The following is a 40,934-nucleotide window of genomic DNA, read 5'->3' as shown; positions in this document are numbered from 1 at the left end:
CACGATCATCCTCATCACCCACAACGCCATCGAAGCGGAACAGGTGATCGAGCGCGTCGGAATCCTCAAGGAGGGGCGGCTCGTCGCGCTGGGCGCCCCCGCCGAACTGAAGTCCTCCCTCCGCTCCCAGGTTCGTCTGTCGATCACGCTCGACGACACGCAGATCCACGGGCTGCCCGACTACGTCCGCGTGGAGTCCGAGCACCACGGCAAGGTCGTGGCCTTCGTCGACTCCGTCGACCTGGCCCACCTGACCAAGGACGTGGATCTCAGCCGGTTCCCCGAGTTCACGATGCACACAGCGACCCTGGAAGACGTGTATGTCAGCTACGCGTGACGAGAGACTCGGGCTGGGCTTCCTCGGACAGGTCTGGGACCTGTTCCGGATCCAGCTCACCAACTGGCGGTGGTCCTGGCCCCAGATGGTGCTCACCGGCATGCTCGCCCCCCTGGTCAGCATCGCCGCCCTGGGGCTCTTCGCCCGCAACTCCGGCCATGCCGCGACCGAGTACGTCCTGACCGGCAGCGTCACCATGGCCATCCTGTTCGAGACCCAGAACAAGATCGCCAGCAACTTCGCGTTCATGCGCGGAAACGGCGCCTTCGAGTACTACGCCGCCCTGCCCGTCCGGCGAGAGGCCCTCATCCTGGCCACGCTCGCGGCGTTCTCCCTCCTGTCGCTGCCCGCCGTCACGGTCACCCTGCTGCTCGGTACCTCCCTGCTCGACGTCCCGATCACCCCCTCGCCGCTGGCCCCGCTGTGTCTCCTCCTCGCCCTGCTCCCCTCCGCCGGGCTGGGAGCCTTCATCGGCAGCAGATCAGGAACCATCGAACAGGCCTCCTCGCTCAGCCTGGCCACCACGCTCCTCATGATGGCCGCGGGCCCGGTGGCGGTCCCACCGGACATGCTCCCCGGCGCGCTGATCTGGATCGGCGACCTCAATCCCGCGGTGTACGCGGCCGCCGGCCTGCGCCATTCCCTCACAGCCCCCGACGCCTCCCGGGCCCTCGCCGACATGGCGGTGCTCGCAGTCTTCGCCGGCGCGGTCTGGGCCCTGACCAGCACACGCATGCACTGGCGTGCCCGCCACGGGCGCCGCACCTCGTGACACGGACAGCAACCACTCATCATGAAGGGGACCACGTCCATGACCGAGCAGGAGTTCATCGCAGTCCTCGCGCCCCTGGTCGAGGAGATCACCGGGAACGTCTTCTCCCTGGACCAACTCGACATCACCTTCGGAGATCTGGACATCGACTCCCTCAACCAGATCGAGATCATCAGCCGGGTCGAGGACGAGTTCGACTGCCGGTTGGAGGACGGCGTCCTACGGACGATCCGCACCCCCCGCGGGCTGCTGGAGCACATCTCGAAGACCATCAGCCCCGCATGACCGGACGCCACCCCGTCGACCGGCCACGGTCACTGGCATGGCTCGCGTGGTGGGCGGCGGCCCACGCCGGCCTGCTGCTCGTCCTCGTCGCCTTCCGCTGGGACGAACCACTGAGCTCCGGGCTCTGCTCCTGGACGAGCACCGGTGCGTTCCGCACCCGGCTGCTCGAAGCGCTGACCTCGTGGGGCAACCCGTGGCCGGTCACCATCATCGCCGTCGGGTCCGCATGCCTCGCACTGGCCCGACGGAACGTCCCAGCCGCCGCCGTTCTCCTGGTCGTACCGTACGCCGCCACGGTGAGCTGCAACCTGGTCAAGGACTGGGCCGAACGGCAACGGCCGTCCCTGGGGTGCGCCTCGATGCACGCCGACGGTTTCGGCTTCCCCAGCGGACACGCGGTCGGCGTGACGACCGGGTTCCTGCTGGCCGCGCTCTACCTCAGTGCCCGGACGCCGCCGGCCGTGTCCACACTGATCCTGCTCGCGGCCGGACTGAGTGCCGAACTCGTCGCGTGGAGCAGGGTCTTCCTCGGCGTGCACTTCAGCGTCGACGTGCTCGCCGGGCAGCTCCTGGGTGCCGGGTGGCTGGCCGTCGCCGCGCTCCTGCTCCACCGCCGGCCGACCCGCCGTTCGCGACGACAGGTCCGTCTGCCACCACCGAACTCCGCGGACGAGCCCGTGGCATGATGGCGTCATGCCGTTCAACCACAATGATCATTACCACGACCTCTTACTCCGCGAAATTCCCGCGTCATGCCGAAGGGCCCTTGAAGTCGGGTGCGGAACCGGCGGATTCGCGCAGAAACTGGCCCGCCTGGGAATCGAGGTCGACGCCATCGACGCGGACGGCGACGTCATAGCCGCAGCGCGAGGTCGGAATTCCCTCCTCGATCCATCCGGGCGCATTCACTTCGAGCAGGCGGACATCACACGCCTGGCCCTGCCGCCGAACACGTACGACTACATCGCCTGCCTGGCAAGCATCCACCACGTGCCTTTCGAGACGGTACGAAAGCTGCGGGCGTCACTGACCCCGAACGGCGTCCTGGTGATCCTCGGCTGCTACCGGGAAGCGACGCTCCGGGATCACGCCGTAGGCCTTCTGGCCGTTCCGGTGAACGCCGCCTGGCGCATCGCGGTGTTCTTCCGCGAGAAGACCCGGCCGGACCGCCACACCACCCCTGACGATCGACTTCCCCCCGCTCCCGTGACGCCCCCTTCGATGTCACTGCCGGAGATCCGGGAGGCCAGCGCTGACATTCTTCCAGGACGGCGCATTCAGCGACTTCTCTTCTGGAGGTACCTTCTGGTTTTCCACAACGCGGGGAGCGGGGCAGGGAAATGAACAACCGCTTGACCGCCGGAATTTCCCAGCCTCCCGAACGGTACGCGCTGGGGGCCACCTGCGTCGCGTTCGACGACACGGGACGCGTCCTCGTGACACGCCGCCGCTCCCCCGAACGCTGGGAGCTACCCGGCGGCCTGGTGAACCCCGGCGAGGATTTCCATGCGGCCGCCGTCCGGGAGACCTACGAGGAAACCGGGGTCCATGTCGAGGTACGCGGCCTGGTAGGCGTCTACCAGCATTCGAGCAGGGGAATTCTCGCGGGCATCTTCATCGCGACAGCCGTATCAGGAGAACCTCACCCGACAGCCGAGGCCAGCGTCGCCGAGTGGGCGGAGGTGGAGGACGCCCTCACGCGACTGCACCCCCTCTATCGCCCGCGACTGGAGGACGCCCTCACGGCCACGAGGTCCGTGACGTTCCGCGTTCATGAAGGAACGGAGGCGCTGTCACTCCTCAGGGCCGCAGACGTCTGACGCGAGCGCGCCGCCGGCGGCGCGGGTTCGCGAGCCGTCGCGGGCACGCGTGATCCGGTCGGAGGGCGTGCAGCGTGGCAACCCGGCGGTCCTGATCAGCCGCCGCTAGGGTCGCCGATGTCCCGGAAGGTCTCCGGCCCGCCGGCGCCGGTGGTCCGGCAGCGCCGCCTTCCGACCGCCATCGCATCCGCTGCGGAGGTTCCATGAGCGCTTCGGCCACCGCTGCGCGGCGTGCGCGGTCACGACTCCAGCAGGGCGGCACGCTGCTGCGATGGCTGTTCACCACGGACCACAAGGTGATCGGAAACCTCTACCTGGCGACGGCCTTCGGCTTCTTCCTGGTGGGCGGCCTCATGGCGCTGCTGATGCGCACTCAACTGATGGGCCCCGACACCGGCTTCCTGTCGAACCAGCAGTACAACCAGATGTTCACCATGCACGGCACCATCATGCTGCTGCTGTTCGCCACTCCGACGTTCGCCGGTTTCGCCAACGCGATCATGCCACTGCAGATCGGGGCACCGGACGTCGCGTTCCCCCGGCTGAACGCCTTCACCTACTGGGCGTTCCTGCTGGGCGGACTGATGGTGCTGAGCGGCTTCCTCACCTCGACGGGCGCTCCCGCGTTCGGCTGGTTCGCGTACGCGCCGCTGAACGGTCAGGTGTTCTCGCCCGGCGCGGGCGGTGACCTGTGGGCGCTCGGCCTGGTCGTGGCCGGGCTCGGCACGATCCTCGGCTCGGTCAACTTCATCACCACGATCACCTGCCTGCGGGCGCCGGGCATGACCCTGTTCCGGATGCCGATCTTCACGTGGAACGTGCTGTTCACGTCGATCATGGTGCTGCTGGCCTTCCCGGTGCTGACGGCGGCCCTGTTGCTGCTGGAGGCGGACCGGAAGTTCGGCGCCCACGTCTTCGACGCCGCGAACGGCGGGGCACTGCTGTGGCAGCACCTCTTCTGGTTCTTCGGCCACCCGGAGGTCTACATCGTCGCGGTGCCCTTCTTCGGCATCGTCAGCGAGATCATCCCGGTCTTCAGCCGCAAACCGATGTTCGGCTACTACGGGATGATCGGCGCGACGATCGCCATCACCTCGCTCTCGATGTCGGTGTGGGCTCACCACATGTTCGCCACCGGCCAGGTGCTGCTGCCGTTCTTCTCGATGATGTCGTTCCTCATCGCGGTGCCCACCGGCGTGAAGTTCTTCAACTGGATCGGGACGATGTGGAACGGCTCGCTGTCCTTCGAGACGCCGATGCTCTGGTCGGTCGGGTTCCTGGCGACCTTCCTGTTCGGCGGACTGAGCGGGGTGCTGCTGGCGGCGCCGCCGATCGACTTCCACGTCACCGACAGCTACTTCGTCGTGGCGCACCTCCACTACGTCCTGTTCGGGACCGTGGTGTTCGCGACGTTCGGGGGCTTCTACTTCTGGTGGCCGAAGCTGACGGGGAAGATGCTCGACGAGCGGCTCGGGAAGGTGCACTTCTGGATCCTGTTCGTGGGGTTCCAGGCCACCTTCCTGGTGATGCACTGGCTGGGCGCCCAGGGGATGCCGCGCCGCTACGCGACGTACCTGGAGGTGGACGGCTTCACCTCGCTCAACGTGGTCGCCTCGTGCGGTGCGTTCATGCTCGGGGTCTCCAACCTGCCGTTCTTCTACAACGTCTGGGTCACCACCCGGCACGGCGTCCGGGTCGGCCAGGACGATCCATGGGGCTGGGGGCGGTCGCTGGAGTGGGCGACGTCCTGCCCTCCGCCGCAGCACAACTTCCAGGTGCTGCCGCGGATCCGCTCCGAGTCGCCGGCCTTCGACCTGCACCACCCGGAGGTCCCGTCCGAGGACGGCGGGGGCGCTCGGCCGTCCGCCGGCGAGTGGAAGCCAGGGAGCGCCCGATGAAGGCCGAGGGGTGGCTGTTCTCCATCATGGCGGCGTTCTTCGCCGTGGTCGGGCTCGTCTACGGGTTCTGGGCCAGGGAGCCCGCCGGCAAGACGATCCTGACGGTGGGGTTCCTGATGTCCGGGCTGATCGCCCTGTTCTGGTTCGTCCAGCACCAGCGCCGGGGCCGCGGCAGGGCGCAGGACCGCAAGGACTCCGAGATCGCGGAAACCGCCGGGCCGGTCGGGTTCTTCCCGGCCCGCAGCGGCTACCCGGTTCTCGCGGCGGTGGGCGTGACGGTCTTCGCGCTGGGCGTGGCGTTCGCCCTGTGGCTGGTCGTCGTCGGCGCCCTGGTCCTCGCGCTGGCCGTGTTCGGGTTCATCTTCCAGTACCGCGACGACGACGGCGCGTGATCCCGCGCAGCACTCGGCGAAGAGGGCCGGCCCCGACCGGCCGGGGCGTCCGTTCGACCGGGGTACGCGGGTGCTGCGGGGCGGTGAGGATGGCCGCGACCCGCTCCGACTCCTGCTCGGAGGCGGGCAGTTCGACCCGGTCGCGGTAGAACCAGGAGCTCGCCGCGGCCCGCGCCCGCTCCCGGCGCGGCGCCCCGGCCGGGGCGGGCGGTGGCGTCGGCGCGTCGCGCACCAGCATCACCTGGCGCTCGGCGGGACGGACGGGTCGGCGGTGGCCCTCGAAGCCGCCCTCGATGGACTGGTCGATCCGGCCGGTCTCGTCGCCGTCCAGGAGCCGGGAACGGTCCCTGGCCTGGAGGGCCAGGCAGAACCGGCGGGTGAGCATGAACGAGACGGGCGGCAGGGCGATCAGGGCCGCACGCAGCACGTCGGTGAGCGTGTTGACGGAGACCCCGAACTCGAACGCGATCACGTCGTTGCCGCCCGCGACGAGCAGCACGGCGTAGAACACCACTCCGGCGACCCCCAGCGCGGTGCGGGTGGGCTTGTTGCGCGGCCGGTCGCACAGGTGGTGCTCACCCGGATCGGGGTCGAGCCACCGCTCGACGAAGGGGTAGGCGTACAGCAGCGCGAACATCAGCCCGGGCAGCACCACCGCGGGGAGGAGGACGTTCCACGACAGCGTGTGCCCCAGCAGCCGGGTCTCCACCGCGGGCATGAGCCGCAGGGCGCCCTCGATGAAGCCGATGTACCAGTCGGGCTGAGCGCCCGCCCCGGCGACGTCGGGCCGGTAGGAGCCGTAGCGCCAGATCGGGTTGATCTCCGCGAGGAAGGCGGACAGCGTCATGACGCCGCCCACCGCGAACATCAGGCCCACGCTGCGGCCCATGAACTGCGGGAAGAAGGGCATGCCGACCACGTTCCGGTTGGTGCGCCCGGGCCCGGCCCACTGCGTGTGCTTCAGCACCACGACGAGGGTCAGGTGCGCCCCGATCAGGGCGAGCAGCAGACCGGGCACCAGGAGGATGTGCACGGTGAACAGCCGGGGGACGACCACGTGCCCGGGGAACTCGCCGCCGAAGGCGAAGAACGTGAGGTAGCTGCCGAGCAGCGGCACCGACAGCAGGACGCCCTCGGCGATCCGCAGCCCGGTGCCCGAGAGGGTGTCGTCCGGCAGCGAGTAGCCGGAGAACCCTTCGAGCAGCGCGAGGTTGAACAGCGTCACCCCGATGACCCAGTTGAGTTCGCGCGGGCGGCGGAAGGCACCGGTGAAGAACACCCGCAGCAGGTGCACGCTGATCGCCGAGACGAACAGCAGAGCCGACCAGTGGTGGATCTGGCGGACCATCAGACCGCCGCGGACGTCGAAGCTGATGTCCAGCGTCGACGCGTAGGCCCCGGACAGCCGCACACCGCGCAGCGGCAGGTACGAACCGTCGTAGACGACCTCGCTCATGCTCGGCCGGAAGAAGAAGGTCAGGTAGACGCCGGTCAGCAGCAGGACGACGAAGCTGTACAGCGCGAGCTCGCCCAGCAGAAACGACCAGTGGTCCGGGAACACCTTGCGCAGCATTTCCCGGCCCGCCTCCGTGACCGGCAGCCGCCCGTCCAGGGCGGCGGTGGCGCGCTCCCCCGCCGACGGCTTGCTCGTGACCTTGGTTGGCTCCACGCGAGGCAACGTAGTGCGAGGTCCCGCGCGCGGGGCGGCCGAGCGCTGCGGCTCCGCCGCCGAACGGCGGCAGAACACTCCAACGGCGCAATGCGCCGTCCCGTCACGGGGGCGGTGGGGCCATCCCTCCGGCCCTGCGGCCACTCACACCAGCAGGAGACCGCCGCACCTCTGGGCACCGTCCTTCATCGCGATGAGGTTCGCCGCGACGTACGAGATGTTGTTCCGTGAGTGCCATTCGGTCGGGAAGTAGGTGACCAGCCGGGAACTCTGGAACCGGGCCCGGATCTCCGGGACGAAGGCCCGGTACTGGTTGTCCGTGTAGTACCAGAAGGAGTTCTCGTTGTAGAAGGCGACATGGGTCGGGTCCTGGTACGCGCCCCGGCCGTCGGAGCTGGGCGTCATGGTGAGGAGCATCCCGCCGGGGGCCAGCAGCCGGTACAGCTCGTTGATCAGCGGGACCTTCTCGGGCACGTGCTCCAGGAAGTCCACCGCCCGGAGCACGCCGACCGAGTCCTCCGGGAGGTCCAGGCGCCCCGGCAGGGTCGCGACGAGGTCGACGCCGTCTCCGGGGTGCCGGTCCACCCCCAGGTAGCCGGGAGGCTTGCGGTGCGCAGCGCCGAGGTCCACGGCGAGCAGGCCGCGGCGCCTCGTCCAGGCCAGCGCGTTGGCCTCGATGTACTTGTCGTACAGAGCGACGGTCTCACGCTGGATGTGCGCGTTGACCTCCGTGTCCCGCTGCGTGTTCCCCGGGTGCATCCGCTGGAGGTACAGGCAGCGTGGGACGTGGTGGAAGTCCCCGGCCTGGAAGAGACGGCACATCAGGTCCTGGTCGTCGAGCACGGTGCGCGTGGCGTCGTACCCGCCCACCTGCTCGTAGACGCTCCTGCGGAACGCCCGCACGTGGTTGGGCGCGTACCAGATGTAGGAGACGTTGTGCGGTGTCGGCGCCATCGCGAGCACCTGTAGCAGCCGTCGGCCGTCGACCTCCGCCTCCTCGTACCGCCAGCCGTGATCCTCGTTGAAGCGCGAGTCGTCCCGGCCGCCGTCCTCGGTGATCTGGGCGGTGTGGCTGTAGACGAACACCGCTTCGGGGTGGTTGTCGAAGGCCGTCGCCAGCTCCGCCAGGCAGTCGCCGGCCAGCAGGTCGTCGTGGTCGAGCTCGACGAGGATCTCGCCCCTCGCCAGCTCGCAGGCCCGGCGCTTCGCCGCCCCGACGCCCCTGATCCCGTCGTTGACCTCCACTCTGATGCGGTCATCGGGGTGCTCGGGCCGCCACCGCGCGCCGCTGTTGAGCACCACGATCCACTCCCAGTCCGAACGGCTCTGCGCCTTGAGCGTCGCGAGGCACTCGTCGAGGAAGCGCGGCTGGTGGCTCGGGGTGAAGACGGAGAACCTGGGTGTGGCGAGCGACGTCATCGGTTGGCACCTGCCTGAGCGGCTGTCGGTTCGGAGGTCGGATCCGTGCGCGCGGAATCCCGGAACTCCTCCGGGACGAGGGACCGTAGCGACGGGTCGAGCTGGACGGCGGTACGGAAGGACGACTCGGCCTCAGCACGGCGCCCCTGCTTCGCCAGGTCGAATCCGAGGTTCAGATGTGCGCCGGCGGCTTTCGGGTCCGCGGCGACGATCCCCCGCAGGATCGAGACGGCCTGGTCGGTATCGCCCGGGCCGAGCAGGATCGCCTTGTTGAAGAGCGCCGGCTGATAGGCGGGATCGGTCTTCAGAGCACTGTCGTAGGCGGTGAGGGCCTCGGCGGAGCGGTTGTTCTGCTGGGCGACGACACCGAGGTTGTACCACGCCAGCTTGTTGCCGGGATCCAGCCCCAGCACTTGGCGGAAGGTGCTCTCCGCCCGGTCGTAGTTCTTCAACTCGCCCTGCTTGATCCCTTCCTGGAGCATCAGCTCCACACGCGAGGGAACACCGGGAGAGGACCTCGCCCGCCCCGCATCCGACGAGACCGTGCGAGTGGAATCGGCTGCGGCCAGGTGGATCCAGCCCGCCACCGCTGCGGCGGCCGCCACGACGGCGAAGCCCTTCCACAACCATCTTCGTTTCACAGAACCTCCGTCTCGCCGATCCAATGGGTGCAGCTCACTCGGCCCGTAGAAGGCGGAGCCGAGTGAGCCGGGTGGTGGTCCGCGGACGAAGGTCCGGGCACCACCGATTTCTCATGGGAGGAATCTCGACTCGGAACGCTGTCGAGGGAGAACCCGGTGAGCGCCTCAGGGCGTGCACACCACGTACACGGTGACCTCGGTGGCGAGGGTGGTGACCTGCCACCCGACGGGCGGCGAACCCCCGACCGGGACACTGGACGTGATATCGGCGGAAAGCCCCTGGAAGCCACCACCGACCGCGTGGAAACCGTTGGGGCAGGTCGCCGTGGCGGTACCGACGGCGCTGGCCGTGACGACCACGCTCTGCGCTCCGACGGTCGGCCCCTGGAAGCCCTGCGGACCCTGGGCACCGGCGGTACCTTGTGCGCCCGTGGCGCCCTGGGCACCGGTGGCGCCCTGCGTGCCCGTGGCACCCTGAGCGCCAGTGGCACCCTGCGTGCCCGTCGCACCCTGAGCACCCGTATCGCCCTGCGCGCCCGTCGCACCCTGTGTACCCGTCGCACCCTGCGCGCCCGTAGCGCCTTGTGTGCCTGTGGCGCCCTGAGTACCTGTTGCACCTTGGGCACCCGTAGCACCCTGAGCACCAGTGGCACCCTGCGTGCCATTCGCACCCGTCGCACCCTGGGCACCTGTCGCGCCTTGTGTGCCCGTGGCACCCTGCGTGCCCGTAGCGCCTTGTGTGCCAGCCGCACCCGTCGCACCTTGCGTGCCCTTCGCACCCTGAGCACCAGTGGCGCCCTGCGTGCCCTTCGCACCCTGGCTGCCTTGGACACCCTGAGCGCCATGAACGCCCGTGGCGCCCTGCGTACCTTGCGGGCCCTTCGGCCCCTGCGCGCCCTGCGAACCTTGCGGCCCCTGAGGACCCTGAGGCCCCTGTGTGCCGGGGTGGTGCGATCCCCCGCCCCCTCCGCCCCAGGGGTCTCCGCCCGAGTCGGTCGGCCCTCCCAGGCGGTACCCGAGGTCGGAGCTCACAGCGCCGTTCGGGCCCGGGACGTTCGCGTGGTCGGTGCTGACGGAGCGTGCGATCGCGTCGGCCAGAGCCGCCGTGGTCGGTGCCAGATTGACGGTCGCGGCGAGCGCCACGGTTGTCGACAGCATGGTCATGGATCTGACACGCGATCTTCGAAGCGAGTTCTTCTTCATGGACGGAATCCTCCTGAAAGGCCGTGCATGAACACCGTCATGCAGAGGGACCTGTGGATGTGCAGGGGTGTGCCGCGACGGTCGTCGGGCGGAATCAGTATGTTTCCGGCGCCGTCCGCACCCCGCCGAGCTCCTCACTCGCCTGCCGAATATCACCCACCCGGCCCCCGCCCGGCCGACGAGGTGTCAACTCCGTTATGCGGTAGAGGAACAGCGCACACCGCTCCCGACGATCCGCGCCGCAGGGGTCACGTCCGGAAGAGCGCGACCTTGAGGGCTCCGGTGTCGGCCGCGTCGGCGAACACGTCGTACGCCTCCGGCATCCGGTCGAGGCCGAAGCGGTGGGTGACCAGCCCGGCGACGTCGAGCCGGCCGGCGGCCAGCAGGTCGAGCAGCAGCGGGGTGCTGTCGGTGTCGACCAGCCCGGTGGTGATGGTGACGTTGCGGATCCAGAGGTCCTCCAGGTGCAGCACGGCCGGTCTGCCGTGCACGCCCACGTTGGCGACCCGGCCGCCGGGGCGCACCAGGCGGGTGCACAGTTCGAAGGTCTCGGGGACGCCGACCGCCTCGATGGCGACGTCCACTCCGAGGCCGTCCCGGCTCAGCTCGCGGACGGCCTCCGGAGTCGCCTCGGCCGGGGTCAGCGCCGTGGACGCGCCGAAGCGCTCGGCGGCGGCGAGGCGGGTCCGGGCGAGGTCGACGGCGATGATGCGGGACGGACTGTGGAGCCGGGCGGTGAGGATCGCGGCGAGCCCGATCGGCCCGGCGCCGACGATCGCGACGGTGTCCCCCGGGCCGACCCGCCCGTTGCGGACGCCGACCTCGTACGAGGTGGGCAGGATGTCGGCGAGCAGCAGCGCGTCCTCGTCGGCGACGCCCTCGGGCAGCCGGTACAGGGAGGTGTCCGCGAAGGGGGTGCGGACGTACTCGGCCTGGCAGCCGTCGATCAGGTGGCCGAGGATCCAGCCGCCACCGCCGGTGCACTGCCCGTAGCTCGCAGCCCGACAGTAGGAGCAGCGGCCGCAGGCGGAGATGCAGGAGACCAGGACGCGGTCGCCGGCCGTGACGGTGCGCACGCCGGGGCCGGTCCCGGTGACGGTGCCGACGGCCTCGTGGCCGAGGATGCGGCCCTGTCCGACCTCGGGAACGTCGCCCTTGAGGATGTGCAGGTCGGTGCCGCAGATCGTGACCGCGTCGACCCGGACGACGGCGTCCTCCGGGTCGCGGACGACCGGGTCGGGGACGTCGCCCCAGGTGCGGCGGCCGGGTCCGTGGTAGGTGAGCGCCTTCATGCCGCGATCACTCCTCCGGGAGTGGCGGAGCCGGGCCGGTTCCGCTCGCTCTTCCAGCCTCCGCCCCGGTACGACGCACCGCGACGCCCCGCGAGGGCCGACCGGCCTCTGCCCGGCCCGCCCTTCGGTGGTCCCATGGAGGTACGGACGGCCGGGGCGCGCCCCGGCCCGGCACCGACCCAGGGAGGACGGCATGAAAGCCGCCGTGGGAGACCGCATCATCGTCGAGGGCACCCGCCCGGGCGCGGCCCGCCGGGACGGCGAGATCGTCGGCCTGCACCACCCGGACGGCAGCCCGCCGTACGACGTGCGCTGGTCCGACAGCGACCGGGTGACCGAGTACTTCCCCGGCCCGGACGACCGGATCCAGCAGCACCGGCACGAGGGGCCGCCGGTACACCCGCACCTGTTCGCCGACTGACGGGCCGCTGCCGGGTGCCGGCAACGCACCTGGCCGGAGGAGCCGCTGTCGGCTCCTCCGGCCAGGTGGTGATCTCAGGCGCTCATGCGCCGGTGCTGAAGCGGTTCGTCAGACGCGCTCCTCGTGGGTACCCCACTCGTGCTTGCCCGGCTCGCACGGCTCCGGCGGGCACGGCTTCGGCGGGCACTTCTTGTCCTTGACGGTGATCTCCACGCACGGGCAGTCCTTGGTCAGCTCGACCTTGGTCACCGCGTGCTTCGGCAGCTGGTAGCCGTCCGGTGCCGAGACCTCCTGCCAGTAGTAGGTGCCCAGCGGCAGGTCGGTCGCGGAGCAGACACCGTCCGCCCCGGTGGTGCAGGGAGCACCCACCTCGGTGTCCGGGTTCGACCCGGAGGTCTGAAGACCGGGGACGCCGTTGGTCTCGCGCCACAGCTGGAACACCGCACCCGCCAGCGGCTGTCCGGTCTCGGCGTCGACCTTCGTCACGCTGGTCGAACCGGTCTGGGTGCTCTTCTTGCTGTCCTTCACGGTGACCGGGACGTTCTGCCCGTTGGTGGAGAGGACCACCGTCGTCACCGAGGGCTGCGGCAGCTCGTAGCCGGGGGGCGCCGAGACCTCCTGCCAGTAGTAGATGCCCAGCGGCAGGCCGGCCGCCGAGCAGACACCGTCCGCCCCGGTGGTGCAGGGAGCACCCACCTTGGTGTCCGGGTTCGCCCCGGAGGTCTGAAGACCGGGAACACCGTTGGTCTCGTGCCACAGCTGGAACACGGCGCCGGCCAGCGGCTGTCCGGTCTCGGCGTCGACCTTGGTCACGCTGGTCGAACCGGTCGGAACGGTCGACAGGGTGTCGGAAACGGTGATCGGGACGTTCTGCCCGTTGGTGGAGAGGACCACCGTCGTCACCGAGGGCTGCGGCAGGTCGTAACCGGGAGGCGCCGAAACCTCCTGCCAGTAGTACGTACCCAGCGGGAGGTCGGCCGCCGAGCAGACACCGTCCGCCCCGGTGGTGCAGGGAGCACCCACCTTGGTGTCCGGGTTCGACCCGGAGGTCTGGAGCCCCGGAACGCCGTTGGTCTCACGCCACAGCTGGAACACCGCACCCGCCAGCGGACGGCCGGTGACGGAGTCCACCTTGGTGACGCTGGTCGAACCGGTCGGAGCGGCGGACTTGGTGTCCTTCACGGTGACCGGGACGTTCTGCCCGTTGGTGGAGAGGACCACCGTCGTCACCGCGGGCTGCGGCAGCTCGTAGCCGGGGGGCGCCGTGGTCTCCTCCCAGTAGTACGTGCCCAGCGGCAGGTTGTCCGCGGAGCAGACGCCCGTGTCGGGGGTGACGCACGGAGAACCGATGGCCGTGTCAGGGTTGGGTCCGCCGGTCTGGAGCCCGGGGACGCCGTTGGTCTCGTGCCACAGCTGGAAGACGGCGCCCGCCAGGGGCTGGCCGGTGACGGAGTCGACCTTCGTCACGCTGGTCGAACCGGTCGGAGCGACGGACTTGGTGTCCTTCACGGTGACCGGGATGTCCTGCCCGTTGGTGTCGAGGACCACCGTCGTCACCGAGGACTGCGGCAGGTCGTAACCGGGGGGCGCCGCGGTCTCCTGCCAGTAGTACGTACCCAGCGGCAGGCCGGTGGCGGAGCAGACGCCCGTGGCGGGGGTGATGCACGGGGAGCCGACGGCCGTGTCCGGGTTCGACCCCGAGGTCTGGAGCCCGGGAACGCCGTTGGTCTCGCGCCACAGCTGGAAGGTCGCGCCCGCCAGCGGCTGCCCGGTGACGGAGTCGACCTTGGTCACGCTGGTGGAACCGGTCGGAGCGACGGTTTTGGTGTCGGCGACGGTGACCGCGACGGTCTGCCCGTTGGTGTCCAGTACGACGGTGGTCACGTTGAGCTCGGGCAGGTCGTAACCGTCGGGTGCGGACACCTCCTGCCAGTAGTAGGTGCCCAGCGGGAGGTCGGCCGCCGAGCAGACGCCCGTGGCGGGGGTGATGCACGGGGAACCGACGGCCGTGTCCGGGTTCGACCCGGTGGTCTGAAGGCCGGGAACGCCGTTGGTCTCGCGCCACAGCTGGAAGGTCGCGCCCGCCAGCGGCTGCCCGGTGGCCGAGTCGACCTTGGTCACGCTGGTCGAAGCGGTCGGGGCGGCGGTCTGGGTGTCGGCCACGGTGACCGCGACGGTCTGCCCGTTGGTGTCCAGTACGACGGTGGTCACGTTGAGCTCGGGCAGGTCGTAGCCGGGGGGCGCCGCGGTCTCCTGCCAGTAGTACGTGCCCAGCGGGAGGTCCGTCGCGGAGCAGACACCGTTGGCGGGGGTGACGCAGGGAGCACCGACGGCGGTGTCCGGGTTCCGCCCGGTGGTCTGGAGCCCGGGGACGCCGTTGGTCTCGCGCCACAGCTGGAAGGTCGCGCCCGCCAGGGGCTGGTTCGTGGCGGAGTCGACCTTCGTCACGCTGGTGGACCCCGTCTCGACGACCGGGGATTTGGTGTCGGGGACGGTGACCGGGACGTTCTGCCCGTTCGTGTCGAGTACGACGGTCGTCACCGCGGGCCGTGGCAGGTCGTAGCCGGGCGGAGCCTGTGTCTCCTGCCAGTAGTAGGTGCCCAGCGGGAGATCGGTCGTGGAGCAGACGCCGTCGGCCCCGGTGGTGCAGGGAGCGCCCACCTCGGTGTCCGGGTTCGTCCCCGAGGTCTGGAGGCCGGGGACGCCGTTGGTCTCACGCCACAGCTGGAAGACGGCGCCGGCCAGCGGCTGCCCGGTGACGGAGTCCACCTTGGTCACGCTGGTCGAGCCGGTGGGGGCCGGGGGGTTGCCGCAGTCCGGGAGGTCGCCGTCGAAGGGGTAGGCGTGGAACTCCGTCCCGGTCATTCCCGAGCCGGAGTTGTGCAGCAGCGAGCCGGTGGTGAAGAACCGTCCGTTCAGGCCGGGCAGGTTCATGGTGGCGGTGCTGGCCGGGTTGCCGACCAGCACGCTGCCCTGGAACTGGCCCGACCCCGTGAGGGTCACGGTCGACGCGGTCGGGAAGTTCCACAGGAGGCGCTCGCGCAGCTGGTTCCAGGGATCGGTGTCCTCAAGGCTGCCGCTGTAGGTGTTGATGGTGCGGGCGCCGCCCACGAGGTTGACGAGGATCGTCGCGTTCGCGGGGATGTTGGCGAACGCGATGCCCTGCGCGCCACCGGTGGTCCCGGCGATGTCGAAGTCGACGTTGAAGACCTGCAACGCGGAGGTGCCGTCACCGGTGAACAGGGTCTGGTACCCCTGGTTGACGGCGGTTCCGGTGGCGGGGCGGGGCACGCCGATCCCGGCGTAGCACTCGCTCGCCGACTGCAGTTCGCTGCGCAGCGGCCGGTAGGCGGCCACGGCCTGCGCGTCCTGGATCGTCGTACCGGTGATGTTGCCCGAGGCCGTGCCCGCGTAGCGCACGACGCCCCCGTCGGCCAGGAGCGTCTGCCCCCGGGCGATGGTGACGTTGCCTCCGGCGGTCAGGAAGTCCGCGCCGTCCGGCGGGGGGACCCGCGAGCCGACACCGACGATGCCGATGTTGTAGACGGAGCTGGCTCCGGCGGCCTTGTTCTGGCTGAAGTTGCCGAGGGTCACCACGTGTCCCTCGGCCTCGGCGGCCGAGCCGCTGACGTTGAAGTCGCCGCCGACGAAGATGTTCACACCGGCGTCGCGGCCCGCGAAGGGGCCGTTGTTGACCGGGGGGAACGTCGCCGGGCAGTCCGCGCCCAGGCACGGTCCGAGACCGCCCGGAAGACCGGCCGCCTCCGCGGCCGTCGGTGCGATGAGCGACATGCCGAAGGGTGCGAGCGTCAAGGCCAGGGCGGAACTCATCGCCCTGCCGAGTCTGCGTCTCCAGGTGACGGCGGTCACCGGATTCTGACTGGGCTTCACCTCAGTCCTTTCACCACGTGAAGACAATGGAGCCCTCGAAGTCTTCCGGCCGAAGGACCGAGCGCATGTGACCGAACGCTGATGTCATCTGATCACTGCGTGTGGAACACCCGATCGGCTGCACCCGGCGGCCCGTGGACGGTCCGGGGTGGCTCAGGCGCAGCTCAGGCGCAGCTCAGGCGCAGCTCAGGGCTGGTTCGGGCCGGGTCCGGGGCCCGGCGCCGGTCCGCCGAATGCGGTATCGGCCGAGAGGGGGCAGGGTGGAGGGGACGCGGGCCCGTTCGGACCAACGACGTGCCCCGCGAAACGGCCGTCGACCGAAGGAGGCGCCATGCGCACCCGGAAGATCCACCGTCGCGTCCTGGCGCTGGCCGCCGCCACCCTCACCATCCTGCCGGCCGCCGCGCTCACCTCCCCCGCCGGGGCGGCGACGAGCAGCGCCCCGCCGGAGCGCTTCGTGGACCTGCCCGAGAGCCCGCTGCCGACCGACCACGGGAATCAGATGATCACCGTCACGTACCGCAACGACTCCTCGACGGCGCGGACGGTCGCCCCGCAGATCCTCGTCACGTCGCCCGACCAGGGCCCCTTCCTCGACCCGGCGGACATCCGGCTCGAACTGCTGGCGGCCGACGGTCACTGGCAGACCACGCCGGTCTACAGCCAGACCGGCACCCTGTACACCAAGCTCACCACGGCGAAGATCCTCCTCCAGGGCCACCACACCCTCACCCAGCACTACCGGCTGACCGTGCTCGAACCCTCCCAGGGGTCGATCGAGCCCCGGGTGGGCATCTACGCCGACCCGGCCTGACGCACCCGCGACGGCCTCAGGGGCCAATCGCCTTACGGCAGTTGCACCTGCGGGAAGGTGCCCGCCGGGGTCCCGGCGAGGGCGCCGTCCAGGGCGTCGCGCCAGATCGGGCCCGCCAGGGTGCCGCCGAAGGCCTGGCCCACCACCGACCCGCCGATGCGCTGGCCGTCCAGCGGCTTCGGGTTGTCGGAGTCGCTGACGACGGTCGCGCCCGCCATCTCGGGGGTGTAGCCGACGAACCACACCTGGCGGCTCCCGTCGGTGGTGCCCGTCTTGCCCGCGCTGTCCCGGTCGGTGAGCCCGGCCGGCTGGCCCGTGCCGTCCTCCACCACGCCCTTGAGCATCGCGGTGACGGTGTCGGCGGTGGTCGGCGACATCGCGGCGGAGCAGTTCGCCTGCGGGACGGCCAGCGACTTGCCGTCGGGGCCGGTCACCGAGGTGATGGCGGTCGGCGCGCAGTAGGTGCCGTGGGCGGCGAAGGCCGCGTAGACGCCCGCCATCTCCAGCGGCGTGAGGTCGTTGCTGCCGAGCGTCATCGACGGGACGACCTGGAGCTTCTCTCCGCCCGCCTGCTCGGTGATGCCGAGCTTGTTGGTCATCTGCGCGACGTTGCACAGCCCGGTGTCGGCCTCCAGCTTCGCGAAGTAGGTGTTGACCGACTGCGCCATGGCCGCCTTCATGGAGAACTGGCCGGTCAGGCTCTGGCTGTCGTTGTGCACCTGCCCGGACGAGGGGAACCGGCCGCCCGAGCAGTCCGTCATCGCCGGCCACGGCATGCTGTAGTCGGTGGTGTAGCTCTGACCGGCCGGGATCCCGTTCTCCAGGGCCGCCGCCGCGACGATCGGCTTGAACGTCGAGCCGGTCGGGAAGCCGATCCCGCCGCCCATGGCCTTGCCGACGTTGTAGTTGATCTGCGTCTGGTGCTGCTTGTCGTCGACGCCGTACGGGCGGCTCTGGCCCATCGCGAGGATCCTGCCGGTGCCCGGCTGGACGATGCTCATCGCGGTGGCCGCCTGGTCCCCGGCGTTCACGTGGCCGGTGACCGAGGCGTACAGCGAGGCCTGCGCCTTGGGGTCCAGCGTGGTGTGGATCTGCAGCCCACCGCGCTTCCACACCGCCTTCCGGTCCGCCGCCGACTTCCCGAAGGCCGGATCGGTGAGCACCACGTTGCGCACGTAGTCGCAGAAGAAGCCCTCCCCCTGCTTGGCCAGGATGCAACCCTGTTGCGGCGTCTGGACGTTCAGACCGAGCGGGCTCTCGATGGCCTCGCGCGCCTGGTCCTGGGTGATGTGCCCGTACTCGGCCATCTTGCGCAGGACCGTGTCGCGCCGGTCCTTGGCCGCGGTCGGGTTGACCGTCGGGTCGTAGCCGGTGGGCGACTGCACCAGACCGGCCAGCAGCGCCGCCTGCGGCAGGGTGAGGTCCTTGGCGTGCACGCCGAAGTAGCGCCGGGCGGCCGCCTCGACGCCGTAGGACTGCTCGCCGAAGAAGGTGATGTTCAGGTAGTTGGTGAGGATCTGGTCCTTGCTCAGGGTCTCCTCGACCTTGATCGCGTACTTCAGCTCCTGGACCTTGCGGCCGACCGTCTGCCGCTGCGCCTCCGCCACCTTCTGCGGGTCGTCGCCCGCCTCCTCGACGAAGACGTTCTTCACGTACTGCTGCGTCAGCGTGGACGCCCCCTGCGCGGTGGTGCCCGAGGAGGCGTTCTCGTCCAGGGCGCGCAGCACGCCCTTGAGGTCGATCGCGCCGTGCTCGTAGAAGCGGTTGTCCTCGATGTCCACCAGGGCCGTCTTCACCAGCGGGGAGATCTGGTCCGCCGGGACGACGGTGCGGTCGCGGTCGTACACGGTGGCGATCGTGCCGCCCTGTGCGTCGAGGATCGTGGTGGCCTGCGACAGCGGCGGCGTCCTGAAGTCGTCCGGCAGGTCCTGGAAGCCGTCCGCCACCGACCGGGCACCGAGCCCGACCGCCGCCACCGCCGGCAGGGCTATCCCCGCCGCCACGACCCCGGCGATCACGCTCACCCCGATCAGCCGCGACCCGTGCCGCAGCTTCCGTCCACCCGTCGCCACCTGCTGCTCTGCCATGGCACGCGACCCTACGTGCACGTCATGAAGAACTCCTTGGAAGTCCCGCACCGTACTGTCACAGCCCTGTGACAGTACGGCCGTGGCCGGCTCAGCCGCCGTAGCGGCGCTGTCTGGCGGCGAAGCTGCGGACGGCCCGCAGGAAGTCGACCTCGCGGAAGGCGGGCCAGTAGGCCTCGCAGAAGTAGAGCTCGGAGTAGGCGCTCTGCCAGAGCAGGAAGTTGGAGAGCCGCTGTTCGCCGCTGGTGCGGATGACGAGGTCGGGGTCGGGCAGGCCCGCGGTGTAGAGGTACGGGGCGAGGTCGTCGACGGTCAGGGTGTCGGCGACCTCGGTCAGTGACGCGCCGGCCTCGGCCCGCGCGTACATCAGGTCGCGCATGGCGTCGACGACCTCCTGGCGGCCGCCGTAGCCGACGGCCAGGGTGACGTGGGCGCCGGTGGTGCAGCCGCGGGTGACCTCGACGGCCTCCTTGAGGGCGCCGGCGGTGCTCTCGGGCAGGACCTCGGGCATCCCGGCCAGGTGGACCCGCCAGCGGGCGTCGGGGCGGGCGAGGCGGTCGGTGACGACCTGCTCGATCAGCCCCATCAGGTAGGCGACCTCGGCGTCGTCGCGGCGCTGGAGGTTCTCCGTCGAGCAGACGAAGACCGTCACGTGGTCGATCCCGAGCGCCTCGCACCAGGAGAGCACCTCCTCAACGTGCTCGGCGCCCGCCTTGTGGCCGAGGCTCGGGTTGGCCATGCCCATCCGCCGGGCCCAGCGGCGGTTGCCGTCCATGATCAGCCCGACGTGCCGGGGCAGTGGGCCCGCCGCGACCTCGCGGCGCAGGCGGCGGGTGTACAGGGAGTAGAGGGAGCGGGGCAGTTCGGGCATGAGCACCGTCCAAGTGGTCGGGGCGGCCCGCCGGACGGGCTCTAGTGAGCCGACGGCAGGCCGCGCAGGTCGCGGAGGGTGGCCGCGCACACCGCGGTCAGCAGCAGGAGGCCCACGCCGATGCCGGCGCCGAGCGGGTGGAGGCCGGTGCCGGTGACCGAGCCGCCGAGGAGGGTGGCGCCGCCGGTGGCGCTGGCGCCGGCGAGCGTCCAGACGCCGGCCCGCAGGCGGCCGGTGCCCGGCGGCACCACGGCGTCCGCGCCGACGCCGGTGAAGATCCGGGGGATCTGGATCGAGCCGAGGCCCAGGGCGATCCACCAGGCGGCGAGCACGGCGGTGCGCAGGGTCGGCGGCGAGGCGTCCGCGTCAACGCCACTGTGCACCAGGACGACCACGGCGGTGCCCAGGGCGGTCGGTCCGGCGAGGCGGCGCACGGCCCAGCTCAGCAGCGTGATCGCAGCGCCGGGGGTGGGCCGGGGCAGGGGTGCGACCAGGGCGATGCCGAGCAGCAGCAGGACGGTGCAGCCGTGCATGACCGTCTCCCGGACGCCCTCGGCGGGCAGCGGGCCGGCCTGTTCGGCGGCCAGGTGGCCGAGGAACCAGGCGGCGAGGGCGACGGTGATGCCCATGGTGGCCACCCTCCGTTGGCGCTGCGCCGGGGAGTCGGCGGGCCAGACCGCCGGGTGCAGCCACATGTCCACGACGCCGACGACCAGGTTGGGCCAGGACTTCCAGCCGGTTCCCCGGGCCTCGTCCTCGACCATCGCTCCCCAGCGTTCCCGGAAGGCGTCCGGGTAGAGCCGCACCAGGCTCCTGACGACGATGCTCACGCGGGGTTCACCCCCAGGCTCCGCAGTCCCGCGTCGGCGACCCGGGCCATGGCGCGCAACTCGCGTTCCAGCACCTCCCGGCCGAGGGGTGTCAGCCGCACCGGGCGCTGGCGGCCCTGTCCGTCGAGCGGTTCGATCAGCTGCTTCGACTCCAGCCTGGCGAGGGCGCCGTAGAGGCTGCCGGGCCCCAGCCGCTCCCCGGTCAGCTCCTCGATCGCCGTGTTGACGGCGTATCCGTGCAGCGGCCCGTCCGCGAGTGCGCAGAGCACCAGCGTCTGGGCGTCGTTGGCTTGCATCCTGCCCCTTCCGGTTCGACGCGAAGCACCATACTACGCATCGCGAACTACGCTCCACGTACTATCCGCCGGGGCGGACCGCGCCGGACCCCGCCGCGCCGGTCCGACCGGTGACGTCAGGGACGAAGGCTGCGCCGACCGGCGGAGCGGAGACGGGAAGGGGAGGCGGAGAGTGGCCGCGACGACGGCGGGCGTGATCCGGGGCGAGGGCCTGTGCACGGACGAACGGTTCGACCACTGGCGGGAGTTGGCGCGCAGGACCCGGGCCGGCGAGGTGGCCGGCGCCCACGCCGGGAACGGCGAACAGTAGACGCAACGCCGAGGAAGCGTGGACGCATTGCCAACACCGCCGGGCGGCGTCCTGGCATCCTGACGTGCGGCCCGGCACGCCACGGGGGAGCGTGCCGGGCCCTGTCCTCCGTCAGGCCTTCAGTGCCCCTCGGCCCGCGCCCTGGTCCAGGCGGCCTCGCGCAGCAGCCGCAGGCCGTTGAGGCCGACGATGACGGTGGAGCCCTCGTGGCCGAGCACGCCGAGCGGCAGGGGCAGGGTGGCGACCAGGTCCCAGACCACCAGCGCGGAGATGAACACCGAGGCGATCACCAGGTTCTGCACCACCAGGGAGCGGGCCCGGCGGGAGAGCGCCACCACGGCGGGGACGGTGGCGAGTTCGTCGCGGACGATGACCGCGTCGGCGGTCTCCAGGGCGAGGTCGGAGCCGGCCCGGCCCATGGCGACACCGGTGTGGGCGGCCGCGAGCGCGGGGGCGTCGTTGACGCCGTCGCCGACCACCAGCACCTTCCGGCCGGCGCGCTCGTGCTCCCTGACGGCGGCGACCTTGTCCTGGGGCAGCAGCCCGGCGCGGACGTCGGTGATGCCGACCTCGCCGGCCAGGCGGTCGGCGGCCCGCGGGTTGTCGCCGGTGAGCAGCATCGGCGCCGCGCCCGTCAGGGCGGTGAGCGCGGCGACGGTGGCGGCGGCGTCCGGGCGCAGGCGGTCCGCGATGCCGAGGACGCCGACCGGGACGCCGTCGACGAGGACGAGGACGGCGGTGCGCCCGTCCCGCTCCAGCTCGGTGACCACCTCGGCGGCGGGGCTCCCGGAGCCTGCCGGCAGCCGGGCGGGGGCGCCGACCGTGACGGCGCGGCCGTCCACGGTGGCGGTGACGCCGACGCCCGGGGCGGAGGAGAAGTCCCCCGCCGCGGCGAGGGTGAGGCCACGGGTGCGGGCGGCGTCCACGACGGCGCGGGCCAGCGGGTGCTCGCTGGGGTGCTCGGCCGCGGCGGCGAGCGCCAGCAGTTCCTCCTCGGTGAGGCCGGAGCCGGGCAGGGGGCGCAGGTCGGTGACCCTGGGGGTGCCCTCGGTGAGGGTGCCGGTCTTGTCCAGCGCGGCCGCGTCGACCTGGCCGAGGCGCTCCATGACGACGGCGGACTTCACCAGCACACCGTGCCGGCCGGCGTTGGCGATCGCGGACAGCAGCGGCGGCATGGTGGCCAGGACCACCGCGCACGGCGAGGCGACGATCATGAAGGTCATCGCCCGCAGCAGCGAGCCGGTGAAGGCCGCGCCGAGGGCCAGCGGGACGGCGAAGACCGTGAGGGTGGCGATCACCATGCCGATCGAGTAGCGCTGCTCGACCTTCTCGATGAACAGCTGGGTGGGCGCCTTGGTCTCGGAGGCCTCCTCGACCAGCTTCACGATCCGGGCGATCACCGAGTCGGAGGCGTCCCGCTCGACCTTCACCCGCAGGGCGCCGGTGCCGTTGAGGGTGCCGGCGAAGACCTCGTCGCCGGGCCCCTTGGCGACCGGCAGCGGCTCGCCGGTGATGGTGGCCTGGTCCACCTCGCTCGCGCCGTCCAGGACCCGGCCGTCGGCGCCGATCCGCTCGCCGGGCCGGACCAGGACGGTGTCGCCGACGGAGAGCCGCTCGGTCGGCACCGTCTCCTCGGTGCCGTCGTCCAGCAGCCGGGTGGCCGTGGCGGGCGCGAGGTCGAGCAGCCCGCGCACCGAGTCGGCGGTCCGGGCGGTGGCCAGGGACTCCAGCGCGCCGGTGGTGGAGAAGATGACGATCAGCAGGGCGCCGTCCATCACCTGCCCGACCGCCGCCGCCCCGAGCGCGGCCACGATCATCAGCAGGTCGACGTCGAGGGTCTTCTCCCTCAGCGCCTGAAGGCCCGCCCAGGCCGGCTCCCAGCCCCCGACCGCGTACGCGAGGGCGTACAGCGGGCCCCAGGCCCAGGCCGGGGTGCCGGTCAGCTGCAGCGGCAGCGCGATCAGGAACAGCACCGTCGCGACGGCGGCCCACCGGGCCTCGGGCAGGGAGAGCACCCGGGTGCGCCGTCGTGGGGCGGCGCCGGCGGGCTCGGTGGCCGAGCCGGGGGCGGGGCGCTCGATCAGGGTGGAGGACATGGCAAACGAGACCCTTCGGGCCGGATGCGGGCAGGACTTTGACGACTCCTCCCACCATACAGGAACACATGAACATCCATTCATGTATGGGTTGTAGTATTGGCCGCATGGGTCATGGAGCCGCTCCCGCGAAGAACGCCGTCCCGCGCACACCCCTGGACGCCGCCGGCGCCGCCCGGGTGGCGACCACGCTGCAGGCCCTGGCCACCCCGTCCCGGCTGCTGATCCTCTCCCGCCTGCGCGAAGGCCCCTGCGCCGCCACCGAACTGGCCAACGAGGTCGGCATGGAGCAGTCCGCCTGCTCCCACCAGTTGCGGCTGCTGCGCAACCTCGGCCTGGTGACGGGCGAGCGCCGGGGCCGCTCGGTGGTGTACGCGCTGTACGACAACCACGTCGCCGAACTCCTCGACCAGGCCGTCTACCACATCGAGCACCTGCGGCTCGGCCTCAGCGACGCCGACGACACCGCGGACGACGACCGCGCCAACGATGCGGCTGCCCTCACCGCCCCCTGACCTGCGGCTCGCCCCGTCTCTCGTCTCCCGACTCCTCCCGCCCCCGAGGACCGGCCGGGCCCGGCGACCGCCGCGAGGGCACGGCCCGCCCTCGGCGGAGCCCGAACCCGAAAGTGAGACCGCGACCATGCTCGACGACCCCCGAGGCAGCACCGTCGACGGCCTGCTGCGCCGCAGCGCCCGCCGGTCGCCCGACCGCACGGCGCTCACCTTCGCCGACCGGAGCTGGACGTACCGCGAACTCGACGACGCGGTCAGCCGCGCCGCGGCCCACCTACTGGGCCTGGGGCTGTGCCCCGGCGACCGGGTCGCGGCGTACGGGCGCAACTCCGACGCCTACGCGATCGCGTTCCTCGCCTGCGCCCGCGCCGGCCTGGTGCACGTCCCGGTCAACTACGCGCTGACCGGCGGGGAGCTGAGCCACCTGGTCGGGCGGTCCGGCAGCCGGGTCGTGCTGAGCGATCCGGCGCTGGCCCCGGAGGTCGAACGCATCCGTCAGCAGGCGGGCGTCGACCGGGTGGTGCCGTTGCGCGACGGCGAGGACTCGCTGCTCGCCCTCGCCTCGGCCGGGCCCGTGCCCGAGACCGGCGTCCTTGTGCACGACACCGACCTGGCCCAGCTGCTCTTCACCTCCGGCACCACCTCCCGGCCCAAGGGCGCCAAGATGACCCACCGCGCCCTGGTCCACGCGTACGTGTCGAGCATCGTCGCCCTCGACCTGCGCGCCGACGACCGGCCGCTGATCTGCATGCCGCTCTACCACTCGGCAGGCCTGCACGTCTTCCTGCTGCCCTACCTCGCCGTCGGCGCCTCCGTCGCCCTGATGGAGTCGCCCGACCTCCCCGAGGTGCTCCGGCGCGTCGAGAGCGACCGGATCAACTCGCTGTTCCTCGCGCCGACGGTGTGGGTGGCGCTGTCCAACCACCCCGACCTCGACGTGCGTGACCTGTCCTCGCTGCGCAAGGCGCAGTACGGCGCCTCGATCATGCCGGTGACGGTGCTCGACCGGCTGCGCGCCCGCTACCCGGAGGTCGGCTTCTACAACTGCTTCGGCCAGTCGGAGATCGGGCCCCTCGCCGCGGTGCTGCGCCCCGAGGAGCACGCGGAGCGGCCCTCCTCCTGCGGCCGCCCCGTCCTGTTCGTCGAGGCCCGGGTCGTGGACCGCGACGGGGTCGAGGTGCCGCCCGGCACTCCCGGCGAACTCGTCTACCGTTCACCGCAGTTGTGTCTCGGCTACTGGGAGGCGCCGGAGGAGACCGCCGACGCGTTCAGGGACGGCTGGTTCCACTCCGGCGACCTGGTCGCCGCCGACGAGGCGGGCTACCTCACCGTCGTCGACCGCATCAAGGACGTGATCAACACCGGCGGCGTCCTGGTGGCCTCCCGCGAGGTCGAGGAGGCCGTCTACACCCACCCCGCGGTGGCGGAGGTCGCGGTGATCGGCGCCCCCGACGAGAAGTGGATGGAGGCGGTCACCGCCTTCGTCGTCCTCAAGCCCGCCGAGGCGCCCACGGCCGCGGAGATCATCGCCCATGTGAAGGGCCGTCTGGCGCCGTACAAGGTCCCGAAGAGCGTCGTCTTCGTCCCCGACCTGCCGCGCAACCAGAGCGGGAAGCTGCTCAAGCGGGAACTCCGCTCGCGGCTCCCGGAGTAGCGGGGGCCGGCGCCCCGGTCACCGGCTCGGCGTGGGGTACCGCCTGCGGTACTCGCGCGGGCCGACGCCCTTCCAGCGACGGAACGCCTGGGAGAAGCTGGACACCTCGACGTAGCCGAGCCGCCGGGAGACCTGTTCGACGGGCAGGCCCGCGGTGATCAGCAGTTCCTCGGCCAGGTGCTCGCGGACCTCCGCGAGCAGCGCCCGGTACGAGGTCCCCTCGGCGGAGAGCCGGTGCCGCAGCGTACGGCCGCCGAGGTGGAGCAGCTCGGCGACCTCGTCGGCGTCCGGTGGATCGGCCAGCCGCGCGACCAGGACGTCCCGGACACGGCCCGCCAGGCCGGTCCGGGACCGCCGCCGGGCCAGCAGCTCCCGGCACTGGGCCAGGGCCAGGGCGGCCGTGTGCTCGTTGGCCTGGGGCAGCGGCAGGTCCAGCAGGGCCGGGTCGAAGCCGATGGCGGTCTCCCCGGCCGCGAAACCGGGGACGACCCCGAAGACGCTCTCGTAGCGCCCGGGGCCGCCGTCCGGAGGCGGGAAGGCGAAGGCCACCTGCCGGGACGGGACGGGCGAGGCGAAGAGTTCCCGCTGCATCGTCATGATCGCCGCCGCGTCGCGTTCGACGAAGAACCGCCGCAGCGCCGGCGGAACGTCGGGGGCGTCCAGCACGAGCCGCACCTCCCCCGTGTCCTGGCACAGCCGGACGCGCCCCAGGGAGAAGGACAGGTCGACGAAGCGGAGTGCCACGTCGATCGCGGCGCGCAGCGTCGGGCTGCTGATCAGCGCGAAGCCCCAGATGCCGTAGGTGGTGAGGTGGTAGCGCTGCCCGGCTTCGAGGCCCAGGCCGGGCGGGTGGCCCAGCGCGTCGAGCAGGTTGGCGACCAGGGTCAGCTCCTGCCGGGCCGTCACCTCGACGTCGGGGTCGTGGAGCTGCTCGGCACGCACGCCGGTGCCCGCGAGGCAGGTCTCGGCGGTCACCCCGTGGTCGGCGCCCAGCCGGACCATCTCCAGCATGCTGGTCGGCGGCCGCGGGAGGTCCCAGTTCAAGCGGCGCTCCTGGTGTCGACGGCGGCCCGGTCGCCGGAAGGGGTGACCGGCTCGGGGCTCACCGTACCCAGGCGCGCGAGCCGTCGGGTTCACGCCCTGCCCGTACGCCCGGGCGCCGCCGGAAGCGTCGCGGGAGGCGTTGCCGGAACGAGTAACTCTTCGGCCGCCCGGCACCGGGCCCCGGGCGGGTGCCCTTCCTAGCGTGGGAGGTGCGACACCGACCACCGGCCACACCCGAAGGACCACCCCCGTGAACACCACCGCCCCCGCGTACTACCGCGACCAGCAGGCCTGGCGAGACCTCCAGCGGTTCCTGCCCGAACGGCTGCGCCTGACCGACGCCACCGCCCCCGAGGAGGAGTACTGGACCTGGCGCGGGCACCGCGTCCACCTGGACCGCTACCGCGACCCGGAGGCGAAGGCCAAGGTCGTGCTGCACCACGGGGTCGGCACCAACGGCCGCCAGATGTCCCTGGTCCTGGGCGCACCGCTGGCGCGGCGCGGCTTCGAGACCGTGGCCCTGGACAACCTCGGCTACGGCCTCACCCAGGTGCGGCGCGGCAGCACCCCCTCGTACGACGACTGGGTCGACCTGGTCGTGGACTTCCTCGCCTTCGAGCAGTCCCGGGACGACCGGCCGATCGTGCTCTACGGGCTCAGCGCGGGCGGCATGCTCACCTACCACGTCGCCGCCAAGGCCCCGCGCGGCACGCTGCGCGGTATCGTCGGCATGACCTTCCTCGACCAGCGCGAGCAGGCGGTGCGCGACGAGACCGCCCACGACCGGCTCACCGCCCGTACGGGCGGACCGCTGATGGGACTGCTGGCCAGGACCCCTGCCGCGTCGCTGAAGTACCCGATGAGCCTGGCCTCCAAGATGTCGGCCCTGGCCAACGACCCGGGCGCGATGAAGGTCTTCATGAAGGACCGCACCTCCGCCGCGAACCGGGTCAGCGTCCGCTTCCTGGACCGCTACATGAACTACGCCCCCGCCGTCGAGCCCGAGGACTTCGACGCCTGCCCGGTGCTGCTCACCCAGCCCGCCGAGGACCGCTGGACCCCGCACCACCTCAGCGTGCCGTTCCTGTCCCGCATCACCAGGGTTCCCGTCGACACCGTGATGCTGGAGAACGCCGGCCACTACCCGCTGGAGGAGCCGGGGCTGCGGCAGATGCAGGACGCCATCGCCGGCTTCGTCACCGAGCGCACCGCCTGAGGACCGGCAGGCCGCCGCCACAGGAGCCCACTACTGCCCGTATCCACAGCATGCGTAACAAGCGATTTGAAAAATTCTTCAAGTCCATACATGCTGGCGTGCTGTTGGATCGGTGAAGGGTGCACCCGGCATCCGCCGAGGAGCTGGGAGGGATGGTCGTGACCGCGGTGTCCGACGAGGAACTGCACGCACAACCGGCCCAGGGCCACGACCACCGCGGGAAGGCCCTCCTGGGCCGGGTGCGCGCGGTCCTGCCCGACCGGCGGACCCTGGCCGGCATGGGCCGCTCGCCGCGCAAGGACCTGCTGGCCGGGCTCACGGTGGCCATCGTGGCCCTGCCGCTCGCCCTCGGCTTCGGCATCTCCTCCGGCGCGGGCGCGGAGGCCGGCCTGGCCACCGCCGTCGTCGCCGGCGCGCTGGCCGCGGTCTTCGGTGGCTCCGAGTTCCAGGTCTCCGGGCCGACCGGCGCCATGACCGTCGTCCTGGTCCCCATCATCGCCCGCCACGGCACCAACGGGGTGCTGACCGTCGGTCTGCTCGCCGGGGCGATCCTGCTGGTCCTCGCCCTGCTCCGGGCCGGGCGGTGGATGGCGTACGTACCCGTCCCCGTCGTGGAGGGCTTCACCGTCGGCATCGCCGCCGTCATCGGCCTCCAGCAGGTGCCCGGCGCGCTCGGTGTCACGAAGCCCGAGGGGGACAACCCCGCCGTCGTCGCGGCGCGGGCGGTGCGCGAGTTCGCCACCTCTCCGCACTGGGCGGCGATCGGCGTGGCCCTCGCGGTGGCCGCCGTGATGCTCGTCGGCGTACGGCTGCGGCCCGCCCTGCCGTTCTCGCTGATCGCCGTCGTCGCCGCCACCGTCGCCGTCAAGGCGACCGGCCTGCCGGTCGCCACCATCGGGCACCTGCCCACCGGGCTCCCGGCCCCCTCGCTCGGCTTCCTCGACCTCTCCGCGATCCCGGACCTGCTGCCCTCCGCCCTCGCCGTCGCCGCGCTGGCCGCGCTGGAGTCGCTGATGTCCGCGACCGCCGCGGACGCCATGAGCGGCTCGCAGCGCCACGACAGCGACCGCGAGCTGTTCGGCCAGGGCCTGGCCAACCTCGCCGCCCCGCTGTTCGGGGGCGTCGCCGCGACCGGCGCGATCGCCCGCACCGCCGTCAACGTCCGCTCCGGCGCCGTCTCCCGGCTCGCCGCGCTCGTCCACGCTGCGGTCCTGGCGGTGATCGTCTTCGCGGCCGCGCCCCTGGTCGCCGGGATCCCGCTCGCGGCCCTGGCCGGGGTCCTGATCGCCACCGCCGTACGGATGGTCCAGATCGGCTCGCTGCGGGCGCTGGCCCGTACCGGTCGTGGCGAGGCCGCCGTCCTGGCCCTCACCGCCGCCGCCACGCTCGCCTTCGACCTGGTCACCGCGGTCGTCGTCGGGATGCTCGTCTCCGGCGCCCTCGCCCTGGCCGCGGTCGCCAAGGCCGCCCGGGTCGAGCAGGTTCCGCTGCACGCCGATCTGCCGCCGGCCGGCCACCAGGACGAGGAGCTGGCGCTGCTCGCCGAGCACATCGCCGCCTACCGCTTCGACGGCCCGTTGCTGTTCGCCGCGGCGCACCGCTTCCTGCTCGAACTCACCGGATCCGCCGAGGTCAGGGTCGCGATCCTGCGCATGTCGAGGGTCAGCGCCATCGACGCCAGCGGCGTCACCGCCCTCGGGGACGCCATCACCGAGCTCCGGCGCCGCGGCACGCTCGTCCTCGTCTCGGGCGTGCGCGACGAACACCACCGCGCCCTCGACGCCCTCGGCGTCCTCGACCGGCTGCGCGCCGACGGCCACCTCTTCGCCACCACCCCCGACGCCGTCGCCCACGCCCGCGCCCACCTGGACGGCCGGGCCGACGCGGCCGGACACCCCCTGACCGTCACCGGCGCCTGCCGGTGAACCGGCCGGGGCCGCGGCCTCGCGGGCCTGCGCGCCGCTGACCACGCGGCGCTGTTGACCACGCGGCCTCACGGACCACGTAAGAACCCCGTCGAAACAACCTGGACAATGAACATATGAGCGACAACCTCCCCGCGTGCCCCTCGTGCTCCAGCGAGTACACCTACGAGATGAACGGTCTGATGGTCTGCCCGGAGTGCGCCCACGAGTGGATGCCCTCCGAGGGCGGCGCCGGGCAGGCGGCCGACTCGGGTGAGCGGGTGATCCGGGACTCGGTCGGCAACGTGCTGAGCGACGGCGACACCGTGACCGTCGTCAAGGCCCTCAAGGTCAAGGGCAGCGTCTCGGGCATCAAGGCCGGCACCAAGGTCCGCAACATCCGGCTGGTCGACGGCGTCGACGGGCACGACATCGACTGCCGCATCGAGGGCTTCGGCGCGATGCAGCTCAAGTCCAGCGTCGTGAAGAAGGCCTGACGCCCCTCGGGCCCGTCTTCGAACCCGCGTCTGCGGGACGCGGCGCGCTCAGTCCTGCGCGGGAGTGATCAGGCCGTAGTGCCCGTCGTACCGGTGGTACAGGACGTTGCCCCGGCGGCTGGCCGTGTCGGTGAAGAACACGAAGGGCAGGCCGGTCAGTTCGAGCCGTGCCACGGCCCCGGCGACCGTCAGCTCGGGCACGGCGACGGTGCTGACCGACAGGCCGGGGGTCGGGTCGACGGCCGATCCGGAGGAGGCCAGCCGGTGCCCGCCGGTTCGGCCGTCCCGGTAGACCACGCTCTCGCACCCGCTCACGGCGTCGGTGAACAGGTGGAAGTCGTAGTCCATGGCCTCCATCTCCCCCACCGCCGCCCAGGCGCTCTGCCGCGACAGGCCGTACGCCTTGTGCCGCACGATCCGCCGCTCCTCCTCGGCCCGGGCGACCCGTTCGGGGCGGTGGGTGTCGCCGTCCCGGTCGACCCAGGTGCCGGGCGCGGCGTGGCGCTGCCGCCGGACCCGGGCCAGCCTGGCGCCGAGCCGGTCCTGGAGCAGGTCGACCGCCTCCCGCATGGTGGCGGCCGCCACGTGGACCCGCACCGGACGCCCGTTGAGGTCCACCACGGCCTGAGCCAGCGACGGCCGGGCGACCGCGTGGTGGGCCTCCTGGGTCAGCTTCACCCGGGCCGCGAGCACGGGTTCGTGGATCTGCCCGAGCACGGCCGCGATCTTCTCCCGCGCGTACTCGGGCGCGGCCAGGGACACCGCGCCCCGGGTCGTCACCTGGACGTCGACGGCGGGCGGGCTCTGCAGGGTGTTCATGGAAGATCCTCTCGGTGCAGGAATCCGGCCGGGCGCCGGCAGCAGGACGACCCGCTGCCGTCGGCGGCGGGCGGGAGGGCTCTCCCCCGGAACGCTCCGGGAGTCGAACCCGCCACCGCCGCAACCGCGTTCGCTCACCTCGATCCTCCGATCGCGGCGGCCCCCGCGGCAGGGCCGATGGCCCCTGCCGCGGCCGCCACCGGTCCCGGTGCGAAGATCCGGAGGTCCCGGCCGGTCGGAGAGGTTCCCGGGGTCCGCTGCGCCCCGGGAACCTCTCCGACCGGCCGAATCGTCTGAACACGGCGTGGAAGAACACGTGTACCGCGGCCTGGTCCTCGACTTCGCGGGAGTGATGAGCACTCCGCTCGGCCCGTCGTGCCGGGCCTGGTGCGCCCGGGAGGGGCTGCCCGCCGACGCCTGGCGCGGCGCGCTGGTGGACCATCCGGTCGGCCGCGCCCTGTACGCGGAGCTGGAGCTCGGCCGGATCTCGCAGGAGGACTGGAACCGGGGCACCGCGGCGATCCTGGGTGTCGAGCCGCACGACCTGATGGGCCGGGCCCACGCCGAGGTCCGGGCGGTCCCGGCGATGGTCGAGCTCGTCCGCGCGGCCCGGGCCGCCGGGATCGTCGTCGCGCTGCTCTCCAACTCCTACGGCCTGGCCCCCTACGACCCGTACCGGGCGACCGGCGTGTGGGACCTCTTCGACGTCCGGGTGATCAGCGGCGACGAGGGACTCGCCAAGCCCGACCCGGAGATCTACCGGCGCACGCTCGACCGCATGGGGCTGGCCGGCGCCGAGTGCGTCTTCGTGGACGACCGCCCGGCGAACCTCCCGCCCGCCGAGTCGCTCGGCATCACCACGGTCCACGCGACCGGTCCGGACACGGCGTCGCGGGTCGCCGACCTGCTGCGGCTGCCTTCCCACCGGTGACCGCGGTGGGCCGGCGACCCGGGCTCGCGCCGGCGGGTCGCCGGACTTCGCGGTCGGGTCAGTTGAAGACCAGGACGTCGGTGCGCATCGGCAGGGGGCTGTTCCAGCCGATGTTGATCTTGAAGGTCACGATGCCGTTGCCCGGGGCGATGCTCGACACCTGGAAGGCGGCGGCGCCGACGAACCGGTTGCCGTTGGAGTCGATCTCGGAGGCGGTGATGACGACGGTCGAGTCGATCCCGATGACGTTCCACGGGAGCTGGAGGTTGAACGTCCCGTTGGACGGCGTCCACGTCCACCAGGCCCGCCACACGGCGCCGACGTTGCCGCCGATGTCCGCGAGGCCCTGGTCGTGACTGGTGGGCTGAGAGCTGCCCGCGATCTGCGGCACCTCGGAGGCGGTGGGTTCGGTTGCGGCCATGACGGCCCTCCTCACATCGGGAGGGCCCCCACGAGCCCTCCGTGCACGATGAGTGTCCGCCAATGCGCGTAGCGCAACAATCACTCGGGCGAGTGAACCACCGGCGCGCCTCCGGTCCACCGGGGCGCCTCAACGGCGGCCGAAGAGCCTTCCGAGCCAGCTCCCGCCGGCGCGCTCCTTCGGGGAGCAGGCGCAGCGGTCGGCCTTCCGCACTCCGGCCAGGACCTGCTCGACGTGCATCCCGCACCCGGCGTAGGTCTGCTTCCCGCAGGTGCGGCAGACGACTCGACGGCACATACCGGTCTCCCTTTTCGATCCGTATGGGGTGGCTTGCCCTGCCAATATACCCCCCGGGGTACAGCAGGCGGCCCCGCCGAGCGGGCGGCCCGAACCGGTAGAGTGTGCGGGCGGCGCGTCCTCGCGCTGAACGGCGGTGGGGCCCGCCGTACCCGAACCGCGGCATCCGCCGCCAACGGTCCCTACTTGTGACGGTCGCACCCGTGTGTCCGGGTGCCGTACGAGTAGGAGAAGCGTGTCCACGGACAGTTCCCGGACCCGGTCGGCGGTCGAGCCCGCCGCTCCCCCGCCTCCCGGTCGTCGAGGTCCCGCCCGTTCCCAGCTGCCCGTGGTCGCGGTGGTCGCGCTCGGCGGTGCGATCGGCGCGAGCGCGCGCTACGCGGCGGCCCTGGCGTGGCCGGTCGGCCCGTCCGCCTTCCCCTGGTCGACGCTGGTGGTGAACGCCCTCGGGTGCGCGGTGATCGGGGTGTTCCTGGCGCTGATCACCGACGTGTGGGCGGCGCACCCGCTCGTCCGGCCGTTCTTCGGCACCGGCGTGCTGGGCGGGTTCACCACCTTCTCCACGTACGCGGTGGACGTCCAGCGGCTGGTGCGGGCCGGGCACGCCGCGTCGGGGCTGGCCTACCTGGCCGCGACGGTGCTGGCGGCGCTGCTGTCCGTGTGGGCGGGCGCGACGGCGACCCGGCGGCTGGCCGGCCGGAAGGCGGGTGCCGCGTGAACTGGCTGCTCGTGATCGCGGGCGCGCTGGTCGGCGCCCCGCTGCGGTACCTCACCGACCGGGCCGTGCAGTCCCGCCACGACACGGTGTTCCCCTGGGGGACGTTCGCCGTCAACGTCTTCGGCTGCCTGGTGCTCGGCCTGGTCACCGGCGCCGTGACGGCCGGGGCGGGCTCCTCCGAGCTCCAACTGCTGGTGGGCACCGGCTTCTGCGGGGCGCTCACCACCTACTCGACGTTCTCGTACGAGACCCTGCGGCTGGCGGAGACCGGGGCGGGCCTGTTCGCGGTGCTGAACGTCGCCGGCAGCGTGTGCGCCGGCCTGGGCGCGGTGTTCACCGGTGACGCGCTCGCCCAGGCCCTGTGGGCGTGAGGCCCCGTTCCGGCACCACGCCCATGTGACGACGGGCGAGGCGGCCCGTTCATTCGGGCTACGTCGCCATGCCCGCCGCCATCGGCGACAAGGCCCCGTCCCCGAACCCGCGTCCGCCGGTACCCGGATCAGCCCAGCGGCACGTCGAGGCAGGCCCTGCGGTGGCTGAACGTGTCGATGGACCAGCGACCGTGGTACCGGCCGAAGCCGCTCTCCCCCACGCCGCCGAAGGGGAGCTCGGGGATGCCGAGATGGGCGATCGGGAGGCCGAAGTTCAGGCCGCCGGAGGCGGTCTCCTCGGCCAGCCGACGGCGGGTGGTGTCGTCGTCGGTGAAGGCGTAGACGGCGAGGGGCCTGTCCCGGTCGTTGATGGAGGCGATCGCCTCGCCGAGGTCGGCGACTTCGAGGAGGGGCAGGACGGGGCCGAAGATCTCCTCCCGCATGACCGGGGCGTCCGGCTCGACCTCGGCCAGGACGGTCGGCGCGATGTAGCGGTCCGCCCGGTCGTACCGGCCGCCGATCACCGTACGCCCCGAGTCCAGGAGGGCGGCGACGCGGTCGAAGTGCCGCCCGTTGACGATGCGCCCGTAGGCCGGCGACCGCGCCGGGTCGGGGCCGTACAGGTCGGTGACCGCCCGGGCCAGTTCGCCTTCCAGGGCTCGGGCGGTGGCCGGGTCGGTCAGGACGTGGTCGGGGGCCACGCAGGTCTGGCCCGCGTTGGCGAACTTGGCGCGGGCCAGGCGGGTGGCGACGACCGCGAGGTCGACCCCCCGGTCGACGAACACCGGTGACTTGCCGCCCAGTTCGAGGGTGACCGGGGTCAGGTGCTCGGCGGCGGCACGCAGCACCGTCCGGCCGAAGCCGGCGTTGCCGGTGTAGAGGATGTGGTCGAAGCGCTGGGCCAGCAGGTCGGTGGTCGTCCGGCCGCCGCCCTCCACCACGGCGATCGCCTCCGGGTCGACGTACTGCGGCAACAGCCGCGCCAGCAGGGCCGAGCAGACCGGGGCCAGCTCGCTCGGCTTGGCCAGCACCGTGTTGCCCGCGGCCAGCGCGCCCGCCACCGGTACGAGCAGCAGCGACACCGGGTAGTTCCAGGAGGCGATCACCAGGACGGTCCCGAGGGGGTCGTGGCGGGTGTCGGCGGTCGTCCCCGGCGGCAGCCGGGTGAGCGCGGACGCGGGGACCGGCTCGGGGTGCAGCCACTGCTCCAGGTGCCGCAGCGTGTGGTCGATCTCCCGTACGGTGAAGTCGACTTCGGCGACGTCCGCCTCGGCGCGCGGCTTGCGCAGATCGGTGTGGAGCGCGTCGGCGAGCTCGTCGCGGTGCCCGGTCACCAGGGCGCGCAGCCCGGTCAGCTGCTCCGTGCGCCAACCGAGCGGCCTGGTACGGCCGGTGCGGAACGTGGTGCGCAGCCGGGCGACGGCCTCGGCCGGGGTGGGTGGGATGTTCACGGGTGCCTCTCAGACCGGGTCGGGGATCCAGCTGCCGTGGAAGCCCGCCGGCACTCGGACCGGCAGGTGGACGGTGGCGACCGGGGCGCCGGTGAAGTCCTCGGCGGAGAGGACGACCAGATCGCTCGCGCCCCGCTCGGGGTCGTGGACGTAGGCCAGGAGGTAGCCGTCGTCCTCGGCGCGGGCGCCCTCCCTCGGGACGAAGGAGACCTCGCCGGTGTGGCGGCCGGCGCCGAAGTGGCGCACGGTGCTGGTCTGCCGGCCCAGGTCGTGCTTGATCAGCGCGTCCCCGGCGGCCTCCGGGGTCAGGGTGTCGAGGGCGTCGGCCGCGGCGAGGTGGCGCAGGAGGCCGGTGGCGACCGTGGAGTACCCGTAGCGGTGGGCGCCGCCGACCACGGCGGGGCTGACCGCCGGGAACTCCTGCGGGCGGTCGTCGAGGCGGGTCTCGGTCACCTTGCCGGAGGCGGTGTCGACGAGCCAGCGGTCCAGGGTGGGGCTGCTCTGGTCGTGCACCGCGCCGCCGGCGAACATCCTCGGGTAGCGGACGACGTCGATGACGACCCGGTCGCCGTCCTCGTAGGCGTTGAGCGTGTGGAAGACGAAGCAGGGATCGACGTCGAACCACCTGACGCCGGTGCCGTCGCGGGGCAGCAGCCCGATCCGCGCGGTGCGGGACTCGTCCCACACCGCCGGGTACGTCCTGCGCGCCCGGTTGCCACGCGTGCCGACACTGGCCGAGAGGTCGAGGATGACGGCGTGGTTGCGGGTCAGGGCCATGTCGTGCACCACCGGCCGGTGCGGGAGCGGCACGTCCACCGCGCGGATGACGCGGCCCCGCGGGGAGAGCACCAGGTGGCGCAGGACCTCGCTGTCGCGCTGCCAGGTGATCGCGTGCAGCTCGCCGCTGAGCGGGTCCAGCTTGGGGTGGGCGGCGAACCCGTCGGGCAGCGTGCCGCAGAAGTCGGTGGCACCCACCGTCTCGATCTCGTAGGAGAGTTCGTACGGACGGAAGCCGCCCTCCACCAGCGCGAACGTGCGGTCGGCGTGACCGATCACATGGGTGTTGGGCGCGACGTCGAGGATCCGCACCGAGGCGCCGGGGCGCGGCCGCTCGCCCAGCGCCTCGGCCACGGCGGCGCTGCGGACCATCCGGTTGCGGTACCACCTGGCCCGCCCCTCCCTCAGCCGCACCCCGTGCACCATGGCGTACCCGGCGAACAGGTGCCGCGGCCGGGGATCGTCCGCCCTCATCCCGTTGGGCCCGTTGCGCAGGTACCGGCCGTTGAGCTCGGCCGGGATCGTGCCCGTGACCGGCAGGTCGAAGGCGGTCACTTCCTCGCCCACCGGCGCGTAGGAACCGGTGAACGGATCGGGGACGGTGGACACCGCAGGCTTCTCCTTGCCGCTACTGAAGGACCGCCGTACGCAGGGGGCGGCGCACACGGAACAACGAGCCGGCGGCCCGGAAGGTGACGGCCGATCGTGTCACTCTCCACCCGTCCTCCACGGTGCTGATCTTGCGTCAGTTGACGCTGTCGCACACCGCGTTGGGCGGGATCTCCGCGCGGGCGGGATGGATCCTATGAGCCAGGGTGAATGACGATGTCCGATCGACTCACACCTGTTGACGCCCCCATGTGGCACTGCCATGCTCATGGCCGCACATGTGAAACAGCTGAGCGGCACCATCACTCCGTCCCCACGGGAAGGGATCAACACCCATGCGCCGTACCGCCGTTGTCATGATGACCACGCTGCTGGCCTCCGCCGCGGCCCTCGCCGTCCCCGCCGCCGCCCAGGCGGCGTCCACCTCCACCGGAAGGGCCCCGGCCGCCGCGCTGGCCGGAGGCTGCAACGCCTTCGCCAGCGGTGGCGGCCAGGCCGTCGGGATATGTACCGGGATCAGCCCCTCGCAGATCTGGCACGTCCAGGCGCAGTGCCAGTGGTACGTCAACGGCACGGGCCCCTACATGATGCTCGCCCAGGGCGCCTCGATCGTCGGCGACGGCCAGAGCGTCGCCACCTGCGGCTTCGGCAGGACCGTCCTGTGGCCGCAGGTCGTCTTCACCGGGACGGTGCCGCCGCCGGTGGCCGGCCCCCAGGGGCAGATCACCGGCTACGTGGGCAAGTGCGTCGACGACGCGGGCGCGAAGAGCAACAACGGCAACCCGATCCAGATCTGGGACTGCAACGGCTCGGACGCCCAGAAGTGGACCGTCGGGGTCGACGGGACGCTGCGCGTCCTCGGCAAGTGCATGGACGTGACGGGTGGCGGCACCGCCAACCACACCATGGTCCAGCTCTACGACTGCAACGGCAGCGGCGCCCAGCAGTGGAAGGCGCAGCCCGACGGCTCGCTGCTCAACCCGCAGTCCGGCCGCTGCCTGGACGACCTGGGCTTCGCCACCAACAACGGCAACCAGCTCGGCATCTGGGACTGCAACGGCGCGGCCAACCAGAAGTGGAACCTGCCTCACTGATCCACTCGCCGACCCCTCCGTCGACCCGGCCCGGCCCGGAGCGGCTGAACGGGGGCAACGCGAACAGCGCCAGGGCGAACGAGGCGGGAGGCCGGGCGGCGGCGGACGGCCGGGGCCGACCGGGGGCGAGGGTCCGAACGGCGTGAACGGCGGGTGCTGCGGTCCGGCGGCCAGGGTGCGGCCGCCGGGCGGCGGTCACGGCAGGGGCACCGCGTGCAGGCAGGGGTGTTGCGGCGCGCCGGCGGGGGCCGCCAGGACGGTGGCCACCTCACCGGTGATCTCCACCCGGAAGCCTCCGTCCACGCTCTCCCACACCGGACGTCCGCCGGGGCCCAGGAGACCGGTCGCATGGACCACGATGACGGCCGGCGGGCCGTGCCCGCAGACCGGTCCTGGCAAGGTCACCGCATAGCGGCGACTGGGGTTCTCCATGGCCGGGCTCCTCTCCGACTCCCCCGCCTCGTGTCAATGATTCTCCTCCCTGCCCAGCCCGCTGTACACGAACGGTAAGCGTGTTCCGGCGCTTCCAGCGGTTCGGGGGGGCCACCTCGGGAATCGGCGCCCCCGGCGTCGCCCTCAGTGCCCGAACAGGTGCCGGGCGCGGCCGCCGTGCCCGGCCTGCTCCTTGGCCGTGCCCGATCCGGTGGATCCGGTCCGGCCCAGCGGATCGGTCCCGCCGTGGACCTGGGACGGTGGAGCCGCCCGCCGCAGCCGCCGGGCCCTGACCCTCCGGGCCAGCCACATCATGGCCAGACCCAGGCAGAAGATCAGGGCGAGCGCCACGCCGGACAGGAAGACGCTCAGGCTGTTCAGCGTCACGAGGTCGTGGCCGAGAATCGTGACCTGGTAGTCGGGCCCGCCGGAGAGGTTGTCCGCGATCAGCAGGCCGACGAAGGCCCCGGAGGCCGCCATCAACAGGAGTCCTAGCAGCAACATGGGGATTCCTTCCGTCCCGTCGTCGATCCCCCGCCGGCTCGCGTCTACCCGGGCGGCCGGGGTTCACGCGGGCGGCGCCGCTTTCACTCCTCCGCCGGGGCGCCCTCCCAGCCGGGGGCGTCGCGGTCCTCCAGCTCCTCGCGCAGCCGGGCCAGGGTGACGCTGAGCAGTCGGGAGACGTGCATCTGGGAGACCCCGATCCGGTCGGCGATCTCGGACTGGGTGCGACCCTCCCAGAAGCGCAGCCTGAGCACCGTCTGCTCGCGCCGCGGCAGCCGGGCGAGCAGCGGGCGCACGGCGGTGCGGAAGTCCGCGAGCTCGATGCCCGGGTCGCAGCCGCCGAGCCGGTCGAGCATCGCACCGCCGCCCTCCTCGGTGTCCTGGTCGCGCAGCGCGTCCAGGGAGCTGGGCCGGTGGACCCGGGCGGCGACCAGCCCCTCGGTGGCCTGCGCGACGGTGAGGTGCAGCTCCTCGGCGAGCTCCGCCGGGTGCGGCAGGCGGCCGAGCTCCTGCTCCAGCCGGTCCGAGCCGCGCGCGACGGCCAGGTACAGCTCCTGCACGCTGCGCGGCACCCGCACCGGCCAGGAGGTGTCGCGGAAGAACCGCTTGATCTCGCCGAGGATGGTCGGGATGGCGTAGGTGACGAACTCGACGCCGCGCCGCGGGTCGTAGCCGTCCACGGCCTTGATCAGGCCGATCGTGCCGACCTGGAGAATGTCCTCCAGGTCCTCCGGTCGGTGCCGGAAGCGCGCCGCGACGAACCGCACCAGCGGCATGTTGAGCTCGATGATCGTGCCGCGCACACGGCTGTAGGCGTACGTCTCCCGGGCCAGCCCGGCCAGCCGCTCGAACAGCGCGTCGCTGAGCTCGCGCGCTTCGACCTTGCCCATCGCCCGCAGCTGCGCCCCGGTCGGGCGCGGGGGCAGATCGGGTGGGGGTGGACCGGGCGGGGACGGATCAGACGGGGGCTGATCGGGCGGGGCCCGGTACGCGGTTTCCGAAACGGTGGACACGGTGCTTCTCCTGAGCCTCGGGCGGCCGCCCGCCACCGCGGTCCGACGGCACGGTCGGGATGCGGCGGCGGTCGGCCTGCCACCATGAGCGCTCCACCCGTTCACCTACCCGCCACCCGGGCCGCGATTCAGCGCCGGGCCGGTTCGCCGCCCCGGATCGGGAGCCCCGGTCGTCGGCGGCCCAGCGGGGACGGCACCTCCAGCCAGACCAGCTTCCCCTCGCCCTCGGGCAGCGAGCCCCACGCGCGGGCCAGCCGGTCCACCACCCGCAGGCCGTACCCGCCGGGCCGTGCCGGGTCCGCGCACGGGCGCAGCCGCGGGGGCACCGGGCTGGTGTCCGCGACCTCCACCCGCAGCCGGGCGCCGTCCCAGTCCAGCCGCAGCTCGCGCGGGCCGCCGGGGGTGTGCAGACAGGCGTTGGCAACCAGCTCCGAGACCATGAGCAGGACGTCCTCCGCCACGGCCCGCTGCTCCTCGTCGGCGGCGGGCAGCCAGTGCCAGGACAGCAGCGCCGCGCGGCTGAACTCACGGCTGCGCCGCACCGCGCCGCGGCATCCACCGGTGAGCGGGAGCCGTCTGGTCTCCCGGTCCGGACCACTCTCCCGGTCCGGTCCACCGGGGGGCGCGACCGGCCGGCCGTACGGGACGCCCAGGCGCCGCACCTGCGGCCACGGCGGGCGCAGCACGACCGGGCCGCCCGATCCGCTCCCGGTGCCCGCCCGCGCCACGTTCCGGGACACCACGTCACCGTTGTGGGACACCATGTCACCGCCGCCCCGGCCCACCGCTGCTCCCCCGGCGACGGGTGGTCAGCCGCGCGAGGAGCAGGAAGGCCGTCGGCGCCCACACCAGGGCGAACACGGCCAGTACGGCGGGCGTGTGCGCGTCCGCGCTGACCACCAGCAGGCCCGCCGAGAGGGCCAGCAGCACCGCGAACGCGGCCGGCGGCACCCGCGCCGCCGCACGCAGCACTCCGCCCGGCGCCGGGCGGGGCCCCCGGCGCATGGTGCGCAGGGCGCGGTCCAGCCGGCCGTCCGCCCGCAGCCCGTCCTCGATCTCCGCCAGGATCCGCAGCTCCCGGCCGGAGAGCCCGGGCCCGTCCATCGCCGCCACCTCCGAGCCTCCGCCGCCCCCACGTCCCCCTTCCCCTCACCCGAGCGGCTGCCCGGCTCCGGCGCGTCCTAACACCGCTTGACCGGCCGGAACGACGTTAGAGGCCGCGCAGACGGGGAAGCAGCCGGGTAGCAGGTGGCGCGGGTTCACCGGGCTCGGGCCTGTCCGGCGGATCTTGCCGCGGGCCCGGCAGAGGCTCGCCGGACAGGC

The 40,934-nt window shown here is 72.2% G+C and carries 42 protein-coding genes and 1 pseudogene; 21 read left to right on the top strand and 22 right to left on the bottom strand.

All coding sequences use genetic code 11. The features are described from left to right. The 8 genes and pseudogenes from RZ50_RS21580 to RZ50_RS21545 all read left to right on the top strand — a co-directional run. Nucleotides 1-337: pseudogene (locus RZ50_RS21580) on the top strand (ABC transporter ATP-binding protein); the annotation flags it as partial. After that, nucleotides 321-1,109, top strand: a complete 789-nt coding sequence (locus RZ50_RS21575; protein WP_196951591.1) for an ABC transporter permease — start codon at nucleotides 321-323, stop codon at nucleotides 1,107-1,109. The pseudogene RZ50_RS21580 and the gene RZ50_RS21575, both read left to right, overlap by 17 nt. A 39-nt stretch (nucleotides 1,110-1,148) precedes the next feature. Next, nucleotides 1,149-1,394 (top strand): acyl carrier protein, encoded by a 246-nt coding sequence (locus tag RZ50_RS21570; RefSeq protein WP_196951590.1) that lies wholly within the window; start codon nucleotides 1,149-1,151, stop codon nucleotides 1,392-1,394. After that, nucleotides 1,391-2,080 carry a phosphatase PAP2 family protein gene (locus RZ50_RS21565; RefSeq protein ID WP_196951589.1) on the top strand — a complete coding sequence of 230 codons (690 nt, stop codon included), beginning with the start codon at nucleotides 1,391-1,393 and terminating at the stop codon, nucleotides 2,078-2,080. Before RZ50_RS21570 ends, RZ50_RS21565 begins: the two co-directional genes overlap by 4 nt. Before the next feature lie 7 nt (nucleotides 2,081-2,087). After that, nucleotides 2,088-2,738, top strand: coding sequence for a bifunctional 2-polyprenyl-6-hydroxyphenol methylase/3-demethylubiquinol 3-O-methyltransferase UbiG (locus tag RZ50_RS21560; protein ID WP_196951588.1), 651 nt, complete (start codon nucleotides 2,088-2,090; stop codon nucleotides 2,736-2,738). Continuing rightward, the gene (locus RZ50_RS21555) at nucleotides 2,735-3,214 is read left to right on the top strand and encodes an NUDIX hydrolase (protein ID WP_196951587.1); all 480 of its coding nucleotides are present in this window, start codon (nucleotides 2,735-2,737) and stop codon (nucleotides 3,212-3,214) included. The genes RZ50_RS21560 and RZ50_RS21555 overlap by 4 nt, the downstream gene beginning before the upstream one ends. A gap of 203 nt (nucleotides 3,215-3,417) precedes the next feature. Next, a complete protein-coding gene (ctaD, locus tag RZ50_RS21550; protein ID WP_196951586.1) occupies nucleotides 3,418-5,112 on the top strand; it encodes a cytochrome c oxidase subunit I in 1,695 nt (564 codons plus the stop codon). Next, complete coding sequence (locus RZ50_RS21545) at nucleotides 5,109-5,504, top strand: cytochrome c oxidase subunit 4 (protein ID WP_196951585.1); 396 nt, start codon at nucleotides 5,109-5,111, stop codon at nucleotides 5,502-5,504. The genes ctaD and RZ50_RS21545 overlap by 4 nt, the downstream gene beginning before the upstream one ends. Here the strand turns inward: RZ50_RS21545 and RZ50_RS21540 are convergent. The 4 genes from RZ50_RS21540 to RZ50_RS21525 form a co-directional block, all read right to left on the bottom strand. Next, nucleotides 5,470-7,077 (bottom strand): cytochrome bc complex cytochrome b subunit, encoded by a 1,608-nt coding sequence (locus tag RZ50_RS21540; RefSeq protein WP_196951600.1) that lies wholly within the window; start codon nucleotides 7,075-7,077, stop codon nucleotides 5,470-5,472. The two genes, RZ50_RS21545 and RZ50_RS21540, sit on opposite strands and share 35 nt — an antisense overlap. A 240-nt stretch (nucleotides 7,078-7,317) precedes the next feature. Continuing rightward, complete coding sequence (locus RZ50_RS21535) at nucleotides 7,318-8,592, bottom strand: glycosyltransferase (protein WP_196951584.1); 1,275 nt, start codon at nucleotides 8,590-8,592, stop codon at nucleotides 7,318-7,320. Continuing rightward, nucleotides 8,589-9,197: a tetratricopeptide repeat protein gene (locus RZ50_RS21530; RefSeq protein ID WP_196951583.1), complete on the bottom strand. Its 609-nt coding sequence runs from the start codon at nucleotides 9,195-9,197 to the stop codon at nucleotides 8,589-8,591. Before RZ50_RS21530 ends, RZ50_RS21535 begins: the two co-directional genes overlap by 4 nt. A gap of 201 nt (nucleotides 9,198-9,398) precedes the next feature. Further along, the gene (locus RZ50_RS21525) at nucleotides 9,399-9,593 is read right to left on the bottom strand and encodes a hypothetical protein (RefSeq protein ID WP_217680705.1); all 195 of its coding nucleotides are present in this window, start codon (nucleotides 9,591-9,593) and stop codon (nucleotides 9,399-9,401) included. A 706-nt stretch (nucleotides 9,594-10,299) separates the two neighbouring features. On the opposite strand from RZ50_RS21525, the gene RZ50_RS21520 reads away from it, so the two are divergent. After that, on the top strand, nucleotides 10,300-10,467 hold the full coding sequence (locus tag RZ50_RS21520; RefSeq protein ID WP_217680703.1) for a hypothetical protein: 168 nt from the start codon (nucleotides 10,300-10,302) through the stop codon (nucleotides 10,465-10,467). A 217-nt stretch (nucleotides 10,468-10,684) separates the two neighbouring features. Here RZ50_RS21520 and RZ50_RS21515 read toward each other — a convergent pair whose 3' ends face one another. Beyond that, a complete protein-coding gene (locus RZ50_RS21515; RefSeq protein ID WP_196951581.1) occupies nucleotides 10,685-11,728 on the bottom strand; it encodes a zinc-dependent alcohol dehydrogenase family protein in 1,044 nt (347 codons plus the stop codon). Nucleotides 11,729-11,921: 193 nt separating this feature from the next. Here RZ50_RS21515 and RZ50_RS21510 point away from each other — a divergent pair, with 193 nt between their 5' ends. Further along, a complete protein-coding gene (locus tag RZ50_RS21510) occupies nucleotides 11,922-12,149 on the top strand; it encodes a DUF1918 domain-containing protein (RefSeq protein WP_196951580.1) in 228 nt (75 codons plus the stop codon). Between the two features lie 108 nt (nucleotides 12,150-12,257). Here RZ50_RS21510 and RZ50_RS21505 read toward each other — a convergent pair whose 3' ends face one another. Further along, complete coding sequence (locus RZ50_RS21505; RefSeq protein ID WP_217680701.1) at nucleotides 12,258-15,980, bottom strand: SpaA isopeptide-forming pilin-related protein; 3,723 nt, start codon at nucleotides 15,978-15,980, stop codon at nucleotides 12,258-12,260. 391 nt (nucleotides 15,981-16,371) lie between these two features. Here RZ50_RS21505 and RZ50_RS21500 point away from each other — a divergent pair, with 391 nt between their 5' ends. Then, a complete protein-coding gene (locus tag RZ50_RS21500; protein ID WP_196951578.1) occupies nucleotides 16,372-16,854 on the top strand; it encodes a hypothetical protein in 483 nt (160 codons plus the stop codon). Between the two features lie 32 nt (nucleotides 16,855-16,886). On the opposite strand, the gene RZ50_RS21495 is transcribed toward RZ50_RS21500, so the two are convergent. The 4 genes from RZ50_RS21495 to RZ50_RS21480 all read right to left on the bottom strand — a co-directional run bounded on the left by RZ50_RS21495 (nucleotide 16,887) and on the right by RZ50_RS21480 (nucleotide 20,938). Continuing rightward, nucleotides 16,887-18,941 (bottom strand): transglycosylase domain-containing protein, encoded by a 2,055-nt coding sequence (locus RZ50_RS21495; protein ID WP_196951577.1) that lies wholly within the window; start codon nucleotides 18,939-18,941, stop codon nucleotides 16,887-16,889. A 91-nt stretch (nucleotides 18,942-19,032) separates the two neighbouring features. Then, nucleotides 19,033-19,812 carry a polyprenyl diphosphate synthase gene (gene uppS, locus RZ50_RS21490; RefSeq protein ID WP_196951576.1) on the bottom strand — a complete coding sequence of 260 codons (780 nt, stop codon included), beginning with the start codon at nucleotides 19,810-19,812 and terminating at the stop codon, nucleotides 19,033-19,035. A 41-nt stretch (nucleotides 19,813-19,853) separates the two neighbouring features. Then, nucleotides 19,854-20,642 (bottom strand): hypothetical protein, encoded by a 789-nt coding sequence (locus tag RZ50_RS21485; protein WP_196951575.1) that lies wholly within the window; start codon nucleotides 20,640-20,642, stop codon nucleotides 19,854-19,856. After that, nucleotides 20,639-20,938 carry a PadR family transcriptional regulator gene (locus tag RZ50_RS21480; RefSeq protein ID WP_196951574.1) on the bottom strand — a complete coding sequence of 100 codons (300 nt, stop codon included), beginning with the start codon at nucleotides 20,936-20,938 and terminating at the stop codon, nucleotides 20,639-20,641. The genes RZ50_RS21485 and RZ50_RS21480 overlap by 4 nt, the downstream gene beginning before the upstream one ends. 172 nt (nucleotides 20,939-21,110) lie before the next feature. Between RZ50_RS21480 and RZ50_RS21475 the strand changes: the two genes are divergently transcribed. Next, on the top strand, nucleotides 21,111-21,248 hold the full coding sequence (locus tag RZ50_RS21475; protein ID WP_196951573.1) for a hypothetical protein: 138 nt from the start codon (nucleotides 21,111-21,113) through the stop codon (nucleotides 21,246-21,248). A gap of 119 nt (nucleotides 21,249-21,367) precedes the next feature. Here the strand turns inward: RZ50_RS21475 and RZ50_RS21470 are convergent, their stop codons facing one another. Beyond that, nucleotides 21,368-23,344 carry a heavy metal translocating P-type ATPase gene (locus RZ50_RS21470; protein WP_196951572.1) on the bottom strand — a complete coding sequence of 659 codons (1,977 nt, stop codon included), beginning with the start codon at nucleotides 23,342-23,344 and terminating at the stop codon, nucleotides 21,368-21,370. A 107-nt stretch (nucleotides 23,345-23,451) separates the two neighbouring features. Here RZ50_RS21470 and RZ50_RS21465 point away from each other — a divergent pair, with 107 nt between their 5' ends. Beyond that, nucleotides 23,452-23,859, top strand: a complete 408-nt coding sequence (locus RZ50_RS21465; protein ID WP_196951571.1) for a metalloregulator ArsR/SmtB family transcription factor — start codon at nucleotides 23,452-23,454, stop codon at nucleotides 23,857-23,859. A gap of 127 nt (nucleotides 23,860-23,986) precedes the next feature. Continuing rightward, the gene (locus RZ50_RS21460; RefSeq protein WP_196951570.1) at nucleotides 23,987-25,513 is read left to right on the top strand and encodes an acyl-CoA synthetase; all 1,527 of its coding nucleotides are present in this window, start codon (nucleotides 23,987-23,989) and stop codon (nucleotides 25,511-25,513) included. 18 nt (nucleotides 25,514-25,531) lie between these two features. Here RZ50_RS21460 and RZ50_RS21455 read toward each other — a convergent pair whose 3' ends face one another. Further along, on the bottom strand, nucleotides 25,532-26,557 hold the full coding sequence (locus RZ50_RS21455) for an AraC family transcriptional regulator (RefSeq protein ID WP_254802901.1): 1,026 nt from the start codon (nucleotides 26,555-26,557) through the stop codon (nucleotides 25,532-25,534). Between the two features lie 250 nt (nucleotides 26,558-26,807). On the opposite strand from RZ50_RS21455, the gene RZ50_RS21450 reads away from it, so the two are divergent. From RZ50_RS21450 to RZ50_RS21440, 3 genes are all read left to right on the top strand, one after another. Then, nucleotides 26,808-27,773, top strand: a complete 966-nt coding sequence (locus RZ50_RS21450; protein WP_196951569.1) for an alpha/beta hydrolase — start codon at nucleotides 26,808-26,810, stop codon at nucleotides 27,771-27,773. 278 nt (nucleotides 27,774-28,051) lie between these two features. After that, nucleotides 28,052-29,698: a SulP family inorganic anion transporter gene (locus RZ50_RS21445; protein ID WP_254803006.1), complete on the top strand. Its 1,647-nt coding sequence runs from the start codon at nucleotides 28,052-28,054 to the stop codon at nucleotides 29,696-29,698. A 116-nt stretch (nucleotides 29,699-29,814) separates the two neighbouring features. Then, complete coding sequence (locus RZ50_RS21440; RefSeq protein ID WP_196951567.1) at nucleotides 29,815-30,174, top strand: zinc ribbon domain-containing protein YjdM; 360 nt, start codon at nucleotides 29,815-29,817, stop codon at nucleotides 30,172-30,174. Nucleotides 30,175-30,222: 48 nt separating this feature from the next. On the opposite strand, the gene RZ50_RS21435 is transcribed toward RZ50_RS21440, so the two are convergent. Then, on the bottom strand, nucleotides 30,223-30,993 hold the full coding sequence (locus RZ50_RS21435; RefSeq protein WP_196951566.1) for a sigma 54 modulation/S30EA ribosomal C-terminal domain-containing protein: 771 nt from the start codon (nucleotides 30,991-30,993) through the stop codon (nucleotides 30,223-30,225). 304 nt (nucleotides 30,994-31,297) lie between these two features. On the opposite strand from RZ50_RS21435, the gene RZ50_RS21430 reads away from it, so the two are divergent. Beyond that, nucleotides 31,298-31,924: an HAD family phosphatase gene (locus RZ50_RS21430; protein ID WP_308272005.1), complete on the top strand. Its 627-nt coding sequence runs from the start codon at nucleotides 31,298-31,300 to the stop codon at nucleotides 31,922-31,924. A 58-nt stretch (nucleotides 31,925-31,982) separates the two neighbouring features. Here the strand turns inward: RZ50_RS21430 and RZ50_RS21425 are convergent, their stop codons facing one another. Together RZ50_RS21425 and RZ50_RS21420 are read right to left on the bottom strand one after the other, a co-directional pair. Then, complete coding sequence (locus tag RZ50_RS21425) at nucleotides 31,983-32,345, bottom strand: hypothetical protein (protein ID WP_196951565.1); 363 nt, start codon at nucleotides 32,343-32,345, stop codon at nucleotides 31,983-31,985. Between the two features lie 129 nt (nucleotides 32,346-32,474). Then, nucleotides 32,475-32,642, bottom strand: coding sequence for a hypothetical protein (locus tag RZ50_RS21420; protein ID WP_196951564.1), 168 nt, complete (start codon nucleotides 32,640-32,642; stop codon nucleotides 32,475-32,477). 235 nt (nucleotides 32,643-32,877) lie between these two features. On the opposite strand from RZ50_RS21420, the gene crcB (RZ50_RS21415) reads away from it, so the two are divergent. Beyond that, nucleotides 32,878-33,360: a fluoride efflux transporter CrcB gene (crcB, locus tag RZ50_RS21415; protein WP_196951563.1), complete on the top strand. Its 483-nt coding sequence runs from the start codon at nucleotides 32,878-32,880 to the stop codon at nucleotides 33,358-33,360. Further along, nucleotides 33,357-33,731, top strand: a complete 375-nt coding sequence (gene crcB, locus RZ50_RS21410; RefSeq protein WP_196951562.1) for a fluoride efflux transporter CrcB — start codon at nucleotides 33,357-33,359, stop codon at nucleotides 33,729-33,731. The genes crcB (RZ50_RS21415) and crcB (RZ50_RS21410) overlap by 4 nt, the downstream gene beginning before the upstream one ends. 128 nt (nucleotides 33,732-33,859) lie before the next feature. Here the strand turns inward: crcB (RZ50_RS21410) and RZ50_RS21405 are convergent, their stop codons facing one another. Together RZ50_RS21405 and RZ50_RS21400 are read right to left on the bottom strand one after the other, a co-directional pair. Next, a complete protein-coding gene (locus RZ50_RS21405) occupies nucleotides 33,860-35,182 on the bottom strand; it encodes an aldehyde dehydrogenase family protein (RefSeq protein ID WP_196951561.1) in 1,323 nt (440 codons plus the stop codon). Nucleotides 35,183-35,191: 9 nt separating this feature from the next. After that, nucleotides 35,192-36,568 carry a carotenoid oxygenase family protein gene (locus RZ50_RS21400; protein ID WP_196951560.1) on the bottom strand — a complete coding sequence of 459 codons (1,377 nt, stop codon included), beginning with the start codon at nucleotides 36,566-36,568 and terminating at the stop codon, nucleotides 35,192-35,194. Between the two features lie 335 nt (nucleotides 36,569-36,903). On the opposite strand from RZ50_RS21400, the gene RZ50_RS21395 reads away from it, so the two are divergent. Further along, nucleotides 36,904-37,662: a ricin-type beta-trefoil lectin domain protein gene (locus RZ50_RS21395; protein WP_196951559.1), complete on the top strand. Its 759-nt coding sequence runs from the start codon at nucleotides 36,904-36,906 to the stop codon at nucleotides 37,660-37,662. Between the two features lie 195 nt (nucleotides 37,663-37,857). On the opposite strand, the gene RZ50_RS21390 is transcribed toward RZ50_RS21395, so the two are convergent. The 5 genes from RZ50_RS21390 to RZ50_RS21370 all read right to left on the bottom strand — a co-directional run bounded on the left by RZ50_RS21390 (nucleotide 37,858) and on the right by RZ50_RS21370 (nucleotide 40,715). Next, nucleotides 37,858-38,094 carry a DUF6296 family protein gene (locus RZ50_RS21390; RefSeq protein ID WP_196951558.1) on the bottom strand — a complete coding sequence of 79 codons (237 nt, stop codon included), beginning with the start codon at nucleotides 38,092-38,094 and terminating at the stop codon, nucleotides 37,858-37,860. A 144-nt stretch (nucleotides 38,095-38,238) separates the two neighbouring features. Beyond that, nucleotides 38,239-38,598 (bottom strand): hypothetical protein, encoded by a 360-nt coding sequence (locus tag RZ50_RS21385; RefSeq protein WP_196951557.1) that lies wholly within the window; start codon nucleotides 38,596-38,598, stop codon nucleotides 38,239-38,241. 83 nt (nucleotides 38,599-38,681) lie between these two features. After that, nucleotides 38,682-39,488: a SigB/SigF/SigG family RNA polymerase sigma factor gene (locus RZ50_RS21380; protein WP_196951556.1), complete on the bottom strand. Its 807-nt coding sequence runs from the start codon at nucleotides 39,486-39,488 to the stop codon at nucleotides 38,682-38,684. A gap of 251 nt (nucleotides 39,489-39,739) precedes the next feature. Further along, nucleotides 39,740-40,375 carry an ATP-binding protein gene (locus RZ50_RS21375; protein WP_254802900.1) on the bottom strand — a complete coding sequence of 212 codons (636 nt, stop codon included), beginning with the start codon at nucleotides 40,373-40,375 and terminating at the stop codon, nucleotides 39,740-39,742. 1 nt (nucleotide 40,376) lies between these two features. Beyond that, the gene (locus tag RZ50_RS21370; protein WP_196951555.1) at nucleotides 40,377-40,715 is read right to left on the bottom strand and encodes a hypothetical protein; all 339 of its coding nucleotides are present in this window, start codon (nucleotides 40,713-40,715) and stop codon (nucleotides 40,377-40,379) included. Nucleotides 40,716-40,934: the final 219 nt, after the last annotated feature.

The organism is Kitasatospora sp. SUK 42 (genome assembly GCF_015776785.2).
GTDB lineage: Bacteria > Actinomycetota > Actinomycetes > Streptomycetales > Streptomycetaceae > Kitasatospora.
Note: the sequence above shows the minus strand (reverse complement) of the source record. Positions and strands in the feature narration are given on the sequence as shown.

Coding starts and splice junctions, on each gene's coding strand:
- RZ50_RS21575 (WP_196951591.1), top strand. CDS start 321: ATGTCAGCTACGCGTGACGAGAGACTCGGGCTGGGCTTCCTCGGACAG.
- RZ50_RS21570 (WP_196951590.1), top strand. CDS start 1,149: ATGACCGAGCAGGAGTTCATCGCAGTCCTCGCGCCCCTGGTCGAGGAG.
- RZ50_RS21565 (WP_196951589.1), top strand. CDS start 1,391: ATGACCGGACGCCACCCCGTCGACCGGCCACGGTCACTGGCATGGCTC.
- RZ50_RS21560 (WP_196951588.1), top strand. CDS start 2,088: ATGCCGTTCAACCACAATGATCATTACCACGACCTCTTACTCCGCGAA.
- RZ50_RS21555 (WP_196951587.1), top strand. CDS start 2,735: ATGAACAACCGCTTGACCGCCGGAATTTCCCAGCCTCCCGAACGGTAC.
- ctaD (WP_196951586.1), top strand. CDS start 3,418: ATGAGCGCTTCGGCCACCGCTGCGCGGCGTGCGCGGTCACGACTCCAG.
- RZ50_RS21545 (WP_196951585.1), top strand. CDS start 5,109: ATGAAGGCCGAGGGGTGGCTGTTCTCCATCATGGCGGCGTTCTTCGCC.
- RZ50_RS21540 (WP_196951600.1), bottom strand. CDS start 7,077: ATGCTGCGCAAGGTGTTCCCGGACCACTGGTCGTTTCTGCTGGGCGAG.
- RZ50_RS21535 (WP_196951584.1), bottom strand. CDS start 8,592: ATGACGTCGCTCGCCACACCCAGGTTCTCCGTCTTCACCCCGAGCCAC.
- RZ50_RS21515 (WP_196951581.1), bottom strand. CDS start 11,728: ATGAAGGCGCTCACCTACCACGGACCCGGCCGCCGCACCTGGGGCGAC.
- RZ50_RS21510 (WP_196951580.1), top strand. CDS start 11,922: ATGAAAGCCGCCGTGGGAGACCGCATCATCGTCGAGGGCACCCGCCCG.
- RZ50_RS21505 (WP_217680701.1), bottom strand. CDS start 15,980: ATGAGTTCCGCCCTGGCCTTGACGCTCGCACCCTTCGGCATGTCGCTC.
- RZ50_RS21500 (WP_196951578.1), top strand. CDS start 16,372: ATGCGCACCCGGAAGATCCACCGTCGCGTCCTGGCGCTGGCCGCCGCC.
- RZ50_RS21495 (WP_196951577.1), bottom strand. CDS start 18,941: ATGGCAGAGCAGCAGGTGGCGACGGGTGGACGGAAGCTGCGGCACGGG.
- uppS (WP_196951576.1), bottom strand. CDS start 19,812: ATGCCCGAACTGCCCCGCTCCCTCTACTCCCTGTACACCCGCCGCCTG.
- RZ50_RS21480 (WP_196951574.1), bottom strand. CDS start 20,938: ATGCAAGCCAACGACGCCCAGACGCTGGTGCTCTGCGCACTCGCGGAC.
- RZ50_RS21470 (WP_196951572.1), bottom strand. CDS start 23,344: ATGTCCTCCACCCTGATCGAGCGCCCCGCCCCCGGCTCGGCCACCGAG.
- RZ50_RS21465 (WP_196951571.1), top strand. CDS start 23,452: ATGGGTCATGGAGCCGCTCCCGCGAAGAACGCCGTCCCGCGCACACCC.
- RZ50_RS21460 (WP_196951570.1), top strand. CDS start 23,987: ATGCTCGACGACCCCCGAGGCAGCACCGTCGACGGCCTGCTGCGCCGC.
- RZ50_RS21445 (WP_254803006.1), top strand. CDS start 28,052: ATGGGCCGCTCGCCGCGCAAGGACCTGCTGGCCGGGCTCACGGTGGCC.
- RZ50_RS21440 (WP_196951567.1), top strand. CDS start 29,815: ATGAGCGACAACCTCCCCGCGTGCCCCTCGTGCTCCAGCGAGTACACC.
- RZ50_RS21435 (WP_196951566.1), bottom strand. CDS start 30,993: ATGAACACCCTGCAGAGCCCGCCCGCCGTCGACGTCCAGGTGACGACC.
- RZ50_RS21425 (WP_196951565.1), bottom strand. CDS start 32,345: ATGGCCGCAACCGAACCCACCGCCTCCGAGGTGCCGCAGATCGCGGGC.
- RZ50_RS21420 (WP_196951564.1), bottom strand. CDS start 32,642: ATGTGCCGTCGAGTCGTCTGCCGCACCTGCGGGAAGCAGACCTACGCC.
- RZ50_RS21395 (WP_196951559.1), top strand. CDS start 36,904: ATGCGCCGTACCGCCGTTGTCATGATGACCACGCTGCTGGCCTCCGCC.
- RZ50_RS21390 (WP_196951558.1), bottom strand. CDS start 38,094: ATGGAGAACCCCAGTCGCCGCTATGCGGTGACCTTGCCAGGACCGGTC.
- RZ50_RS21385 (WP_196951557.1), bottom strand. CDS start 38,598: ATGTTGCTGCTAGGACTCCTGTTGATGGCGGCCTCCGGGGCCTTCGTC.
- RZ50_RS21380 (WP_196951556.1), bottom strand. CDS start 39,488: ATGGGCAAGGTCGAAGCGCGCGAGCTCAGCGACGCGCTGTTCGAGCGG.
- RZ50_RS21375 (WP_254802900.1), bottom strand. CDS start 40,375: ATGGTGTCCCACAACGGTGACGTGGTGTCCCGGAACGTGGCGCGGGCG.
- RZ50_RS21370 (WP_196951555.1), bottom strand. CDS start 40,715: ATGGACGGGCCCGGGCTCTCCGGCCGGGAGCTGCGGATCCTGGCGGAG.